Here is a 57,671-nt window from a genome sequence, read left to right as displayed (position 1 = left end):
GAACTGACGCAGGATGGTGCAGAGCGTCTTGCCCTGCACACATTTACTGAGAATGCGTACTTAAACTATTCGATGTACGTCATCATGGACCGCGCGTTGCCCTACATTGGTGACGGGTTAAAGCCGGTACAGCGACGCATTATCTACGCAATGTCCGAACTGGGCCTCACCGCCAGCGCCAAATTTAAAAAATCGGCGCGTACCGTGGGTGACGTGCTGGGTAAATACCATCCGCACGGCGACAGCGCCTGCTATGAAGCGATGGTATTAATGGCGCAGCCGTTCTCTTATCGCTATCCGCTGGTGGATGGACAGGGTAACTGGGGTGCACCGGACGATCCTAAGTCCTTCGCCGCGATGCGTTACACCGAATCACGCCTGTCAAAATATGCTGAACTGCTGCTGGGTGAGTTGGGTCAGGGAACGGTCGATTACCAGCCGAACTTTGATGGCACCCTGCAGGAGCCGAAGATGCTGCCGGCGCGGTTGCCGAACATTCTGCTGAACGGCACCACCGGTATCGCGGTCGGTATGGCGACCGATATTCCACCGCATAACCTGCGTGAAGTGGCGCAGGCGGCGATCACCCTGATCGACCATCCCAAAACCACGCTGGATGCGCTGCTGGATATCGTGCAGGGCCCGGATTATCCGACCGAGGCGGAGATCATTACGCCACGCGACGAGATCCGCAAAATCTATCAGAACGGGCGTGGCTCTATTCGCCAGCGCGCGGTATGGAAGAAGGAAGAGGGCGAAGTGGTGATCACCGCGCTGCCGCATCAGGTGTCAGGTGCGCGGGTTCTGGAACAGATCGCCAACCAGATGCGCAACAAAAAGTTGCCGATGGTCGAGGATCTGCGTGACGAATCGGATCATGAGAATCCGACCCGTCTGGTGATCGTGCCACGCTCTAACCGGGTCGATCTGGATCAGGTGATGAACCACCTGTTCGCCACCACCGATCTGGAAAAAAGCTACCGGGTTAACCTCAACATGATTGGCCTGGACAACCGTCCGGCGGTTAAAAACCTGCACGAAATCCTGTCGGAATGGCTGGTGTTCCGCCGTGATACGGTAAAACGTCGCCTTAATCACCGGCTCGACCGCGTGCTGCGTCGTCTGCATATCCTCGACGGTTTGCTGGTGGCCTTCCTCAATATTGATGAAGTGATCCACATCATCCGTACCGAAGATGAGCCGAAGCCGGTACTGATGTCACGTTTTGAGCTGAGTGAAACCCAGGCCGAATCGATCCTCGAACTGAAGTTACGCCACCTGGCGAAGCTGGAAGAGGTGAAGATCCGCGCTGAGCAGGCCGAGCTGGAGAAAGAACGCGATCAGCTGCAGGCAACGCTGGCTTCTGAACGCAAGATGAACACCCTGCTGAAGAAAGAGTTACAGGCCGACAGCGCCAGCTATGGTGACGAGCGCCGTTCTCCGCTGCGCGAACGTGAAGAAGCGAAAGCGCTGAGCGAAACCGAGCTGATTCCGTCTGAGCCGGTGACCATTGTGCTGTCGCAGATGGGCTGGGTACGCAGCGCCAAAGGGCATGATATCGATCCTGCCGGGCTGAGCTATAAAGCGGGCGACAGTTATCTGGCGGCCGCACGCGGTAAGAGCAACCAGCCGGTGGCCTTTATCGACTCCACCGGCCGCAGCTACACGCTGGATCCGACCTCGCTGCCGTCGGCACGCGGGCAGGGCGAGCCGCTGACCGGTAAGCTGACGCCGCCGCCGGGTGCGGTGGTTGAGCAGGTGCTGATGGAGCCGGATGAACAGCGATTACTGATGGCCTCTGATGCGGGCTATGGCTTTATCTGCACCTTTGCCGATCTGGTCTCCCGTAACCGCGCCGGTAAAGCGCTGCTGACGCTGCCGGAAAACGCCCATGTGATGACGCCGATGGCGGTGCATCATGAAGATGACATGCTGCTGGCGATTACGCAGGCGGGACGGATGCTGATGTTCCCGGTAGGCGAACTGCCGCAAATGTCGAAAGGCAAAGGCAACAAGATTATCTCGATCCCCGCCGCTGAAGCTGCCGCCGGTCAGGATAAACTGGCGTGGCTGATGATTCTGCCGCCAGGCAGCGCCATCACCCTGCATGTTGGCAAGCGTAAGATGCTGCTGCGCAGTGAAGAGCTGCAGAAATTCCGCGCCGACCGTGGACGCCGTGGCACACTGCTGCCGCGCGGCCTGCAAAAAATTGATCGTGTTGAACTGGATGCCCCTGCGCGTCCGGCCAGCCCGGACAGCGACGCGTAAACTACCCGGCTGACGCTGTGTCAGCCGTGGCTCAATGAGGGAACTATGTTACTGATACTGCGTACCATTATCGTGGTAATTTATTCGATATTAGTCTCTGTGTTTGGCTGTATCTGGTGTCTTTTTTCACCGCGCAATCCGCGCCACGTCGCCACTTTTGGTCGTCTGTTCGGTAAATTGTCGACGGTATTAGGCCTTAAAGTAGAACTGCGCCGTCCGGAAGGCGCTGACAACTACGGCAATGCGATCTATATCGCTAACCACCAGAACAACTATGACATGGTGACCGCCGCCAAAATCGTGCAGCCAACCACGGTGACGGTCGGCAAAAAGAGCCTGTTGTGGGTACCGTTTTTTGGTCTGCTCTACTGGCTGACCGGCAATCTGCTGATCGACCGGGATAACCGGGCTAAAGCGCACGGCACGATTGGCCAGCTGGTCGATCAGTTTAACCGTAAGCGCATCTCGTTCTGGATGTTTCCGGAAGGCACCCGCAGTCGCGGCCGCGGTTTACTGCCGTTTAAAACCGGTGCGTTCCATGCTGCGGTTGCGGCTGGCGTTCCGATCATCCCGATTGTGGTGTCCAATACCCACGGTAAGATCAAACTGAACCGCTGGAACAATGGGCTGGTCATCGTTGAGATGCTGCCACCGGTTGACGTTAAACAATTCGAGTCCTCCTCGGTGCGTAAGCTGGCAACCCATTGCCGTGAAATGATGGCGGCGAAGCTGGAAGAGCTCAACGCCGAAGTCGAAGAACGCGAAAAAAACGGTAAAATCTGACCGGCGATCGCTTCGCCGAATTCGCCTGCAGGGATGCCGTCCGGCGAGCGGTGATTAACCGCTCGCCGTGAACGCAGCACAGCACATAACAGCAATAAAAACAGGGTTGGCGCGTCAGCGCCACGCGTAAAAGGTCAGAAGTTTTATGTCTTTCAGCAGACGTCAGTTTATCCAGCTTTCTGCTGGAGTGGCGCTTAGCGCCGGTGTTATGCCTCATACGGCCCGTGCCGCGTCCGCCGCCAATGGTGATACGCCACTTCCGATTCCGCCCTTGCTGGAATCCCGTCGCGGTCAGCCGCTGTTTTTGACCATGCAGCGCAGCCACTGGTCATTCAATGGCGACAACAACAAAGTGCCGGTGTGGGGCATCAATGGCCTCTATCTCGGCCCGACGGTGCGCGTCTACAGCGGCGACGATGTGAAGCTGATCTACAGCAATCGCCTCAATGAGCCGGTTTCAATGACCGTCAGCGGCCTGCAGTTACCGGGCGCGCTGATGGGCGGCGCACCGCGCATGATGTCAGCCGGCGTCGACTGGGCGCCGGTCCTGCCGATTCGTCAGGCCGCCTCGACCTGCTGGTATCACGCCAATACGCCAAACCGCATGGCGCCGCATATCTACAACGGGCTGGCGGGCATGTGGCTGATTGAAGATGAGGTCAGCAAGCAGTTGCCGCTGCCAAAACATTACGGCGTCGATGACTTCCCGATCATCATTCAGGACAAGCGGCTCGATAACTTCGCTACCCCGGTTTACGATCCACCGCAGGATGGCGGCTTTCTCGGTGATACGCTGCTGGTCAATGGCGTGCGTAACCCGTTTGTTGAGGTCTCGCGTGGCTGGGTGCGTCTGCGTCTGCTGAACGCCTCAAATGCGCGACGTTATGAGATGGTGCTGAGCGATAACCGGCCGTTTATGGTGATAGCCAGCGATCAGGGCTATCTGCCTGCGCCGGTTGCGGTGCAGCGTCTGTCACTGGCGCCGGGCGAACGACGCGAAGTGCTGATCGATATGTCGCAGGGCGATGAAGTGTCGATTACTGCGGGTACCGCGGCGGGCATTATGGATCGGCTGCGCGGCTTCTTTGAGCCATCCTCCATCCTGACCTCCACCCTGATCCTGACCTTACGACCCACCGGCCTGCTGCCGCTGGTCACCGATAATCTGCCGATGCGGCTGCTGGCCGATCAGATTCTGGATGGGGTGGCGGTACGCACGCGTGAATTCCGCATCGGCGACAGTATGCCGGGCATCAACGGGGCGATCTGGGATATGAACCGTATTGATACCACCGCGCAGCAGGGCACCTTTGAGCGCTGGATCGTGCATGCCGATCGGCCCCAGGCGCTGCATATTCAGGGCGTGATGTTCCTGATTAAGAGCGTCAATGGCGCACAGCCGATGGGCGAGGATCGTGGCTGGAAAGATACGGTGTGGGTCGACGGTGATGTGGAACTGATGGTCAGCTTCCCGCAGAGTTCGTCAGACCATTTCCCGTTTGTCTATTACAGCCAGACGCTGGAACTGGCCGACCGCGGAACTGCCGGTCAACTGGTGGTGCAGCCGACGCAGTAAGCCGTACGGCGTAACGAAAAAGGGCAACGTGACGTTGCCCTTTTTTTTAGTGCGACAACAGCAATGAACCGCGTCACGCCGCGCCGTAAACGGTATTACCGCTTAGCCGTTAAAGGTTTCCGGATCCGGCCCCAGACGGTTGCCGCTATCCAGCTTAGTGATGTCGCTGACTTCATGCTTATCCAGCCGGAAATCAAACACCTTAAAGTTCTCTTCGATACGCGCCGGCGTCACTGACTTCGGAATCACCACCAGGCCGCTATCCAGATGCCAGCGAATGACGATCTGCGCCGGGGTTTTGCCATATTTCTTGGCCAGCGATTTAATCACCTCCTGATCAAACACGCCTTTACCGCCCTGTGCCAGCGGGCTCCAGGATTCGGTCTGAATCTGGTGCATCGCATTCCAGGCATGCAGCGTGCGCTGCTGCAGCATCGGATGCAGCTCAATCTGGTTAACCACCGGCGTCACGCCGGTTTCATCCAGCAGCCGCTTAAGGTGGGATTCATGGAAGTTACAGACGCCAATACTTTTGGTCAGCCCCTGCTGCTGCAGCTCAATCATCTTCTTCCAGGCGTCAACGTAGTGATCCTTTTCCGGGCATGGCCAGTGCATCAGATAGAGGTCAACCTGCTCCAGCTGCAGTTTCTGCAGGCTGGTTTCCATCGCCTGCTGAACGTTCTGCTGATCGTCATTCCACAGCTTGGTGGTGACGAAAATCTCGTCGCGCGGCACGTCGGTTTCCTGCAGCGCCTGACCAATCGCTTCCTCATTCTTATATGCGGCGGCGGTATCAATCGAGCGATAGCCGACCTGTAAGGCTTTCAGTACCGCCTGACGCGCTTCTTCAATACTGGCCTGCCACACGCCCAGTCCCAGTTGCGGCATCATGTTGCCATCGTGCAGTTTGATAATGGGTTGGTCTGCCATAGTTGCTCCTTTCCGTTGCAGTTAACCAGTGAGATTTCACTGTGCTTAAGTCTAGCCAACAATTCACACCCTGCCTGTCGGGCTGAACGAGGGCGACGGCATGGCCATGCCCGATCCGGCAAACTTCTTGCCTGATTCTCCAATTTGCTGGCGGTTCAGGCAGTGTCACGGCACACTGAATTTTTGTCCTGATAAGGAGTCTGGATGGCACATGATGCTCTGTGTCACCGCCTGGCGCAGCAGGTTGTGACCTTAATGACCCACGGCCGCGATCGCCTCTATCCGGTCAGTAATGTTTCGCTGATTTATGCCAATCAGTATCGTCCGCGCACGCCGATGATGTATCAGCCCGGCATTGTGATCCTGTTTCAGGGCAGCAAAACCGGCTATCTCGGCAGTACGGTATTCCAGTACGACGCCAGCAAGTACCTGATGCTCACGGTGCCGCTGCCGGTTGAGTGTGAAACCTGGGCCTCGCCGGAGGTGCCGATCGCCGGTTTGTGTCTGAATGTCGATACCGCCAGCCTGCAGGATCTGCTGATTGAGATTGGTGACGATGAACAGTTTCAGCCACAGCCGCTGACTTCCGGCATCCACTCGGCGTGGCTGACCGAACCGATGCTGTGTGCGGCGGAACGCCTGCTGGATGTGATGACGCAGCCGCGCGATGCCCGGGTACTGGGGCCGCATATTGTGCGTGAGATAATCTATTACGTGCTGACCGGCCCGATTGGTGGCGCGCTGCTGTCGCTGGTGAGTCGCCAGACCCAGTTCAGTCAGATTGCCCGTGCGCTGCGGCGTATTGAAAACCACTTCGCCGATAATCTCAGCGTCGACGCGCTGGCGGCGGAGGTGAACATGAGCGTCTCCGCGTTTCACCACAACTTTAAGGCAGTGACCCAGACTTCCCCGCTGCAATATCTCAAACGCTACCGCCTGCATCAGGCGCGGCTGCTGATGCTGCATGATGGATTGAAAGCGAGTGCGGCGGCGGTGCGGGTTGGCTATGAAAGCCCGTCGCAGTTTTCGCGCGAGTTTAAGCGCTATTTTGGCGTCACGCCGGGCGAGGAAGTGAGTCGGGTACGTCAGACGGTGGCGGACCCTTCCGCCTGACAGGCGGCGGGTCCTCACCAGAGAGGGAACGTCAGGCCTGTTTCTGGCGACGTTTCTTCCAGATCACGATAATGCTGCCGAACAGGCCGAGAAACAGTAATACCATCGGCAGCACCATCAGAATCGCCATCACCTGATCTTCATGACGCTTGATGAACGGTACCTGGCTGATGCCATAGCCAAACGCCACCACGATGCCGACCCATAAGACGCCGCTCAGCCAGTTAAACAGCTGGAAGCGGCCATTCTGTAAGCCCGCAATGCCAGCCATGGTCGGCAGAATAGTGCGGATGAAGGCGAGAAAACGACCCACCAGCAGCGCCATCAGGCCATGGCGGTTAAACATATTCCAGGCGCGCTGATGGTATTGCGCGGGCAGGTGCATCAGCCAGCTTTTGACCAGCCGGGTATTGCCCAGCCAGCGCCCCTGCAGATAACTCAGCCAGCAGCCGAGACTGGCGGCGGTGGTAAGGATCACCATCGTCGGAATGAAATCCATCACCCCTTTGGCGACCATGGCACCCGCCAGCAGCAGCAGACTGTCGCCCGGCAGAAAAGAGGCCGGCAACAGTCCGTTTTCCAGAAACAGCGTCAGGAACATTACGCCGTACACCACCCACACTACATCCGGATTCGCCAGCGCGGCAAAATCCTGATGCCAGAGCGCGTGGACAATCTCGTGTAAAACACCCATTAGCTATTCCATCACGTCACAAGGAAAACCCGCCTGTCAGGCTGCCGCGACGGAAAAGTGCTGAACCTGCTTATTCTGCGGAAGCTCAGCGCTTCACCTTCGGCCTGCCGCCTGAACGGTCCGGGACAAATTTTAACAATAATCTTGCCGCCGCCTGGCAATCTCTGCTGGCGGCGGCCACCGCGTTTATCTTCTGTTTAGCTTACTCAGCGCGTCAGGCGCGCAAAACCCGCCTCAAGGTCGTTGAGCAGATCCTCAACATGTTCAAGGCCAATATGCAGTCGTACCAGCGTGCCCGTGAAATCGACCCCACCGGCCGGCCGAATCGCCGCCAGCTCCTCCGGCTGATTCGCCAGGATCAGCGATTCATAACCGCCCCACGAGTAGGCCATGCTGAAATGATGGAAGTGATCGAGATATTCCGCCAGTTGCGCTGGGCTAAGTTTCTGTTTCAGGATAAAGGAGAACAGCCCGCTGCTGCCGTTGAAGTCACGCTGCCAGAAGGCGTGGCCCTTACTTTGCGCCAGCGCCGGATGGTTAACCCGTTCGACTTCAGGACGCGCCGCCAGCCACTCCGCCACCTGAAGCGCGCTCTCTTCGTGCTGACGCAGTCGGGTGCCAAGCGTGCGCAAACCCCGGCTCGCCATATAGGCGGTATCCGCATCAACCATCTGGCCCATCAGATAGGAGTTCTCACGCAGCTGATCGATGCAGCGCGCATTGGCGACGGCGGTACCGATCATCGCGTCGCTGTGCCCAATCAGATATTTGGTGCCGGCCTGAATTGAGATATCGATTCCATGTGCCAGGGCATTAAACAGAATCCCGGCGGCCCAGGTGTTATCGATCATGATGATCGCGTCGGGTGCTTTGGCGCGAACCGCCGCAACGATGGCCGGAATATCCTGCACTTCCATAGTGATTGAGGCGGGCGACTCCAGAAACACCACCCGGGTGTTGGGCTGAACCAGCGCACCAATTTCGCTGCCAATGCAGTGATCGAACCAGCCGATCGAGACCTGCATCTTTTGCAGAATTTTATGGCAGAAGTCCTGTGTCGGCTCATAGACCGCGCCGCTCATCAATACGTGATCGCCAGCGCTGACAAACGCCAGAATCGCGTTAGCGACCGCAGCCGCGCCGCACGGGTAGAGCACACAGCCCGCGCCGCCTTCCAGCTCGGTCATGGCGTCCTGCAGGGCAAAGTGGGTCAGGGTGCCGCGGCGGCCATAAAACAGTTCGCCTTTTGCCCGACCGGCGGTGGCGCGTTTTTTGTCCGCAACCGTGTCAAAAACCAGCGAGGAGGCACGCTGAATCACGCTGTTTACCGAGCCCTGAGTATAACGCTTGCTGCGTCCTGCACTGACGAGTGTGGTATCAATTTTTTTGGTGGTCATGAGTCGCCTTTGCCGCTTCTGCCTAAGCCTTCACGTTATCACGAAACGGCCAGCAGGGTTGAGACTCAATGGCGATTATCAGAGTGCGTCGCAGGATAAAAATCGGGCCCGCTAACGGACCCGATTTGGTTGACGCTACATCACGCCCATCAGGCGCGGTAACCAGAGGGAGATGGCCGGAATATAGGTAATCAGCATCAGCACAATAAACAGCATGCCGTAAAACGGCAGCATCGCGCTGACCACCTGCTCGATTTTCTGCTTGCTGACCGCACTGGCGACAAACAGTACCGTACCAACCGGCGGGGTGATCAGGCCGATCCCGAGGTTGGTCAGCATGATCATGCCGAAGTGAACCGGATCGATGCCCAGTGTCGTCGCGACCGGCAGCAGCACCGGCGTGAGGATCAGAATCAGCGGTGCCATATCCATCAGCGTACCGACCACCAGCAACAGAATGTTGATGCACATCAGAATCACATACTTGTTGTCCGACAGGCTGGTAAACGCTTCAGTGATCAGGGTCGGCAATTGCATAAAGGTCATCACCGCGCCAAACCCGGCGGCGAAGGCGATCAGCACCATCACGATGGTGACGGTTTTAATGGTGCGGAACAGCAGGATATGCAGCTGGTTCCATTTAAAGTCACGATAGATAAACATCGTTACGAAGAAGGCCCAGATACAGGCAATCGCCGCAGACTCCGACGCGGTGAAAATACCGGACAGAATCCCGCCCATAATGATCACCACGGTGAACAGGCCCCAGAACGCATCAAAGAAGATCTTCAGCGCCTGACGAAATGGGATCCGCTCGCCTTTCGGGTAGCCGCGTTTACGGGCAAAACCGAGGCACATTATCATCAGACAGCCACCCAGCATCAGGCCAGGTAAGATACCGGCGACAAACAGCGAAGAGATGGTGACCAGCCCGCCGGTGGCCAGCGAGTAGATTACTGAGTTATGACTGGGCGGGGTTAATACCGCCTGCACCGAACCGCTGGCGGTAACGGCGGCGGCGAAGTCACGCGGATAGCCTTTCTCTTCCATCTGCGGAATCATCACCGAGCCGATCGAGGCGGTATCGGCCACCGATGAGCCGGAAATCGCGCCGAAGAAGGTTGAGGCGACGATATTCACCAGCGACAGGCCGCCGCGGATGAAGCCGACAAAGATGTAGGCGAAATTGACCAGCCGTCGGGCGATGCCGCCTTCAGCCATGATCGCCCCGGCGAGAATGAAGAACGGAATGGTCAACAGCGAGAATTTGTTAATGCCGTTGGTAATCTGAATCACCACCGCTTCCAGCGGCAGATCGATCCACCAGGCGCCGATAAAGGCGCTCAGGCCGACCGCAAACGCCACCGGAAAACCCACCAGCAGCAACGCCAGCAAACTGCCTAATAAAATCAATGCGTCCATCTTCTGCTCCGGATTAGTGGGTGCCGCCCAGCGTGACAATCGGCCGCTGGCTTTGATCGCCGGTCAGCAATCGCTCAACAACAAACAGCAGGGTAAAGAGCGCGCCAATCGGGATCGGCAGATACATCTCGCCATAGGTAACGGCGGGTAGCGAAGCCAGCGACTGCACCCACATCGCTTCACACAGGCTGTAGCTGGCCTGAAAGATTACCAGGCAGGTAATAATCATCAGCAGATCGCAGACCCGCAGCAGCAGACGCTGCAGGGCAGGTGACAGCCGATCGGTCATCATTGAGACGCAGATATGGGTCCCGGCGCGTAAGCCGACCGGCGCGCCGATAAAGGTAAAAATGATCATGCAGATAATGGCGACCGGTTCCGGCCAGGAGAGCGCCCCGTTCATCACGTAGTGGGCAAAAATCCCAATCGGGATCACCGTTACCATGATCATCAGCGCCACGGCGGCAACCAGCATGCACAGCAGATAGAGCCCATCCATCAGACGCGTATAAGCAGCCATAATTGATACCTGATTAAGCACGCCACACGGCAATGTGGCGCGGGAAGGGTTATTTCACGTCAGCGATCCGGGTCATCAGATCCTGATATTTGCCGCCAAACTGATCGCGCACCGGCTGGGTGGCTTTGACGAAATAGTCGCGGTCAGTTTGCTGGAAGGTGACGCCGCCGGCTTTCATCTTCGCGATCGACTGTTCGGTATAGGTTGCCCACAGCTGACGCTCTTCATCCTGCGCCTCTTTACCGAGTTTCTTCAGCAGTGCCTGATCGTCAGGCTTGAGACGATCCCAGGCGCGTTTCGAGAACAGAATCATCTCTGGCTGAATGAAGTGGCCGCTCAGGGTGTAGTACTTCGCGACTGGCATATAGTTATGGGCGACAAAGGTCGGTGGGTTATTCTCGGTGCCGTCAACCACGCCGGTCTGCATGGCGCTGAACACTTCGCTGACGCCCATCGCCACCGGGTTGGCACCCATCGCTTTCAGCGTGGCCAGGGAGATGGCGCTGTTCTGTACCCGGATCTTCATGCCTTTCAGATCTTCGGGCTTCGCCAGCGGTTTTTTGGTGATCATGTTGCGTTCACCGGCGTCGGTCCAGCCGAGAAACACCATCCGGGCGTTGGGATCTTTATCGAATTTGTCGGCAATCTCTTTGCCGATTTCGCCATCCAGTACTTTGTGCATATGGTCGACGTCGCGGAAAACATAGGGCAGCGTCAATACGCTGGTTTCCGGCGCAATGCTGGTGACCGGTGCCAGCGATACGCGGATCATATCGATTGCGCCCAGCTGCACCTGCTGCAGGGTCTGATCTTCATCGCCCAACACGCCGCCGGCATAAAGCTTCATCTCCAGCCGTCCATCAGTTGCCTGCTTCAGTTTGTCGCCCATGTGTTGCAAAGCCACCACGGTGGGGTAGCCAGCCGGCTGCACTTCTGCCACTTTAATCACCTGTGCCGAGGCGGTGGCGCTCACCATCATTGCCGCCAGGGCACATGCCAGGCGTGTTTGGGTCATTCTCATTATGTTGTCTCCAGCAGAAGAAGGGCGGCGCTCAGGAATCCGGCGTGTGTAGCAAGGGGCCGCGTGCAGCCAGCATAGTGAAAACTGCCGCCGGAGAAATGCGCCGATGCTGATTGAATGAGATCACATTTTGAAACGTTGTTTTAATAAATTTTCATGCAACATCACATTTTCGAAACGAACCTGCAACCTCTGGTGATATTGACGGCGTGGCAGGGCACAGCGAGTGCCAGAGTTTGTAAATACTAATGAGAACGACTATCAATTCGCCGTTATTTTGCTATTATTCGCGCTTGTCTCGCATCCCTGTAGATGAAGTTGGAGAAGCAGCGTGGTAGCCAGTGATTTGATGCAAACGGACCTCTCCGTTTGGGGCATGTATCAACATGCCGATATCGTGGTAAAGGTGGTCATGATTGGCCTGTTATTGGCCTCAGTCGTGACCTGGGCGATCTTCTTTGGCAAATATGCCGAACTGAGCGCCGCTAAACGTCGCCTGAAGCGTGAGCAACTGGCGCTGGGTGAAGCCCGCAATCTGAATGACGCCGCCCGCATTGCCCGGGAGTTCACCGCACACAGTCACAGCAGCGTGCTGCTGAATGACGCGCAGAACGAACTTGAACTCTCCGCTGGCGTTGAAGACACCAACGGCATTAAAGATCGTACCAGCTTCCGCCTTGAGCGCCGCGTTGCCGCCTTTAGCCGCCATGCCGGCCGGGGCAACGGCTTCCTGGCGACCATCGGATCGGTCGCGCCGTTTATCGGTCTGTTCGGCACCGTGTGGGGCATCATGAACAGCTTCATCGGCATCGCCAAAACCCAGACCACCAATCTCGCTGTCGTTGCACCGGGTATCGCGGAAGCGCTGCTGGCAACGGCAATTGGCCTGGTGGCCGCAATTCCGGCGGTGGTGATCTATAACGTCTTTGCCCGCATGATCGCTAACTACAAAGCCTCGCTCGGTGATGTGGCGGCGCAGGTGCTGCTGTTGCAGAGCCGTGATATTGACCTGGGAAACGTCGCCACTGACGTTCCGCGTCCTGCGGCGACCCAGAAACTGCGCTTAGGGTAAGCTGTTATGGCCATGCGATTAAACGACGACCTGGAAACAGATGGCGAAATGCATGAGATCAACGTGACGCCGTTTATCGACGTGATGTTGGTTCTGCTGATCATCTTCATGGTGGCGGCGCCGCTGGCAACTGTCGACGTGCGCGTTAATCTGCCTGCTTCCACCAGCGCCCCGCAGCCGCGTCCGGAAAAACCGGTTTACCTGTCGATCAAGGCCGATAAACAGCTTTATGTCGGTAACGATCAGGTGACGCCGGAATCGCTGGTCAGCGTGCTGACCGGTCAGACCGGCGGCAACAAAGAGACCACCATTTTCTTCCAGGCGGACAAGTCGGTGGATTACGAAACGCTGATGAGCGTGATGGATCAACTGCGTACCGCAGGCTATCTGAAAATTGGTCTGATGGGCATGGAAACCGTGAAGAAATAGCGGGTTAACCGGCACAAAGAGAAGGCGGCTGATTCAGCCGCCTTTTTTATTGCCTCAGCCAGACCAGACGAAATCAGGCGAACCGGCTGTTACACCGATCGGTTATGCTGGTGAAACAGTCATGTTAATTATTTGTTACCACTCAACACAGTTTTGTCAAGTGCAATGGTGAGCCAGCTCACATTATTGCCGCATCAGGCAGGCTAAAACGGCTAAAAACCTTCAGGAAGCCGTTATGAGTCACACCCCGTCTTTACAAAAGTCGCCCAAAAGCGCGGCCAGAACCATCTTCAACGTTACCAGCGGTAACTTTCTCGAAATGTACGACTTTATGGTGTTTGGTTATTACGCCACCGCCATTGCCAAAACCTTTTTCCCGGGCGACGACCCGTTCGCCTCACTGATGTTAACGCTAATGACCTTTGGTGCCGGCTTCCTGATGCGTCCGCTCGGGGCGATCATTCTGGGGGCGTACATTGACCATCATGGCCGCCGCAAAGGTCTGCTGCTGACGCTGGGTCTGATGGCGATCGGTACGCTGACGATTGCGCTGGTGCCTGGCTACGCCACGCTGGGCGCAGCGGCACCGATACTGATCCTGCTCGGCCGCTTACTGCAGGGCTTCTCGGCAGGCGTTGAGCTGGGCGGCGTCTCGGTCTATCTGGCGGAAGTGGCGCCAGAAGGACGCAAAGGGTTCTTTGTCAGCTGGCAATCCGGCAGTCAGCAGATTGCGGTCATTTTTGCCGCGTTGCTCGGCCTGGCGCTGAATCATCTGCTGGCGAAAGAGGCGGTCACCGAGTGGGGCTGGCGCATTCCGTTTGTGGTCGGCTGCCTGATCGTGCCGTTCCTGTTCTATATCCGCCGGATGCTGGAAGAGACCGAAGCGTTCAGCAAGCGTAAACACCATCCGCGGATGACCGAGATTATGCGTTCGGTGGCCAGTAACTGGGCGCTGGTGCTGGCGGGGATGCTGATGGTAGTCACCACCACCGTGATGTTCTACATGATCACCGCGTTTACGCCGACCTTCGGCAAAACGGTGCTGATGATGAGTGATAAGCAGGCGTTCCTGGTGACGCTGTGCGTCGGCATCTCTAACCTGATCTGGCTGCCGCTGATGGGATCGCTGTCAGACCGCATCGGCCGTCGCCCGCTACTGATCGTCTTTACCCTGCTGATGATTGCCACCACCTGGCCGGTGCTGCACTGGCTGGTGGGATCGGCCAGCTTCGCTCACCTGCTGGAAGCGGAATTGTGGCTGTCGTTTCTCTATGCCAGCTATAACGGAGCGATGGTGGTGTATCTGGCGGAAATCATGCCCGCCGAGGTGCGCGCTGCCGGTTTCTCTATGGCTTACAGCCTGGCGACTGCGCTGTTTGGCGGCTTTACCCCGGCGATTTCCAGCTACCTGATCCACGCCACCGGCGACAAAGCGATGCCGGGTGTCTGGCTGACCTTCGCCGCCGTCTGTGGCTTAATCGGCACGCTGCTGATTGGCCGGATGGTGAAGCAGTATCAGGCGCGCCACAGCGGTGCACCGGTCAGCGCCTCGCTCTAAAATGACAAATCCACCACCACGCTGTCGCTGTAGTTTCCGGCTGGCGGCGTGTTCTGGCTGGTCAGGACCCGCGCGGTGTAGTTAAAGCCGCGCGTCAGTCCATCTGCCGAAACCGCCGACGAGGTGGTGCTGCTCCAGCGCTCAGTCCCGCCTGGTCCCCAGCGGTTGCTGGTGGTCCCCTGATAGATCTCATAGCTCAGACGATTCGCGCCACTCGCCATGTTCCTGACGCTGCCGACCGGATAGCTGCCGTTGCTCAGGCCGACGGTATAGGTGCTGCCTTTGCTGCACAGTACGTTAATGGTCTGTGACACGCTGGAGAAGCTGCCGACCAGCGGCGCACTGCCAAAGCTGATATTCGGCGCGGTAATGGTGGTGCAGTCATTAGTCAGGATCGCCGTGACGGTAATCGGAATCACCCCGCTGCCGGTCTGTTCGCTTAAGCAGAGGCTACCGATGCCAATACTGGTACAGATGCGGTAAGTGACAGCCATATTCAGCGTCACCTGATATGTGCCCGCCGCGACCACCTGACCGGGCACGGTGCGCAGATAGATCGGAATCGTGAAGTTCAGGCTGCCGAGCAGGCCAGCCAGGTTGATCAGGGTTTGCGAACCATAGACAAACGGGGTGCCACCGACCGTCAGCTCAGTAGCGCAGGCGCTGTCGGTACAGAGCCGGACCGGTACATTGTCGCTGCCGGTATCGCCGCTGCGCTTGAGGATGCCGCGGGTGCCGTTACTGTTGGTGGCACCGGTCAGCTGAAAGGTGATCTGGTTATTGCCCAGCAGCGACAGCGCCGCACCGGCGCCACAGTTGACGTTGGCGTTGGTAGTGACAGCGCTGACGGTGCTGTTGGCGACAAAGGTGGTGACGGAGCCGAAGCTGGCCGTAGAGGCGGGCAGGGCGCAGGCGGCGTAGCCGAATGACGGCAGCAGCAACAACAGGCCGGCGAATAGCAGACGATTTATCATGGTGAGTTTCCGGTAGTAAAAGCATCAGCAGGATGGGCGGCGCTGCCAGCCGCCACTGCCGGCAGCGCGCAGGTCAATGGCCCATAGGTTCTCAGCGCCTGCGGCTGACCGCCGGCAATTTGCAGTTCGGTATCACAGTGGCGGCCATCCGGCGTCACGACCTGTATCGGATTGCTGGCGGTCAGATCTTCCATCCAGACAATGCCATCCCAGCCGACATATTCGGTGGCGTGATTGGGGCGCTGCACCAGGCTCGACACCGGCAACGGCTGGCCCTGCGCATCGTGCAGGATCACGCTGGCGGAGCGCAGTTTTTCCACCGGGAAGTTGAGCAGATAACCGCTCTGACGTTTCACGGCAAAACGCTGCTCTACCCGCGGTGTGGTCATATCCGCGGGTAGGTCGAGGGTATCGATATCATATTTGGCCGGATAGTAGCTGCTGATCGACGGCACCAGCAGATAGCCCTGCTGATTGGTGCGGCCCATCGACTGGTTCTCGTAACGGACCGTGACGTCGGGATAGTTGGTTTTGACCAGCACAAAGGCGTCGTTAATCTCATTGGCGATAAACAGACTGTTGTCCATCAACACCAGCGCGCCGGAGAGGTCAGCCCACTGGGTGGTATTGTCATCATCGCCATAAAAGCCCGCCGAGGTATCGATCTGGTTGTTGCGATAGCGCAGACTGCCCTGACGATAATCCCCGCTGTCGCCGCTCTGATTGGCCCACGAGGCGTCCCAGGCGATGCCGCCGTCGCTGGGCATAGCGCGCGAGACATAGAGCCGCTGATTATCGCGCCCCAGCTGGTCGCGTTCGGTGCTGATGGCGGCACTGCCCTGTTCGCCGAATGGGATCACCAGCGAAATAGCACCGGTCCAGCTTTTTTCCTGCTGATCGCGGCTGGCTGAAACATAGAGGCTGCTGTTACCCCACAGATTTTTACTCCACGAGAGGTTCCATAACCGGGTGCGATCGCCGCGGCCACCGGTGATGTCGATATAGGCCGCGCCGACGCTGCCGAAGCGGTTGAGCGACACGCTGGCGCTGTACTGGGCGCTGCGGCGCGACAGCGCATAGCTGCTGCCGGCGTCGGTGCCGGCGCGGCTGCCGACCAGCGCCAGATTGCCAAAGTCGCGGCTGCGCTGTGTTTGCTGGGTACCGAGGTTAAACCAGCGGTTGTTGTACTGATAACCCCAGCTGTACTGCGTGCCGGTCTGGCCGTCGAGCTGGCTTTGCGCCACCGCGCCATTCACCACGCCCCAGCTGCCGACGCGCAGCAGGCCGCCGACGCCGCCCATTGCCAGACTGTCGCTTCCTTCAGCGTGGCTCTCCAGCGTCAGCCAGTCGGTCATACCGTAACGATAAGACCCGCTGGCCGCCGCCGCGCCATAATCAAAATTCTTTATCCCGTAGTTCTGACGGATCGCCCCGGCTGAAAACGCGTAGTCGGACAGTCCCGACTTCAGCAGGCTGCTGGAAACGTAGAATGGCAGGGTGGTGGTGATGCGCCGGCCAACCGCATCGGTGGTGGTGATCACCGCATCACCTGCGCCATTCACGAACGGTACGTTGGTCAGTGACCACGGCCCCGGCTGCACATTCGCCTGGCTGGAGCGATAGCCGTTAATAAACAGATCGACGGTCGAGGGCACAGCGGCCTGGCCGGAAAAGGCGGGCAGCGGATAGGTCACCAGATCGGGACGGACACCAAAGTCACGGCCAATCCGGACGCCGCCCAGCCGCACGCTGTTACTCCAGGCCAGTGAGTCGGTCACCAGGTCGCCGACCTGCCAGCTGATCGCCGCATTTTCGTTTTCATTGCTCCACCAACTGTCGTAGCGGATATAGCCGTCATCCTGATAGCTGTTGCTGCCCTCCAGCTGCTGCTGCCAGACGCCGTTGCTGGAGAACTGTCCGGCCGCGCCAAACAGCCGCAGCTCGTTCCAGGCGGAAAGGCGGGTGCCGCTGTTATCGGTCCGGCTGGCGTAGAGGTCATAATTGATCAGCGCTCCATTGCTGGTGCGTCCGGGGTAGCGCGGTCCGTTTTGCGCCTCGCCAATCACCTGACCCGGCAGCCAGCCCGGCGGTACGGTGAGCAGCAGGCGCTGCCGCGCATCGTCATACTCTACTTTGACCTGCGGCAGCGCGCTGACGTCGATTTGTGGCTGCTGGCCCAGCTTATCCAACGGCAGACCGGCGCGCTGCAGGTCGCCACTGCGCAGCCAGAAGTGGCCGTCACGCTGCTCGACCGTCACGATGTCACCGCGCGCCTGCTGGTTAACCACCAGCTCCAGCATATATTGCTGACCGTTTCCCTGGTTTTGCAGACTGGGCGGCGGCGGCAGGGATGAGTAGGTCTCCGCCAGCGTGGTGCCCGGCGTCAGACAGCAGAAGACGCTGGCAACCGCCAGCGTACAGCGATGGAGGGGAAAAGGTTTCATCTGGCGCTTACTTTAGGGCAGCGCTGCGCCACGAATTCTTATTCACCTCTGCCACCAGTTCACCGCTTACCGCCGCGTTCAGCGGCCAGCGATAGGTGCTGTTAGCCAGCACGTAACCGTATAAGCCTTCGCCCAGCTTGCGGCCACCGACGGTGACGTTACTGAGGCGGGCATGCCTGTTGCCGCGGTTGGTTAGCTGTAACCAGCGTTTGCCGCCTTCGCTGAGCGTCTGCCAGCTGAGATCGGGGCGGGCGCTGTCGGTGTTCAGGCCGTCGCCATAGACAAACAGCGGCACCGAATAGCGCATCTGGAAGGTAAGGCCGGCCTGGTTTTCACCCGGCTGGCGTGGCGTCGGGATCTCATCCAGCACCACCCGATAGGCCAGTTCATGACCGGCAGCCGGTGGGGTCTGCTTGATCAGCCGGACTAACTGCTTTTGGCCGGGCTCCATCCGTACCATCGGTGGACTGGCAACCACCTGCTGCTGCGTCTGGTACTGCTCCTGGCCATTGACCTGCTGCCAGCTGAAGACCCGAACCTGCATCATGGTGGTGGTGTTGCCGCGATTCTCCAGCCACAGCTCGCTAGCCTTCTCCGTCGGGTTGATGGCCGGATCGATCGGCCAGATCATCACCGAGTTGGCGGCAAAGGCCGGCGGCAGCAATGTGGTGCCGATCAGTAATAGCAGGGCGCGCAGTGACTTCATCGTCGTTTCCTTGTTGTTAATCTCGCCTCACCAGCTCAGGGTGACGGTCAGGGTGTCGGTATAGACGCCGGCGCGCGCGGTACCCGGCAGTTTTAGCTGGCCATAAATCGGCAGCGTAATGTTATTGGCATTGCTGTAGCTCAGCGGCACCGCCTGATTCACCGGAATGACCGTGGTGCGGCTGGCGTTGCTGTAGAGCGTATAGGGAACGGAATTGCTGAAGTTCGGCAGTTTCAGGTTGCGCGTCGTGGTGTAATTGTTGCCCTGGTTAATGCTCATGCTCAGCGTGGTGCCCGGCGTGCAGGCGAGGTTGAGGGTAGTGCTTTGCACATAGCTGGCGCTGACAACGCTGGTTGACACTCCCGACTGGGAGCCAAAATTGAGCGTGCCAAAAACGCCGGTATTGGTACCGGATATCACGCAGCCTGCCACAATCGAAGCGGTTACCTGGAAAGTGCTGGTCGGCAGACTCCAGGCGCTAACACTCCATATCAGCAGGGACAGACCGCGTGCAATTGTCAGGCAGGACCGCGTGACAGCCACCCACATTCACCCGTGAATGCAGTTAATAGTTCACGGCGACGTTGATGGTATCGGTGTAGGTGCCAGCCGGGATCAGCGGATTGAAACCGCCGCCGATGACCCGACCGTAAATGGCATAGTTAGTGCCTAAGGTCGGATCGGTAGTGCCGCTGGCCGCAATCGGCGTGTTATTGGCAATCGCCGTGGTAAATGAGGCATCGCTATACAGCGTATAGGCGATTCCCTGAGCGTTATCTGAGCCCAGAACCAGATAGCGCGGTGAAGTGGAGGCCGTACCATAGACGGTGGCGGGCGCAGTATTACTGCTGGTGACCACCACGTTATAGTCCTGACCGGTGGTACAACGGACAAAAATACCGTTACCCGCCGCGCCGACCAGCGTGGCGTTGAGGGTATCGAAGGTTGCCGCACTGCTACCGAAGTTTAAGGTACCGAAATTAACCCCGGCGGTGGCTGACTGACCGTTGACCAGACAACCGGTGGTCAGCGTCAGCGTCGCGTTGATGGTTCCCGAGGTGGTCGCCGCCAGCGTTAATGACGGAAGTGCTGTGGAGATGCCCGCAGCGGCCAAAAGAAAAAGCTTGAATTTCATAATCATTCCTTACCGATTATCCAGAGTCAGTGCTTTTTCACCCGGTGTTAATTTAACGGTTCAACCCAAAAATAGAGAAAATAATCACAACGATGTAAGTAATGCCGGAGTCCTGAGAAATATCCTGGACTTAAGCTAAATGATTTATATCAGTTTTATTTACTATAGAACAGTTAAAGCGTCACGCTAATTACGCCCGGCTATTTTTCATTAATCAAATTGCCTGAAGCGCCGATAACCCAGTAACGGCAAGGCATTACAGGGAGACAGGAAAGCGAAAATCATAATTTTCTTCCCCTCTATCGTCCTTTCTGCTTCGGTGATATGTTCTTGCACCAATCAGACAAAATAACGTTTTACTGCTCAGCAGCGGCCAGCGATAAAAGTCACCCTGCACAGATAGCGGGTTGCCAGGACGGCAGGACAACATCAACCCTGGCGCTAAATAACTTTCACCCGCGGGTGTTTTCAGAGTGTTTTTTCAGGCTTTACACAGCGCCCGTTCACCGGCGGGTGGTGAGGAGTTACACATGCTACTGGTCTCGTGGGATAGCGTTCTGGTCTGCGTTTCGCTAATCGTCGCGTTTATTGCCTCTTTCACTGCGCTGGACACGGCGGGGCGGGTGGCGGTTTCCCGTGGCTGGATCGCCCGGCTCTGGCTGCTGGTGAGCGGTACCGCGATGGGCATTGGCGTCTGGGCGATGCACTTCATTGGCATGCTGGCGATGATGATGCCGATGACCCTGCGTTACGACGTCCGGCTGACTATTGTCTCGCTGCTGGTGGCGATTCTGGCGTCGATGCTGGCGTTTGGTCAGACGGTCGGTGGCGCCGACCTGACCCGGCGTCGTCTGCTGCGCGGCAGCCTGATCCTCGGCGCGGGCGTGGTGGTGATGCACTACCTGGGCATGTATGCGTTGCTGATCTCGCCGCAGCCTGAGTGGAACCGGCCGCTGGTGGCGCTGTCGATGCTGATTGCCTTTGTCGCGTCAGGCGTCGCGCTGTGGCTGGCGTTTCATCTGCGCCAGGGAGAATACAACCTGCTGATTATGCGCGGGCTGGCGTCGCTGGTGATGGGGATTGCCATCGCCGGGATGCACTATGTCGGCATGGCCGCGGCGGAGTTCAGCCACGTCAGCGCAATGCAGCATAACGGAGTCAGCACTCAGGGGCTGGCGGTGTGGGTCACCATTATTACGCTCATCATTCTTGGCGTCACCCTGCTGAGTTCCATGCTGGATGCACAACTGCGCGCCGCGCGGCTGACCGCCAGGCTCAACCGGGCCAATCAGGAGCTGCGCCAGCTGGCGATGCATGACAACCTGACGGCGCTGCCCAACCGGGTGATGCTGGAGCAGCAGCTGGATCTGGCGATCAAGCAGGCCACGCTGACTGACAGCCGCTTTGCGGTGATGTACATGGATCTCGACGGCTTCAAGGCGGTCAACGATACCTGGGGACATCACGTCGGCGATCGGTTGCTGATTGCCGTGGCGGAACGGCTGCGCAATCAGCTCAGCGAGGCAATACTGCTGGTACGCCTCGGCGGCGACGAGTTTGTGCTGATGGCCGAGGGTTACGATATCAGCGCCGCCAGCCAGCTGGCGCAACAGCTGGTGCGGGTGATTGATGTCGCCTTTGAACTTGATCGCTACTCGCTGCACGTGTCGCTCAGCGCCGGCATTGCTATCTTCCCGCTGCATGGCCGAAACAGGCAGGAGCTGCTGTTGAATGCCGACTCGGCGATGTACCACACCAAACATAACGGGCGTAACGGCTGGTGCCTGTTTGAACCGGCGATGAGTGCCGCAACCCAGCATCAGCTTGAGCTGGCGAACGATCTGTGGAAAGCGATCGAACGCCAGGAGATGCGGCTGTTCTATCAGCCTAAATTTCGCTCCAGCGGCCGCCTGCTGATGGGCTTTGAAGCGCTGCTGCGCTGGCAGCATCCGGTGCGCGGCTTGCTGATGCCGGACCTGTTTTTGCCGCGGGCGGAAAAGACCGGCCAGATTGTTGCGCTCGGTAACTGGGTGATTAATGAAGCCTGTCGCCAGCTGAAGATCTGGCATAATCAGGGACACAGCGACTGGACCGTCTCGGTGAATCTGTCAGCCTTACAGTTTCATCAGCGCGATCTGCTGACGACCCTCAGCCAAACGCTGGCGCGCCATCAGCTGCCGGCGGGCGCGCTGATGCTGGAAATTACCGAGGCCATCGCCATGCGCGATCCGCTCTTCAGCCAGCAGCGTATTGGTGAGTTGCAGCAGGCTGGCGTCAGTGTGGCGATCGATAACTTTGGTATCGGCTACGCTAACCTGCTGCATCTGAAACATCTGGATGCCAGTGAGCTGAAAATTGACCGCAGCTTTATCAACTGTCTGCGACCCGACAGCGAGGATGCCACGGTAGTGACCGCGATGCTGACGCTGGCTCAGAGCCTGAATCTGCGGATGGTGGCAGAAGGGGTCGAGACGGAGGAACAGCAGCGGTTGCTGACCGGCCTCGGTTTTGACGCGCTGCAGGGATATTTGCTGGGCAGGCCGACGCCAGCCGATCGGGTCGGCGAATTCAGCCTGCCGACGCCGGTGCCCCAGCTGACCGGCGTCTGACGATAGGTTTTAACGCTTGAACACATTGGAAACATGTATCGTGACAGGTTAATTATCCCGCAGATATTGCCGATAACCTGAACAACAAGACAATCCCTGATCCTTACTCACACCACCCAGCTGCTGGCACGGCTTTTCTCGGGAATGCACTATGTTAGTGACCTCATACGACTCTTTTATCGTCATCGTTTCGATTCTTGTTGCGATGCTGGCTTCGTTTACCGCGTTAGATATGGCGGGACGGGTGGTGCATTCAACCGGCAAGGTGGCGCTGGTGTGGCTGTTCGGCGGCGGTTTTGCCATGGGGATCGGCATCTGGGCGATGCATTTCATCGGCATGCTGTCGATGAACATGGAAATGGTGATGAGCTACAACGCCGGACTCACCGCGTTTTCAGCCGGCATCGCGGTCTGCGCCTCCATCTTTGCGCTGTGGCTGGTGTGCAACGGCGATTTGCCGTTACGGCGGCTGGCGGGTGGCGCGCTGATCCTCGGCAGCGGCGTGGTCGCCATGCACTATACCGGCATGGCTGCGTTGATGTTCTCACCGGGTATCGTCTGGAACTGGCGCTGGATCGCCGTGTCGGTGATCATCGCGCTGGCGGCTTCCGGCGCGGCGCTGTGGCTGGCTTTTAACCTGCGCGAAGGCCAGACCGGCCGGGTGACGCTGTTGCGTATCGGTGCCTCGGTGGTGATGGGCGCGGCTATCGCCGGCATGCACTACACCGGCATGATGGCGGCAGAGTTTCCGCTGCACAGCCACCCGACCACCCACGGCGTCAACAGCAACTGGCTGGCGATTCTGGTCACGGTGGTTACCATCTCAATCCTCGGCATCACGCTGCTGGTGTCGATGCTGGATGCCCGCATGCAGGCGCGCACCTCGATTCTGGCCAGTTCGCTGGCCGAGGCGAACCGTGAACTGGCCCAACTGGCGCTGCACGATAACCTGACGCGCCTGCCGAACCGCATTTTTCTGGAAGACCGGCTGGAGCAGGCGATCAACAAGGCGAACCGGGAGCAGACCCAGTTTGCGCTGATGTTCATGGATCTGGATGGCTTTAAGGCGGTTAACGACGCCTTTGGTCACCATATTGGCGACAATCTGCTGATTGGCGTCACCGAGCGGATGAGCCAGCAAATGACCGGCTACTACACGCTGGCGCGGCTGGGCGGCGATGAGTTTGTGCTGCTGATTGAGATTGACGATCCTAATGATGCGGCTGCGGTCGCCGATAAGCTGGTGAAAGCGGTCGATCGTCCGTTTGATATTTCGCGTTATGAACTGGTGGTGTCGCTCAGTATCGGGATTGCGGTCTATCCGGGCGACGGCGAGGATGAGCGTGAACTGATGTTCAACGCCGATGCAGCGATGTACCACACCAAAAACAACGGACGTAACGGCTACACCTTTTTCCAGCCGTCGATGAACCTGCTGGCGCAGAGCCAGCTACAGCTCAATAACGATCTCTGGCAGGCGCTGGATAACAACGAGCTGCGCCTGTTCTATCAACCTAAATATTGTGCGCCACGCGGGCCGATCCTCGGTTTTGAGGCGCTGCTGCGCTGGCAGCATCCGCAGCGCGGTCTGCTGACGCCGGACCAGTTTTTACCGATGGCGGAGAAAACCGGGATGATCGTCGGCATCGGCAACTGGGTGATCAACGAAGCCTGCCGCCAGCTGCGACAGTGGCACCTGCAGGGCCATCCGCACTGGTCGGTGGCGGTGAATCTCTCGGCGCTGCAGTTTGAACAGAGCAACCTGGTGGAGACCGTCACCCGGGCGCTGGCGCAGCATGAGATCCCACCCGAGCTGCTGACGCTGGAGGTGACCGAAACCACCGCTATGCGCGATCCAGATGAGAGCGTTCGTATCCTGACCGAGCTGACTAAGCTTGGCGTGAAAGCCTCGATTGATGATTTTGGCACCGGCTATTCCAGCCTGCTTTATCTGAAACGTTTACCGGCCAGCGAGCTGAAGATCGATCGGGCATTCGTCAATGAACTGCAGCATCACAGCGAAGATGCCACCATCGTCTCGGCGATAGTGGCGCTGGCGCAGTCGCTGCAGCTCAAAGTGGTGGCAGAAGGGGTGGAAACGCCTGAGCAGCAGGCTTTTCTGACCAGCCTCGGTTGTAACACCCTACAGGGCTATCTGCTGGGTAAACCGATCCCGCCTGACCGGGTCAACGAACTGGCTAATTTTGTCGGCGATGAAAAAGTGGACATCAGCGCGGCGCTGAAGCCTGGTGAACCGCCGTTAGCGGCACAGGTTGCGCCAGCCTGACCCCTGCGGGCAAGATAAGTGGCAAGCCCGGCCTGTCATTAGCCGTCGTGCATGGTAAAGTCTCGCGGGTGAAAAAGGAGAGGCGACCCGTGGCGAAATACCAGCGATTGATGGATGAAATTCAGCAGCAGATAGAGGCAGGCATCTGGTTGCCGGGCACCCGTTTACCCTCGTTGCGCCAGCAGGTTGCGCAGCAGGGGCTTAGCCTGATGACGGTGCTGCACGCCTACGAGCTGCTGGAGAGTCAGGGCTGGATCGTCTCCCGGCCGCAGTCTGGCTACTACGTCGCGCCGCGTGCCTTAGCACCGGCACCGCTCAGCGTCACCATCAGCGAGCAGGTCGATATCAACGACTTTGTGTTTGATGTGCTGCAGGCGACCCGCGATCCGGCCATCGTTCCCTTTGGTTCCGCCTTTCCCGATCCCGCACTGTTTCCGCAACGCCAGTTGATGCGCTCGCTGGCAAACGTCTCCCATCAGCTGACGCCAACCGATGCGCTGCACAATCTGCCGCCCGGCAATGCCACTCTGCGGCAGCTGCTGGCGCAACGCTATGCGCGTCAGGGCATTACCCTGTCGCCGGATGAGATCGTCATTACCAGCGGCGCGCTGGAGGCGCTTAATCTCAGCCTGCAGTCGTTAACCGAGCCGGGCGATTATGTGGTGATTGAGCAGCCGAGCTTTTATGGCGCATTACAGGCGATTGAGCGGCTGAAGCTCAAGGCGCTGGCGATTCCGGTTGATGCCCAGAACGGTATCGATCTGGTGCAGCTGGAAGAGGCGCTGCAGCGCTGGCCGGTCAAAGCGTGCTGGCTGATGACAACGCTACACAACCCGCTGGGCGTCACCTTATCAGCCGAGCGTAAGCAGCAGCTGGTGGCGCTGCTGGCGCGTTACCAGGTGCCGATGATTGAAGATGATGTTTATGCTGAACTCTGGTCAGGCGACACGCCACCGCTGCCCGCTAAAGCCTGGGATCGGCAGGGTCACGTGCTGCACTGTGGCTCGTTCTCAAAGTCGCTGGTGGCCGGATTCCGCGTTGGCTGGGTAGCGGCCGGCCAGCATGCGCAGCGTATTCAGCGTCTGCAACTGATGAGCACCCTGTCAACCAGCGCGCCGATGCAGCTGGCGCTGGCCGATTTTCTCGCCACCCGACGTTACGACACCCACCTGAAGCGGCTGCGACAGATTCTGGCGAAGCGCCAGCAGATGGTGCGTCAGGCATTGCTGAAAGTGCTGCCGCCGCAGGCGACGCTGAGCGAAGCGCGCGGTGGCTATTTCCTGTGGGTAACGCTGCCAGACAACATCAACACCACGCAGTTGTATCAGCAGGCGCTGGCGCAGGGGATCAGTATTGCACCGGGGCAGTTATTTTCGGCGGGGGAGCAGTTCAGTCACTGCTTTCGACTCAATACCGCCTGGCCGTGGGATACGCGGGCCGAGGCGGCAATTGAAACGCTGGGTAAGCTGATGGCGCAGGGTCAGACGCGCGCCGCTTCCTGATGTCCCCAGGTCAGGTAGTAGACATCATAAAAATCGACTTCGCCTTTTTGCGTCAGCAGGCGCTGGATACCGCTTTTAACCCGCTCTGGCGTCTCCGGCAGCGACAGGATACGTGACACCGCCTGCTCGGGAACCGGCTGGACGTAATACCATTCGCCGTTGTAGCAGACGCGCAGATCGAGCGCATCAATATCTTCGAAACGGTATTTAGGGTTGATATCCAGCAGCATTAAAAAGCTCATCACCAGCACGAACGCGGTGGCAAACCAGAAGGCTGGCCAGCCGAGCATTTCAGTCGTGAAGATCAGCGCGACGCACAGACCGTAGCACAGGTACATCACCGCCCACAGGCCGGGATGGTTTTTCAGAAATGAGAGGCTAAAGCGCGGCCGATTGTCGCGACGTTCTTCGCGGTTGAGCGTGGCGATCTCGTCGATCAGGATTTGTTTAATGGCTTCCATTTTTTTACCTCACTGTCATCTGTTAGCGATTAGAACAGATAACAGTCAAGAATATCAGAAACAGATTTGTGCACTTTTTATATAACAGTTGCCCTCATCACTGCGCCCGCCGCCTGACATTTTGCAACAATTTCGTGCAGTGATAACCACCATCCTCAACCGCTGCGCTATGGCGTCGCAACATTGTTAACGACACATTTGGCTTTAGTTAGCAATATCAGTTAATTATGTTAATTGTGCTGGCTGGCGCACATTGCATTGTGGCCGGGCTTTGCCACACTTAGAAAAAAACCGGAGAACCTGTATGACTGTTCAATCCTCCAGTCTGATGTTGCTGATGTCGTTCGCCGCGGGCACCTTCTCTGCCGGGGCTTCTGACAATCCCCAGCACCTGATGCTCGCCAGCCCGTCGGGCGGCGTGCCAAATAACCCGTTACCCCTGATTATCTGGCCGCGCGTGGCGCCGGATGAAGAAGAGGATATCGCTGCGTGGTTTGAAACCACCTTCGGACAACACGGCTGGCCGCCAGCCTGGCGCTATCCGATCTTTCCCTATACCCATTATCACCCGAATACCCACGAACTGCTGGGTGTGGCGGCGGGCTGGGCGGAAGTGCTGTTTGGCGGCGACAGCGGCCGGATGGTGACGCTGCGCGCCGGTGATGCGGTACTGATCCCGGCGGGCGTCGGCCACAGGCAGGTCAGCGCCAGCGAAGATTTTCTGGTCGTCGGCGCTTATCCGCAGGGCATGTCACCGGAAACGCTACGTGACGAACCCGCTAAGCTGAAAACGTCGCAGGCGCAGGTCAAAAACGTTCCGCTGCCGCATCAGGACCCGTTTACCGGCAAAGAGGGTGCCATGACCGATATCTGGCAGCCGATTGCCGCGCTGACCGCACAGCAATAAGCCAGAAACGGCGGCGAGTGCCTGCCAGGGCGTAGCCGCCCGATCGGCTGTCGCCACTCTGAAGCCAGGCTGTCACCGGGCTGTCATCAAACTGTCGTAGCGTTTTGCCCACAACGTTAACGGCAGGGGCAGAATGAGATGGCGGCAATTTCGTTAACCGGACTGCACAAAGCATTCGGGGCGCAGCCGGTACTGGACGCGATTTCGTTACAGATTCACCAGGGCGAGTTTGTTGCCGTTCTGGGACCGTCGGGCTGTGGCAAAACCACGCTGCTGCGGCTGCTGGCGGGTTTTGAAACCCTCGACAGCGGTGAAATCAGCATCGGTGAGCGGCGGGTCGCGGCTGACGGACTGCATCTGCCACCGGAAGCGCGCAATCTCGGCGTGGTGTTTCAGAACTACGCTTTATGGCCGCACATGACGGTGGCGGAAAACGTCGCCTACAGCCTGAAGGTCAACGGCGTGGCACGCGCCGAACGCGAGTTGCGCACCACTCAGGCGCTGACGCTGGTCGGGCTGGAGCGCTTCGCTGCTCGCCGGCCGGCCGATCTCTCTGGCGGCCAGCGTCAGCGCGTGGCACTGGCCCGCTGCCTGGTCGCGCGGCCTACGCTGGTGCTGCTGGATGAGCCGCTGGCCAATCTGGATGTCCACCTGCGCGCCACCATGGAAGAGGAGTTCCGCCGCTTCCATCGTCACAGTGGCGCCACCTTACTCTATATCACCCACGATCAACGCGAAGCGATGGCCTTAGCCGATCGCATCGTGGTGCTCGATCACGGCAAAGTGATGCAGTTCGCCACGCCGCAGACCCTGTGGCGCGAACCGGCTAACGAGATGGTCGCCACCTTTATTGATGAAGGACGGGTACTGCCGGTCAGCGATATTGAACCGCTCGATCCAGGCAAGGCGACCGCCACGCTGTGCGGGCTGCGGGTATTGCTGCGCTGCTCGCCTCAGCAGCGTCCGCTACCGCACGGCAAAGCCAGCTTCCACAACGTCAGTTTCCGCCTGGCGGATAGCGATGAACGTCAGTTTGCCGCCCGCGTCGAGCGGATTATCTTCCGCGGCGGCTATCATCAACTCAATCTGCGCCCACTCAATCAACCGGATGTCAGCCTGTCGCTGACGCTTAACGATGCTGCATTACTGGCGGTGGATGACACCGTCGGCGTCGCCGTCGATGACGGCTGGATTCTTCCTGCATAAAGGGTTTCAGACACCATGAAAAGGGCTTTTCGCACCTCGTTTCACGCGCTGTTGTTGTTATCGGGCCTCACGGCCTCCTCTCTTTCGCTGGCGGCGGACGCGCCCGGCGGCAAGCTGGTGATCTACACCTCTCAGGCACCTGAAATTGCGCAACAGACCATCGACGCGTTTAAGGCCGCTTACCCGACAGTGGAGGTGGAGTGGACCCGCAACGGCACCACCCAGCTGATGAACGTGTTGCACACCGAGATGATGAGCGGCCAGGTCAAACCTGATGTGCTGCTGGTGGCCGACGCGATCAATCTTGGCGCGCTCAAGAAAGAGGGCCAGCTTTATGCCTGGCAGGATGCGCCGGTCAGCCAGCTTAATCCCGCCTATTACGATGCGGATAAAACCTTCTTCGGCACCAAGATTATCGCCACGGTAATCGCTTATAACACCCAGCGCGCCAAACCGGTCACGAGCTGGAAAGCGCTGGCAGTGGCGGAAAACAAAGGCCAGATTGCGGTGCCGAGTCCACTCTACTCCGGCGCGGCGCTGTACAAGCTGCACACTGACATCAACACGCCGTCCATTGGCTGGGAATTCTATCAGCAGCTGGCCGCCATCGGCATCGCGCCGCAGGGCGGCAACGGACCGGCGCTGAAGGCGGTCGCCAGCGGCATGGATAAGTATGGCGTGATCACCGACGCCGATATTATCCGCGCCAGAAAACAGGGCTCGCCGATCGATCTGGTCTATCCGCAGGAGGGCGTTTCCTACGTCACCGAACCGGTGGCGATCATGAAGTCAGTGCATAACCTGCCAGCCGCCAAAGCGTTTGTTACCTTTATGCTGTCGGAAGCGGGTCAGCAGCTGGTGGCGAAGCAGGGCAACCGGCCGATCGATTCGCGCGTGGCGGCTCCTGAAGGTTTTGCGCCAATTGATCAGATCAAACTGCTGACGCCGGACGTGGCGAAAGCGGTGGCCGATGACGCTGCGGTACGCGAAACCTTTACCGAACTGTTTGGTGGCTGACGATGAGCGTGCTGGGCAATGAATGGCGTAGCAGCCTGGCCGCCAGGCGCGGCAGATGGCGGGCGGAACCGCTGGTACTGGCACTGCTGGTGCTGGCGATCGGCCTGCTGTCGGTGGCGCCGTTTGCCCGGCTGATCGTCACCGCGCTGGCACCCGATGGCGTGGTGGACAGCCATCGCCTGCTGAGATTGCTGGTCAGCCAGCGCGTGCTCAGCGCCACGCTGAATACGCTGGCGATCGGCATCAGCGCAACCCTGCTGGCGCTGCTGCTGGGAACGGTGGCGGCGTGGCTGGTGGCGCTGACCGATCTGCGCGCCAAAGCGGCCTGGGTATTCGCCTTTATCCTGCCGCTGATGATCCCGCCGCAGGTGACCGCGCTGGCCTGGATACAGGCGCTGGCACCGGGAAGCTGGCTGGCCGCACTGGTCAGCGCGCTGGGGGGAACCTGGCTGGCTGCTGGCGAACAGCCGCTCTATTCGGCAACCGGCATGGTGCTGCTGCTGGGCCTGCACAATGCGCCGCTGGTGTTTCTGACGGTGCGTGCCGGGCTGCGCCGTTTGCCCGCTGAGCTGGTGGAGGCGGCGCGCATCAGCGGTGCATCGCCCTGGCAAATTCTGTTCACGGTGATCCTGCCGCTGGCACGACCCGCAATCTTCGCCGGGGCGGCGCTGGCGTTTGTCGCCGCCGTTGGTAACTTCGGCATTCAGGCGATGCTGGGGATTCCGGCGCGGGTGCCGACGCTGATTACGCTGGTTTATCAGCAACTCAATACGCTCGGGCCGGGGGCGCTGCCCAATACGGCGGTCTATTCGATGCTGATTGCGCTGATTACGCTTGCCGGCATGCTGATCAGCAACTGGCTTGGCGGACGGCGTGACGTGCGGGTCAGCGGCTCGCCGCGTCCCTGGCACCAGCCGCTGCGGCGCGCCCGGCTGCCGGGTGAAATCCTTGCCTGGCTGTGGATGGTGATCACTCTGCTGCTGCCGCTCAGCGCCTTGCTGGTCACCGCCTTAACCCGCGGTTTTGGTCAGGCGCTGAATTGGCAAACCCTGACGCTGGAGAATTTTCAGCAGGCGCTGTGGGGCTATCCGGCGATCCGCCAGGCGTTCGTGACCAGCCTGTGGCTCACCGGCCTCAGCGCGATAGTGCTCAGCGTTATGGCGCTGTTTCTGGCGTTCTTTCTCAGCTGGCGTCGCAGCCGACTGGTGCGCGGGCTGGGGTTCGCCAGTGAGCTGACCTATGCACTGCCCGGCATTGTCACTGGCGTGGCGGCGATGCTGTTTTTCCTGCGGCCGCTGCCGCTGCTGGGGGTTTCCCTCTACGGCACGGTGTGGATCATTCTCGCGGCCTATCTGGCCAATTTCCTGGCGCTGGTGCTCAGGCCGACGCTGGCCGGATTCGCGCAAATCGAACCCTCACTGGATGAGGCGGCGCGCCTGTGCGGGGCGGGGCTGATACGGCGGATGACTGATATCCTGTTGCCGCTGGCGGCACCCTCGGTGCTGGCTGGTGCGCTGCTGGTGTTCCTCACTGCGCTGAATGAAATACAGGTTTCGGTGCTGCTGGTGACTGCGCAAACCCAGACGCTTGGCCCGACCATTATCTTCCTTGATGAAGGCGGATCGGCACCGCTGGCGGCGGCGGTTGGCTGCCTGATGATTGGCGTGGTGCTGGGCTTAATGTTGCTGGCCAGCCGGCTGACGCGCCGTCTGCCGCAGGGGGTGCTGCCATGGCAAGCCTGACGGTAATCAGCGGCGTCGGCGGTAAACTGCCGGCCGCTTTCCTGCTGGAGGTCGAGGGCTACCGGCTGCTGTGGGATTTGGGCGCCGGGCCGGAGCCTGGCGTCCGGCCCGACGTCGCCGCCATCGGCCAGGTTGATGCGCTCTGCCTGACCCATTCCCACGTTGATCATGCGGCCGCGCTGGATAGCTGGGCCGGGATTGGTTCACCGCCGGTCTATGCCAGTGACATCACCTGGCAGCAGCTGGGCGAGTGCGGCGTACCGCCTGAGGCGCGACGCATCCTGCCGCTGCGTGGCCAGTGCGCGCTGGGGCCGCTGAATTTGTTTACCGGACGCAGCGGGCATTCGCCGGGATCGATCTGGTTTCATCTGCCGATAGCAGGTGGCATCACCTATATGGGCGACTGGAGCCGCGAATCGCTGCTGTTGCCGTTTGATTGCCCGCCGCGCGCCTGGCTGCTGATCACCGATGGCTCCTATGGCGACCGCACCCAACGGCTGGCGCAGCAGGTCGACGCGCTGGCGCTGGCAGCACGCTCGGGCGCGGTGGTCACGGCGCCGCTGCACGGACGCGGACCGGAGATGGCGTTGCAGCTCAGCGCGCGCGGGCTGCCGGTGGTGATGTGCCCGCAGGTGCGGGAAGAGGTGGCGCAGCTGCTGGCGCTCAACAGCCTGCCGGTTGCCGCCACGCTGGCACTGGCCAGATTGCTGCGCGTCGCCACCCCGGACTGCTGGCGACCGGACGCGGTAATCGTCGCGGCGGATGCGGTCGCCGACAGTGGCCTGGCGGCGCAGCTCAGCCAGCAAGCCGGGTTTCGCCTGATCTTCAGCAGCCACGTCTCCGCCGGAACCCGTGCCTTTGAGATGCTGCAAACCGGTACGGCACGCTGGTTGCCGTGGAACGTCCATCCACCGCTCGACGACCAGCTGACGCTGATCAGACAGACGGCCGCCCGGCAAGTGATCGCGGCGTTCGTCGCGCCGGAACAGTGTCAGCAGCTGATAAGACAAAGTCCGGCAACGCTCTGCTGGCAGCCTCATTATCCGCTCTGCTCGCGCTGGGAAAGCGTCGCCTGACGCATCGCCATTGCCGCGTCTCTCCTCTGGCTGACGCGGCGGCACGATTGAATATTTACCCGCTGCTGCCGATAAACCTCCTACTAAGTTTGGTGATTCTTCTTATTGCGCTTGTGATCCCGGCCCATTTCGGCTGTAGTCTGCGCACATTATTAAGAACATTCCTAAGCCACTATCCGGCTACACAGCAGCAGGCTAAAAACAATGGATAATAACGCTGATGTCATCTATCGCATGCTGGTACAAAGCGTGATGGATTACGCCATCACTATGCTAAAACCGGACGGCACCGTCGCCAGCTGGAACCCCGGAGGCCAGCGCACTCTGGGCTATACGGCAGACGAAATTATCGGCCGCAGCGTCATCCTGCTTTACAGCGAAGAGGATCGTCGCCGGGGCCTGCCGCAGCGCGGACTGGATCTCGCCGCCACCGCCGGACAGTATGAAACCGAAGGCTGGCGCTATCGCAAAGATGGCAGCGCGTTCTGGGCGCATGAAGTGATCAATCCGATGCGCAGCGATGCCGGTCAGCTGGTGGGATACGCCCAAATCATCCGCGACTGTACCCGGCAGCAGGAGCATCAGCGCAAAGAACGTGAGCAGGAGGCGCGCTTTCGCCTGCTGGTCGAAGGCGTCACCGATTACGCTATCTATATGCTCGATCACGACGGCAACGTAGTGAACTGGAATGCCGGTGCCCAGCGCGCCAAAGGCTACGTTGCCGAAGAGATTGTCGGCCAGCACTTCTCGCGCTTCTACAGCGCGCAGGATCGGCTCAATCATCTGCCGGCTCAGAACCTGCAAACCGCTTATCGCACCGGCCGTTTCGAAGATGAGGGCTGGCGCTATCGCAAAGATGGCAGCGCGTTCTGGGCGCACGTGGTGATCGATGCGATCCGCGACGATCAGGGCAAACTGATCGGCTACGCCAAAATCACCCGCGACTGCAGCGAGCAGCAGCGCATCCGTAACCTGCAGCGTGACCAGGAGCAGCGTTTCCGCCTGCTGGTCGAAGGCGTAACCGATTACGCTATCTATATGCTGGATATTGAGGGGCGGGTGGTGAACTGGAATGCCGGTGCCCAGCGCGCCAAAGGCTACAAGGCGGACGAGATCGTCGGCCAGCATTTCTCCCTGTTCTACAGCGCGCAGGAACGGCTGAACCGCACGCCGGAAGCCAACCTCGGTATTGCACTGAAGACCGGTCGCTTTGAAGATGAGGGCTGGCGTTACCGCAAAGATGGCAGCGCGTTCTGGGCGCATGTGGTGATCGACGCGATCCACGATGATGACGGCAAGCTGGTGGGCTTTGCTAAAATCACCCGCGATCGCACCGAACGACGTGAACAGGAGCAGCAGGTGCTGCGCGCCCGCGATCTGGCTGAGGCGCAGAGTGCGCAGAAAACCGCGTTGTCGAAGTTCCTCGACAACATCATCGCCAATATTCCCTCCTGCGTGATCGTCGAAGATGCGATCACCCGCGAGATCCTGCTGGTCAACGATCGTTCGCAGCAGCTGTTTGGCCTGTCGAAATCGCTGATCGTCAACAAACGGCCACACGAGTGTATGTCGCCCGAGCTGAGCGACTATTTCAACAACCTTGCCGATGTGGCGCTGCGCAGTGAAGGCATCCATCAGCGTGAGCAACTGCTGATGACCGCCAGCGGCGAACGCATTCTGCATACCCGCGCGACCGCGATCAATGGCCAGGATGCGCGACGTAATTACCTGATGCTGATTGTTGAAGATGTCACCGATCAGCGTGCCGCCGACGCCCGCATTCACCATATGGCGCACCATGACAATCTTACCAGCCTGCCCAACCGCATCCTGTTTCGCCAGCGTCTGAGCGAGGCGTTGCGCACCGCCAGCCAGACTGAGCGTCAGACGGCGGCACTCTGCCTCGACCTGGATAACTTCAAGAACGTCAATGACGCGCTGGGCCACCAGATTGGCGATGAGCTGTTACGCTCGGTGGCAAAACGTCTGCGTAGTACCCTGCGCGATCAGGATACGCTGGCGCGCATTGGCGGCGATGAGTTTGCCATTGTGCTGCCTTCAGTGACCAGCAGCGAGGAAGCCAGCATCGTGGCGCAGCGCCTGATCGAGGCGATTCGGCCGCCGGTTAATATTGAAGGTCATAACCTGTCGGTCGGACTGAGCGTCGGCATCGCGCTCAGCACCACCATCACCAATACGCCGGAACAGCTGCTGCGCTGCGCCGATATGGCGCTGTATGAAGCCAAACGCAATGGCCGTAATCGCTTCGAGCATTTCACCCTGGCGATGGATGACGTGGCGCGCAGCCGGCGCGTGATTGAGAATGATTTGCGCGATGCGATCAGCGGTGGGCACCTCAAGCTCTACTATCAGCCGATCACCAACGGCGACAACAAAACCATCATTGGCTATGAAGCGCTGATGCGCTGGCATCATCCGATCCGCGGGCTGATCATGCCGAACGACTTTATACCGATCGCGGAAGAGACCGGGCTGATCCACATGCTGGGGGCTTTCGCCTTGTATGAAGCCTGCCGTGAAGCATCAAGCTGGGAAGGGGTGCAGTCGGTGTCGGTTAACCTGTCACCGCTGCAGTTCAAAAACAGCTCGCTGGTCTCCGTGGTGGAAGGCGCGCTGACGGAATCGGGGCTCGACCCGGCCCGGCTGGAAGTGGAGATCACCGAGTCGGTATTGCTGGATGACTCGCTCGGCAATATCCGTACCCTGCAAAACCTCAAGGCGCTGGGGGTTCAGATTGCGCTGGATGATTTCGGCACCGGCTACTCTTCACTGAGTTATCTGCGATCCTTCCCGTTCGATAAGATCAAAATTGATAAGTCGTTCATTAATGATATGGGTGACAGCCGCGAGGCGCTGGCGATTATCCGGGCGATTACCGGCATGAGCCGCAGCCTGGACATTCAGATCACCGCAGAAGGCGTGGAGAGCAACGAACAGTTCGCTAAGCTGCGTGATGAGGGCTGTACGCTGTTCCAGGGCTTCCTGTTCGGACGTCCGCAGCCCTCGGAGCTGCGGCTGAAAACGCTGGATTAATCATACAGGCCATGCTGCTGGACCGGCGCATGGCTGAGATTATCGCGGATGCGGCGCACCGAATCGCGCACCACCAGTTTGCCATTCAGCAGCAGCGTGCCGGGCGGTGCGCCCGGATGCAGCCGCAGTTCCTGCAGCATTCTGACGGCCGCCGCGCCCAGTTCATCACGCGGCACCTGGACTGAGGTCAGCGGAATATCGTGGATGGCGGCCAGATTAAAGCCATCCATGCTCATCACCGAAATATCCTGCGGCACCCGCAGTCCGGCCTGCTCCAGCGCGCTGACCGCACCGGCCGCGATGTAGTCACCGCTGGCCAGAATCGCCGTCGGGCGCAGCGCTTCAGGGCAGTGGCGCAGATATTCACTCAGCCGTTCCGCCGCTTCATTGCTGCTGAAGCTGTTGAGGGTCAGCAGATGCTGACGACTGTCAAAACGCAGATTCATTGCGTGCCAGGCGTCGCGCACGCCCTGCAACCGCTGCTCCATGGTGTAACGGCGCAGGCAGTGCAGCGACAGAATCTGCCGGTGTCCCTGCTCAAACAGGTAGCGTGCCGAAAATTCACCAATCAGCTGATGATGCGGCGAGACCGAAGGTAAACGCATCCGGCGATCCCGGGCGTTAATCAGCACGCAGGGCTTGTTCATCTCTGCCGCCAGCTGGTGGATATGCTCATCATCAATGCCGATCAGCAGTGCGGCCTCGGTCTGCTGCATCTTATCGATAAACAGCGCCGCATCACTCTCAATCTCCTCCAGCGCGCAGTAGCGCAGCCTGACCTCATGCGGTTCCACCGCCTGACTGATGCCCTGAATCACCTTGTAGTAGAAAATGTCGCTGCGCACGTCAAACGCGCGTGGCGGCGCAAACACCATCAGATTATTCAGCAGCAGGCGACCACTGTGCAGGTTGTCCAGCACGCCCTGCTGCTGAGCAATGGCCAGCACCTTGTCACGGGTGGCGGGGCGGGTATTCGCTTTGCCCGCCAGCACCCGCGATACGGTGCTGATCGAGACGCCACTTAACGCCGCAATTTCACTCACTTTCAGCCTTTGTTTCATTCTGTGATCGCCTTCAAATCTGCTGATGAAAAATTTTTCATAGCGTGCTGAATCGCGTCAGATAAGCGATTGACCACACTTTTTGCGCTGGCGTTAGCCTGCCATGAAAAGAGTTGCAAAAAAGAGGCTGTACCCACGTTTCACACTTTTCTAACGTCGTTGCACAGACACGCGGTACGCCTGCCGGCGGTGTGAGTCATCAATGCATATCAGGAGTGGCACTATGAGCCTCGATTCAACAACCAAGCCGATCAGCGCCTCGCGCACGGTGCGCGTGATTAAAAATTTACGCTGGTGGATGCTGGGGATGTTTCTGCTGGGGGTGACGGTTAACTACATCACCCGCAACTCGCTCGGTATCCTGGCACCGGAGCTAAAAAACAGCCTCAACATGAGTACCGAACAGTATTCGTGGGTAGTGGCGGGATTCCAGCTGGCCTACACCCTGTTCCAGCCGGTCTGCGGCTGGCTGATCGATGTGATTGGCCTGAAGATGGGGTTCCTGATTTGTGCGCTGATCTGGTCGGTGACCTGTCTGCTGCATGCGGGTGCCGGCAGCTGGCTGCATCTGGCGCTGCTGCGTTTCGTGATGGGCGCGTCAGAAGCGGCCGCGACACCGGCCAATGCCAAAGCGATTGGTGACTGGTTCCCGAAACAAGAACGTCCGGTGGCCGCCGGCTGGGCAGGTGTTGGCTTCTCGGTCGGCGCGATGCTGGCCCCGCCGATCATCTACCTTGCCCACATCTCTTTTGGCTGGCAGGGCGCGTTTCTGCTGACCGGCGGGCTGGGTCTGCTGTGGGTCGGGCTGTGGTGGTGGGGCTATCACGCACCCGACCGCCATCCGCGTCTTTCCGATGAAGAGCGCGCCTTTATTAATCAGGATAACGAAGCGGTGGGTGAGAAGCTGCCGTTCTTTACCGCGTTAAAAGTGATCGGCAAAGAGAAGAAATTTTACGGTATCGCCATTCCGGCCTTCCTGGCGGAACCGGCCTGGGCGGTGCTGAGTTTCTGGGTGCCGCTCTATCTGGCGAACGAACGCGGCATGGATCTGAAACAGATTGTGATGTTCGCCTGGCTGCCGTTCCTCGCCGCCGATCTCGGCAGCGTCGCCAGCGGCTATCTGACCAAACTTTATGTGCGCTGGTTCGGCCTGACCCGGGTCAATTCAATCGTCGCCAGTTCCGTCACCGGCGCGCTGCTGATGGTCTCGCTGGCGCTGATGACGCTGGTTGACGATCCCTGGCTGGCGATTGCGCTGATTTCAGTCGGCGGCTTCGGTCACCAGGTGATCTCCTGCATGCTGAGCGCGCTGGTGGTGGAACGCTTTGATCGCCGCCAGATGGCGACGGTTAACGGTATGCGCGGCTCCTGCGCGTGGATCGCCAGCTTTATTTTCTCGCTGATTATCGGTGTCACCGCCGATACCATCGGCTTCAATCCGCTGTTTGTGGCGATGGGCTTTTTTGACCTGATTGGCGCGGTTTTCCTGGTGATGTTGATCGCCGAACGCCGCCAGCGCCCGGTAAACCATTAAGGATATCCCGATGAAAACCCTGAAGAACTGGACACTGCATCAGCAGGCTGCGCATTTCGTTGAGCTGAAGGTAGAGGATCGTCATTTTCTGCGCATCTATGTGCTCGAAGAGGGACTGATGCGGGTGCTGCTGAAGCGCGACGGCCAGCTGGCGCTGAACCGCACCTGGAGCATTGCGCCCGGTCAGGATGTGCCGTGGCAGGGCCGCGATCGCGAAGCGCTGGACGGTTTTGCGCTGCCCGGCTTTACGCTGGTGCATGATGCGCAGCAGGTACAGATCGGCACCGGACGGCTGCGAGTCACGGTACATCAGCCGCTCTGCCTGAGCTGGGAGCAGTTCGATGGTACAAACTGGCAACCGCTGGCGGCTGACCGTCATACCGGTGCCTATTTGCTGAACGTCCACGGCGACGGCGTCGAACACTATCAGCGCCGTCAGCCGCAGGATCGGGTTTATGGCCTGGGTGAAAAGAGCGGCGATCTGAATCGCGCCAACCGTCGCTTCGAGATGCGTAATCTGGATGCGATGGGCTACAACGCCGCCAGCACCGATCCGCTCTACAAACATATCCCGTTTACCCTGACGCAGCGCGACGGCGTCAGTTTCGGCCTGTTTTATGACAATCTCAGCAGCAGCTGGCTCGACCTCGGTAACGAACTGGATAACTACCATCTGCCTTATCGCCGTTATCGCGCCGAGGCTGGCGATCTTGATTACTACATGATGCTGGGGCCGACGCTGCTGGAGGTCACTAAAGCCTTTGTGCGACTGACTGGCCGCACGCTGTTTCAGCCGAAATGGAGCCTCGGCTACAGCGGTTCGACCATGCACTACACCGATGCGCCCGACGCGCAACAGCAGCTGCAATCGTTTATTCGCCTGTGCCGTGAGCATGAAATTCCCTGCGACTCGTTCCAGCTGTCGTCGGGCTATACCTCAATTAACAATAAACGTTACGTCTTCAACTGGAACTACGACAAAGTCCCTGACCCCAATGCGCTGAGCGAGGCGTTTCATCGTGCCGGCATGAAGCTGGCGGCCAATATCAAACCCTGCCTGTTGCAGGATCATCCGCGCTATCAGGAAGTGGCCGCGCAGGGGCTGTTTATTCGTGATTCCGAACAGGACCGTCCCGAGCGTTCGGTGTTCTGGGACGATGAAGGGTCACACCTCGACTTTACCCATCCGCAGGCGGTGCGCTGGTGGCAGGAGAATGTCACCCGTCAGCTGCTGGAAAAGGGCATTGATGCCACCTGGAACGACAACAATGAGTATGAGGTGTGGGATGGTGAAGCACGCTGCCACGGCTTCGGTCAGCCGATCGCCATCAAGCATATCCGGCCGGTGATGCCGTTGCTGATGATGCGTGCCTCAATGGAAGCGCAGCAGCAGTTTGCGCCCGACAAACGGCCCTACCTGATATCGCGATCCGGCTGTGCCGGGATGCAGCGCTATGTGCAAACCTGGAGCGGCGACAACCGGACCAGCTGGCAAACCCTGCGCTACAACATCCGCATGGGGCTGGGAATGAGCCTCTCCGGACTGTACAACGTCGGCCATGACGTCGGCGGTTTTTCTGGCGACAAGCCCGATGCCGAGCTGTTTGTGCGTTGGGTACAGAACGGCGTGATGCATCCGCGCTTTACCATTCACTCCTGGAATGACGATCACACGGTCAACGAACCCTGGATGTATCCGGAGGTGACGCCGATGATCCGCGAGGCGATCCGGCTGCGCTATCGCCTGATGCCGTATCTCTATACCCTGGCGTGGCAGGCCAGTGAGCAGGATGAGCCGATGCTGCGTCCGACCTTTCTCGATCATGAACAGGACCCGCGCAGCTGGCAGGAGAATGATGACTTTATGCTGGGACGCGATCTGCTGGTCGCCAGCGTGGTTGAGCAGGGCGCGCGGCAGCGTGAAGTTTATCTGCCGCATAACGGCCAGGGCTGGTATGACTGGCACAGCGGCCAGTGGTTTGTCGGTGGTCAGCAGATCACGCTGGATGCGCCGCTCGATCGGCTGCCGTTGCTGGTTCGTGCCGGGGCGGTGATTCCGCTGGGCGAGTGTGAAAGCACCACCGATGCGCAGCGGGATACGGTCCGTCAGTGGCAGTTATGGCCGGCGCCCGCTGATGCGGTATCGCACGGAGAGGTGTTCGACGATGACGGTGAGAGTTATGGCTGGCAACAGGGAAATGCGCTGTGGCTGAACTGGACGCTGAGCAGCAGCGCCACGCGGATCGATTTGACGATTGAAAAACGCGGTGATTACCAGCCAGCATGGCGTGAAATCAGCCTGCGACTGCCCGCGGGTGAAACCCGGCCGCTGTGGGTTAACGGCGAGCCAGCAGACGTTTACCGGCTGGACTAAACAGCGCAGCCGGTGGAAACACCGGCGCAGCAGAAAAAGGTCGGCCCATTTACCGGGCCGATAGTATTACGCGGAGTGGTTTTCGGTGCTCATCCGGCCAAGATCTTTATCGACCAGGAACAGACCGTTACCGCTGTTGCTCACCATTGCCAGTTTATCCAGCACGGTTTTGAACAGCTTCTCTTCTTCGTGCTGCTCAGCCACGTACCACTGCAGGAAATTGAAGGTCGGGTAGTCCTGTGAGGTCATCGCCGCATGCACCAGCTCGTTGATTTTGGTGGTGATCAGCTGCTCGTGCTCCAGCGCCTGCTGCAGGATTTCATTCAGTGAGGTGAAAGAGACCGGCGGCGCGGCAATGGTGCCCAGCACCGGCATCGCGCCAGTGTCGCTCAGATAATCGAACAGGCGCTGCATGTGTTCCATCTCTTCACGTGAGTGCATTTTCAGGAATGAGGCGGCGCCTTCAAATCCTTTGTCGCTGCACCAGGCACTCATTTGCAGATAAAGATTAGCGGAGAAAAATTCCAGGTTCAGCTGGTCGTTCAGACGCCCAGTCATTTCAGCAGTCAGCATGGCCGAGTCCTTATAAGAATATGTTAAATAAACAGGTGAGAGGCGATGAATTATGCATCAAACATGTTAGCAATGTGAAGCCTTTTCGGCAAAACAGGCTAATTTATCTGGTTGATTTAAATAGAATTATTTCACAAATTGAATGCGACGGATTCTCATTTTTCATCAACCTTATGGCTTCACCCACTGGCACCATTATAGTGCGAAACCGGACGGTCTGACTGAATCATGCTGGTGCAGGCTGTTTTCCGTTGATTTAAATTCCAGCAATCAGATTTCAGCCGGCAAATATTATTTTGCTGGTTATCCCTCACCTGCTAATTAATTTCAGCCCGTGCGCACCGAATATTGCTCCGTCAGGCTGGCGATGGCGATAAATAATCAGTCTGCTGGCCGCTCTGGCATAAATCCTGCTAAGAACTTAGTTCCATATATTGAAACTTACCGCGCCGCGAAACCGCCGGCGGGTCAGCCTTATCGGGAGAAAATAATGTCGGAACAGAGTGTGGTTAAGGCGGAAAAGGTCAGTGCCGGAAAAGGCAGTTATGTGGCGTTAATTTTTGCCATTCTTTTTTTCTCCGGGCTGTTTTATCAGGTTGATGGGCTGAAATGGCTGGGGGCATTTGACTTCACCACGCTGGGCGGCAGTTTTGGCACCATGAAAGATCCTGCCAGCAACACCTTTCTGGGGGCTGGCGGACTCAGCGCCAAAGCAGGCTTCCTGTTTGCGTTATCCCTTACGCCGACCGTGATGCTGGCGCTCGGCGTACTGGAAATCTTCACCCACTACGGGGCGATACGCGCGGCGCACCGGCTGCTGACGCCGTTACTGAAACCCTTAATGGGTCTGCCGGGACGCTGCGGGCTGGCATTAATTACCGACCTGCAAAGTACCGATGCGGGTGCGGCGTTAACCAAAGAGATGTATGACCAGAGGCAGATCGGTAAAAAAGAGGTGGTGGTAATGAGCGCCTGGCAATATTCCGGCGCCGGTTTAATCAACAACTATTTTGCTATCGGTTCGGCGCTGTTTGCCTCAATGACGCTGCCAATCATCATCCCGCTGATTTTAATGCTGGTGCTGAAATTTGTCGGTGCGGCGATTACCCGCTTCGTGTTAAACAGTGTTTATAAAAAGGATTTCAGCGATGGAAACCAATAAAGTCGTCAGCGTCAGTAATAACCCGTTTGATGTGTTTGTCACCGGCGCGCGTAAAGGCTTTCATATTGCCATTCATAATCTGATGCCCAATGTGGTGATGGCGTATGTGCTGGCGGAAGTGCTCAATCTGCTCGGTATTATGCAGTTTCTCGGCCAGCTGTTTGCACCGGTGATGGGCGTATTCGGCTTGCCGGGCGAAGCAATTACCGTGCTGCTGACTGCCTGGCTCTCCTCGTCTGCCGGGACCGGTGTGGCGGTCAGCCTGCTGACCAAAGGGCTGCTGACCGGCGCTGATGTGACCGTACTGGCGCCAGCGATCTTTCTGATGGGATCGCAACTGCAATATATGGGACGGCTGCTGGGCGTGGCCGATGTGCCAAAAAAATACTGGCCGCTGCTGATGCTGGTGAGCATCATCAATGCGCTGATCGCGATGTTTGTTATGCGTCTGTTTATTCAGGAGTGAAGCCGTGTCTGAGGTATTAGAGCATTACCATTTTCTGCATGAGATCCCGGAACTGGGATTCCAGGAGGTAAAAACCTCCGCTTACATCGCCGGGCAACTGGAGCAGGCGGGTCTGAAGGTGACACGCAATATTAATAACACCACCGGCATTGTGGCGGAGATCGACAGCGGAGTGCCCGGCCCGGTGCTGGCGCTGCGCGCCGATATGGATGCGCTGGGGCACATCATCGATGGCGTGCCCTGCGCGCGTCACACCTGCGGCCATGACGGTCACTCCTCGGTGGTGCTGACGGCGGCGACGGCGCTGCTGAAAGAGGGCGCTGTGAAGCGCGGCCGGCTGAAAATTCTGTTCCAGCCGGCGGAGGAGCTGGGCGCGGGCGCGCTGGCGATGGTAGAAGGCGGCGCGCTGGATGACGTGGAGATGATTCTGGGTTTTCACCTGCGGCCGCTGGAGGAGTGCGTGGTCGGGCAGGCGGTGCCTGCGGTACTTTATTCGGCCTGCAGTACGCTGGAAGCGACCATTAAAGGTCAGCCGGCTCACGCGGCGCGCCCGCATCTCGGTATCAACGCGCTGGATGCGGCAGTGCAGGCGGTGAATGCGGTCAACGCACTGCACCTTTCGCCGGGCCTTAACTGGAGCGTTAAAGCGACGCGTTTCCTGTGTGACGCGGGCGTGACCAACTCGGTGCCGGACGAAGCGCGGGTGGTGTGGGATCTGCGCTCGCAGGAAAATGCTCCGATGGAGCTGCTGAAAGAGCAGGTCACGCGCGCCATCGTTAACAGCGTGGCGGCGCTGGGGGCCACGGCGCAGGTCAGGGTATTGAAAGAGATGCCTGCGGCAGAGATCGATGATGAGGCGACGGCGGTGATCCGCGCAGCGATTGTCGAGGTGCTGGGAGAAGAGGGGCTGCTGCCGACTAAAACCACCCCAGGCAGCGAGGACTTTTTCTACTACCCGGTAAAACGCCCCGGCGTGAAGGCGGGCTTCTGGGGATTGGGCACCAACCTGACGCCAGGTCTGCATCATCCCGATATGCGCTTCGATCTCGATTCGCTGGAGATTGGCGTGCAGATCTTTAAAGCCTGCGTCCGCAAGGTACTGGGCTGATGATGTCGGGACGGGCGCTGGCCTGTCCCGGCCGTTTGTCGGGTTCAGCGACCTGAGCCACTGACCAAATCCCCCGCCTTCCCCTGTAGGCCGCGCGCGCAAAATATTGTATGCTATGCCGCCTTAAAGCTGACCAGGTAACCGGAATTCACGCCAATGTAACTTCGCGCTGACCCGCCGACGACGTAATGTCGCCTTCGGCACCGTTTACCCGCCGGTAAGGTTCTGCCGGCCACCGTGATTTATCAGCAGCGCCAGACAGAGAGCGCTGCTCCATTGAGAAGAATTCACTCATGTCTAATCCCTTTTTAGAAGAGGTGGCACGCCGCCGCACCTTCGCGATCATTTCGCACCCGGATGCCGGTAAAACCACCATTACCGAAAAAGTCCTGCTGTTCGGACAGGCTATCCAGACCGCCGGTACGGTAAAAGGCCGTGGCTCGAATCAGCACGCCAAATCCGACTGGATGGAAATGGAGAAACAACGTGGTATCTCCATCACCACCTCGGTGATGCAGTTCCCTTACCGTGAAAGCCTGGTCAACCTGCTGGATACCCCGGGCCACGAAGATTTCTCGGAAGATACCTACCGCACCCTGACGGCGGTTGACTGCTGTCTGATGGTGATCGACGCCGCCAAAGGCGTTGAGGATCGTACCCGTAAGCTGATGGAAGTAACCCGTCTGCGCGATACGCCGATCCTGACCTTTATGAACAAACTAGACCGTGACATCCGCGATCCGATGGAGCTGCTGGATGAGGTCGAAAGCGAACTCAAAATCGCCTGTGCGCCGATTACCTGGCCCATCGGCTGCGGCAAATTGTTTAAAGGGGTTTACCACCTTTATAACGATGAAACCTATCTCTACCAGACCGGTAAAGGCCACACCATTCAGGAAGTGCGTATCGTTAAGGGGCTGAACAACCCGGATCTCGATACCGCGGTGGGTGAAGATCTGGCGGCGCAGCTGCGTGAAGAGCTGGAGCTGGTGCAGGGCGCATCACACGAGTTCGAGCAGGAAGCGTTCCTCAATGGTGAGCTGTCGCCGGTATTCTTCGGTACTGCACTGGGTAACTTCGGCGTGGATCATATGCTGGATGGCCTGGTGTCATGGGCACCGCGTCCGATGCCGCGTAAAACCGATACCCGTACCGTCGAAGCCAGCGAAGAGAAATTTACCGGCTTTGTGTTCAAGATTCAGGCCAATATGGACCCGAAACACCGCGACCGCGTGGCCTTTATGCGTGTGGTGTCGGGTAAATATGAAAAAGGAATGAAGCTGCGTCAGGTCCGCACCGGCAAAGATGTGGTGATTTCCGATGCGCTGACCTTTATGGCCGGCGACCGCTCTCACGTTGAAGAAGCCTATCCTGGCGACATCATCGGCCTGCATAACCACGGCACCATTCAGATCGGCGATACCTTCACTCAGGGTGAAAACATGAAGTTCACCGGTATTCCGAACTTCGCGCCGGAGCTGTTCCGTCGTATTCGCCTGCGCGATCCGCTGAAGCAGAAACAGCTGCTGAAAGGGCTGGTTCAGCTGTCGGAAGAGGGTGCAGTGCAGGTGTTCCGTCCGGTACACAACAACGATCTGATCGTGGGTGCCGTCGGGGTGCTGCAGTTCGATGTGGTGGTGGCGCGTCTGAAGAGCGAATATAACGTCGAAGCGATCTATGAAGCGATCAACGTCTCTACCGCGCGTTGGGTTGAGTGCGACGATGCGAAAAAATTCGAAGACTTCCAGCGTAAAAATGAGGTTAACCTCGCGCTGGATGGCGGCGATAATTTGACTTATATCGCGCCGACCATGGTGAACCTGAATATTACTCAGGAACGTTATCCTGACGTCAGATTCCGTAAAACCCGCGAGCACTGATCGCACGCTATCCGGGCCATTCCAGCAGGAAATGGCCCTGTTTTCCCCGCTACAGACTCCTCCTAAAAAACGGCTTTTCCTCTCGTTTTGACGTGTGATCAACCAGTTAGCCAGGCAAATCGCGAAATGCCGTCTATGATTATTTTATCGGACGGCGGAAGAGACTTCTCTTGTCCTTACGTCCTGTAACCCAGCGGCGCCGTTTGCTGCTGTTGCGCCCACAGTTTTGGGCGAGTTAACTGATAGAAGGAATATATCGATGAACAAGACTAAGATTGCCAAAACCCTGATGGCTGCAATGATTGGCTCAGCACTGATCAGCGGCAGCGCGCTGGCCGACGAGTCGCTTTCCCAGAAAGCGTCGCAGACGGCAGACAGCACGGGTGCGAAAATCGATAGTTCTATGAAAAAAGTCGATGGTTATATGGATGATAGCGGCATTACCGCCAAAGCCAAAGCGGCACTGGTTGATGATGACGCGATTAAAAGTACGGATATCTCGGTAAAAACTCATCAGGGCGTGGTGACCTTAAGCGGTTTCGTCACTTCCCAGGATCAGGCTGAAAAAGCTGTGGCCGTGGTGCAGAAAATCGAAGGTGTTAAATCCGTCAGCGACAAACTACACGTTAAAGACAGCAAATCCCAATCGATGAAAGGTTATGCGGGCGATGCCGCTACGACCAGCGAAATTAAAGCTAAGCTATTAGCGGATGATATTGTTCCGTCGCGCAACGTAAAAGTTGAAACCACCGACGGCGTTGTTCAGCTTTCAGGGCAGGTTGCAAATCAGGCACAGTCAGACCGTGCTGAAAGCATCGCTAAAGCCATTGAAGGCGTGAAAAGCGTTAAGAATGACCTGACGGTTAAATCTTAATGGTAACCGTGCGGTCGCGTCACTGCCGGCCGCACGGATAAAAGATACCCATCCGGGGATGAAATAAGCAGTTCGATTTTCAATAGGGTAAGGAGAGGCTTATGTTTCGTTGGGGCATTATTTTTCTGGTGATCGCACTGATTGCTGCAGCGTTAGGTTTTGGTGGTTTAGCAGGTACAGCAGCATGGGCAGCTAAAGTTGTCTTCGTTGTTGGTATTATTCTGTTCCTCATCAGCCTGTTTACCGGCCGTAAAAAGCTTTAGCCGATGAGTCCTGCAGTTTAATGCAAAGCAAGTAAGCATAAAGCGGAGACCAGTCATCTGTAGCCAGATCAGTGAGAAGCGGGATTTTTTCACACGGCTACATGGGCAGCCCCCCTGCGCGGGCTGTCCGGCTAAAGGATTGTATGACTGGTTCTCCGGAATGCTGCTGGATAGACGTTAACATCCATCAGCCTGCCCGTCGGAACCCCATCTGAGGTTCACACAGTGGGTATTCGCATTCCTGTTACGCTCGGCGCCATTGAACCTCTTGCGCTGACCCCTTTCAAATCGCATAAAATTGCGCTGGTCTGTGAAGGCGGCGGTCAACGCGGCATTTTTACCGCCGGTGTGCTTGATGAATTTCAGCGTGCCCGATTTAATCCGTTTCAACTGCTGCTCGGCACCTCTGCTGGCGCGCAAAACCTCTCTGCGTTTGTCTGCGGCCAGCCAGGCTATGCCCGCCGCGTGATCACCCGTTACACCACCAATAAACTCTTTTTTGATCCGCTGCGTTTTGTTCGCGGCGGTAATCTGATCGATCTCGACTGGCTGGTGGAAACCACCCGCAGTGAATTTCCGCTGGCGATGACCAGCGCTGAAAAAATGTTCTCGCGCGGGCTTGAGTTCTACATGTGCGCCTGCCGCAGCGACGACTATACGCCAGGCTATTTCACCCCCACGGCAGACAACTGGCTGGAGCTGATTAAAGCCTCCAGTGCCATTCCCGGCTTCTACCGGCTGGGCGTCAATCTCGAAGGGATTAGCTATCTGGATGGCGGCATCAGCGATGCGATTCCGGTGCGGGAAGCGGCGCGCCGTGGCGCAGACACCATTGTGGTGATCCGCACCGTGCCTTCTCAGATGTTTTATACGCCGAAATGGATTAAGCGGATGGAGCGCTGGCTAAGCGCCGGTGCCTTTCAGCCGATGATTAACGTGCTCAATCACCATGAAAAAAGCTACCGGGAAATTCAGCAGTTTATTGAAAATCCGCCCGGTGACTTACGGATTATTGAGATCTTTCCGCCACATGTGCTGGCCAGCAGTGCGCTGGGCAGCCGTATTTCGTCGCTGAACCAGGATTACCATCTTGGACGGCGCTGCGGCCGCTATTTTCTCGCCACGCTGGGCCAGTGGTTAAGCGACGCAGAGCCACTGACGCCGCGTATCGTCACGCCGCCGGCACCGGTGGCCAATGCACCGGACAACCGCGAGATTATTACGCCGCCGCTGGCGGATAATGATGCGGATTACGATAAAGGATCGCTGGCATGAGGTTTATCGATACCCACTGTCATTTTGATTTCCCGCCGTTTGAGGGTGATACCGTCGCCAGCCTGGCGCGGGCTGCGGCGGCCGGCGTCGAGAAGATCATCATCCCGGCGATCGATGCCAGCCGCTTCAGCCGGGTGTGCGAACTGGCGGCCGGACATGCTGCGCTCTACGCCGCGCTCGGGCTGCATCCGATTGCCATAGAAGCGCATCAGGAAGCGCATCTCGATCGGCTGGAGGAGAAGCTTAAGCAGCGACCGCGCAAGCTGGTGGCGATCGGCGAGATCGGGCTGGATCTCTACCGCGACGATCCGCAGTTTGATAAGCAACAACGCTTTCTTGATGCCCAGCTTAAGCTGGCGAAACGCTACGATCTGCCGGTGATCCTGCACTCGCGTCGTACCCATGACAAACTGGCCCAGCATCTGCGTCGCCACGATCTGCCGCGTCGCGGGGTGGTACATGGCTTCGCGGGTAGTCTGCAACAGGCGCAGGCGTTTATTAAGCTCGGCTATGCGATTGGGGTCGGCGGCACCATCACCTATGAGCGCGCCAGCAAAACCCGGCAGACGCTGGCGCAACTGCCGCTCTCCTCGTTGCTGCTGGAAACGGATGCGCCGGATATGCCGTTAAAAGGCTTCCAGGGCCAGCCCAACCGGCCTGAACGGGCGCGCCAGGTGTGGGAGACGCTCTGCACCCTGCGCGACGAGCCACCTGAAGTCATTGCCGGGGCGCTGTGGCGCAACAGCCAGCAGCTGTTTCAGCTCGATCCGGCTTTTCCCGCCATCCTTAATCAACCCGCTAAGCTTTAACCTATGCCGGTCTGCGCGACTAAATGTGATAATAGTAACATTTGGCTGGCTGGCGTATAATGGGCTGTTAACGGCGTTAAATGCGATTCTGATCACGGTAAGCGTGGCATAATTGCATCATTTTCTTATTCCGATGTGACTGCTGGCACATAACAGGCCGCCTGACGGTGTTATTATTATAACATTCCGCCGGCCAGCCGGTGGATCGCACCCCGATCCTTTGGAGAGCCTCATGACCGATATCAAACAGCAAGCCCTGCGTGCCCTGAAACTGATGGATTTAACTACCCTGAATGACGACGACACTGACGAAAAAGTGATCGCGCTTTGTCATCAGGCGAAATCCCCGGCGGGTAACACAGCAGCCATCTGCATCTATCCGCGTTTTATTCCGATTGCGCGTAAAACGCTGCGTGAGCAGGGTACGCCAGAGATCCGTATCGCCACGGTAACCAATTTCCCGCACGGCAATGACGACATTGAGATTGCGCTGGCTGAAACCCGCGCCGCTATCGCCTACGGTGCCGATGAAGTGGATGTGGTGTTCCCGTACCGCGCGCTGATCGCCGGTAACAGTCAGGTCGGTTTTGATCTGGTGAAAGCCTGTAAGACCGCCTGTGCTGAGGCGAACGTACTGCTGAAAGTGATTATTGAAACCGGTGAACTGAAGCAGGAAGCGCTGATCCGTCAGGCGTCTGAAATCGCTATCGATGCCGGTGCTGACTTCATCAAAACCTCTACCGGTAAAGTACCGGTCAACGCCACGCCTGAAGTGGCGCAGATCATGATGAGCGTCATCCGTGATAAAGGCGTCAGCCAGCAGGTCGGTTTCAAACCGGCGGGTGGCGTACGCACCGCTGAAGATGCCGCCATCTATCTGCAACTGGCGGAAGATACGCTGGGTGCGGAGTGGGCCGATGCGCGTCACTTCCGCTTTGGCGCATCAAGCCTGCTGGCGAGTCTGCTGAATACTCTGGGTCATCAGAGCGAGACCAGCAAAGCCGGTTATTAAACTCATCCTGCGGCGGTCACCGATCGCCGCTGTCACACCGCATTTCCCTGAGCCAAGGGGGCTACCTTGTTCCTGCCACAAGAAATTATTCGCAAAAAACGTGACGGTCACGCGCTGACTGACGCTGAAATCCGCTTCTTCATCAACGGCGTCCGTGATAACAGCGTCTCTGAAGGCCAGATTGCCGCGCTGGCCATGACCATCTATTTTCATGACATGACGCTGCCTGAGCGCGTGTCGCTGACCATGGCGATGCGTGATTCCGGTACCGTGCTGAACTGGAAATCGCTCAATCTGAACGGGCCGGTGGTGGATAAGCATTCGACCGGCGGCGTTGGCGATGTCACGTCGCTGATGCTCGGACCAATGGTGGCCGCATGCGGTGGTTATATTCCGATGATCTCCGGCCGTGGCCTCGGCCATACCGGCGGCACGCTGGATAAGCTGGAAGCAATTCCAGGCTTCGACATCTTCCCCAGCGACGACCGCTTCCGGGAGATCATCAAACAGGTCGGGGTGGCGATTATCGGCCAGACCAACTCACTGGCTCCGGCCGACAAACGCTTCTACACCACGCGCGACATTACCGCCACCGTAGACTCGATCCCGCTGATTACCGCCTCGATTCTGGCGAAGAAACTGGCGGAAGGGCTGGATGCGCTGGTGATGGATGTCAAAGTGGGCTCGGGCGCATTTATGCCAACCTATGAAGCGTCAGAGGATCTGGCGCAGTCGATTGTTGGCGTAGCTAACGGTGCCGGCTGCCAGACCACCGCGCTGCTCACCGATATGAATCAGGTGCTGGCTTCGTCTGCCGGTAACGCGCTGGAAGTGCGGGAAGCGGTGCGCTTCCTGACCGGTGAACAGCGTAACCCGCGCCTGCTGGAAGTGACGCTGGCGCTGTGCAGCGAAATGCTGATTTCCGGCAAGCTGGCCGCTAATGAGACAGAGGCGCGCCAGCAGCTGATGAAGGTGCTGGATAACGGCAGGGCGGCAGAAATTTTCGCCCGCATGGTGGCGGCGCAGAACGGGCCGGCCGATTTTGTCGAGCGCTACGATGCTTATCTGCCTGCGCCGACGCTGAGCAAGGCGGTCTATGCCGACCAGCCTGGCATTGTCAGCAGCATGGATACCCGGGCGCTTGGTCTGGCGGTCGTGGCACTGGGCGGTGGACGCCAGCGTGCCAGCGACAGCATCGATTACAGCGTTGGGTTAAGCGAAATGATCACTCTCGGTGAACGCGCCGATGCGCAGCGCCCGCTGGCTATTATCCACGCCAGCAACGAAGCGCAATGGCAACAGGCCGCCGCTGCGGTCAAAGCCGCGCTGGTGATCGGCGATACGGCACCAGCCGCTACGCCAGTGGTCTATCGTCGTGTGAGCGATGTCAGTTAACCGGGCAGTAATCGGTGCCAGCGGCAACGCATTCGGGTATACTGATCTGATCGCTTTTTTTTGACTTGTCACGCGCCATTGCGCAGGAGACTTGCATGAAACGTGCTTTTATTATGGTTCTCGACTCCTTCGGGATCGGCTCCAGTAAAGATGCCGATAAATTCGGTGACGCAGGTTCAGATACGCTTGGTCACATCGCTGAAGCCTGTTTCAAAGGTGAAGCGGACAAAGGCCGTAAAGGGCCTTTACATCTGCCTAATCTGACCGCGCTGGGTCTGGGTAAGGCCGCAGAGCTTTCGACTGGCCGCTTCCCGGCGGGCCTTGACCCGAACGCGAAGATCACCGGCGCTTACGCTTACGCCAGCGAAATCTCGTCAGGTAAAGATACGCCGTCAGGCCACTGGGAAATCGCCGGGGTTCCGGTGCTGTTTGACTGGGGCTACTTCAGTGATCAAGAGAACAGTTTCCCGCAGGAACTGCTCGATAAGCTGGTGCAGCGCGCTGAGCTGCCAGGCTACCTCGGTAACTGCCACTCTTCGGGGACGGTGATTCTCGATCAGCTGGGTGAAGAGCACATGAAAACCGGCAAGCCGATTTTCTACACCTCTGCGGACTCGGTATTCCAGATTGCCTGTCATGAAGAGACCTTTGGTCTGGATCGCCTCTATGCGCTGTGCGAAATTGCCCGCGAAGAGCTGACGGAAGGCGGCTATAACATCGGCCGCGTTATCGCCCGTCCGTTTGTCGGCGACAAAGCCGGTCACTTTGAACGTACCGGTAACCGTCACGATCTGGCGGTTGAGCCGCCGTCAGCCACCATGCTGAAAAAGCTGGTGGATGAGAAGGGCGGTCAGGTGATTTCGGTGGGTAAAATCGCGGACATCTACGCTGAGCAGGGCATCACCAAAAAGGTCAAAGCGACCGGTCTGGATGCGCTGTTTGACGCCACGATTCAGGAGATGAAAATCGCGCCGGATCACTCGATTGTCTTCACCAACTTTGTCGATTTCGACTCGACGTGGGGACATCGCCGTGATGTAGCCGGTTATGCTGGCGGACTGGAGCTGTTTGACCGTCGCCTGCCGGAGCTGATGGAACTGGTCGGTGAGGATGACATTCTGATCCTGACTGCTGACCACGGCTGCGATCCGACCTGGCAAGGCACCGAACACACCCGTGAGCATATTCCGATTCTGATTTACGGACCGAAAGTTGAGCCGGGTTCACTCGGTTATCGCGAAACCTTCGCCGATATTGGTCAGACAATTGCACACTATTTTGGCCTGTCCGACATGGACTATGGCAAGAACATGCTGTAACCCAGCGATTTAACAAGGATAAAGTAACAATGGCAACTCCGCATATTAATGCCGAAATGGGTGATTTCGCTGACGTCGTCCTGATGCCGGGCGACCCGCTGCGTGCGAAACACATTGCAGAAACCTTCCTGGAAAACCCGGTCGAAGTGAACAATGTGCGCGGCATGCTGGGCTACACCGGCACCTACAAAGGCCGTAAAGTCTCCGTAATGGGTCACGGCATGGGCATTCCTTCCTGCTCGATCTACACCAAAGAGCTGATCACCGACTTTGGTGTGAAGAAGATCATTCGTGTGGGATCCTGTGGTGCGGTCCGTGCAGACGTCAAACTGCGCGACATCGTGATTGGTATGGGTGCCTGCACCGATTCCAAAGTGAACCGGATGCGTTTCAAAGATCACGATTTCGCGGCGATTGCTGATTTCGACATGGTGCGTAACGCCGTCGATGCAGCTAAAAATCTGGGTGTTGAAGCCCGCGTCGGTAACATCTTCTCCGCCGATCTGTTCTATACCCCGGATCCGCAGATGTTCGATGTGATGGAAAAATATGGCATCCTCGGCGTGGAAATGGAAGCTGCTGGCATCTACGGCGTGGCGGCAGAGTTCGGTGCTAAAGCGCTGACCATCTGCACCGTATCAGACCACATTCGTACCCACGAGCAGACCACTGCGGCTGAACGTCAGACCACCTTCAACGACATGATTAAAATTGCGCTGGAGTCGGTGCTGCTGGGGGATTAATCCACCTGGCGGGTTAACGTACCTGCCTGCAGCCTGACGTTCCTGCCGGGTCCTCTTCTGATGAGGAGGACCCGATCTTATTCCGCCTTACCCGTGCTGTAACATTCACATCAAATGACACACTTTTCGCCAGGCTTGTGCATCTTCGCGCTGGTACCCCGGCGATCGCGCTTTATCATGTTGCGGAACAACAAATAATAAATAACCGCCTGATAATGCTTCCTGATGAATTTTCGTAACTTCGACGCTGAAGAGAAACTGTTTGCCCGTCGCGCGACGGTGGCTTTTGCTCTGGTCTGTCTCTGCTTCACTATTCTTGCTGTGAACCTGTATCGCCTGCAGGTACGCGACCACAGCTACTACCAGACCCGATCCAACCAGAACGACATCAAAATGATCCCCATCGCCCCGACGCGCGGGCTGATTTATGACCGTAACGGCATCCCGCTGGTACGCAACGTCAGCTGGTACGCCATCACCCTGACGCCGTATAAAATCACCGATATGCAGGCTACGCTGCGGGCGCTGACGCCGATCCTTGACCTGACACCCGATGAGATTGAGACCTTTCAGCACGCGTTAAAACAGACCAGTCGCTACAAGCCGGTGGTGCTGAAAGAGGAGCTGAGCGAGGAGCAGGTAGCACGCTTCGCGGTTAACCAGTTTCGTTTTAGCGGTGCCAGCATCGAAATTTATCAGGATCGTGAATATCCCTACGGTGCCGATCTGGCGCACGTGCTCGGTTATGTGTCGAAAATCAACGATAACGACTACAAACGGCTAAATGCGGCGGGCATCGCCGAGAACTACGCCGCTGACCACAACATCGGGAAACAGGGGATTGAAGGCTATTACGAGACCCTGCTGCACGGTAAGCCGGGCTATCAGGAAGTGGAGGTGGATAACCACGGCCGCATTGTGCGGGTGCTGAAAGAGGTGCCGCCGGTAGCCGGGAAAAACCTCACCCTGACGCTGGATCTGCATCTGCAGCAGTACGCCGAAAGCCTGCTGGCGGGCCAGCGTGCGGCACTGCTGATTGAGGACCCGCGTGACGGTTCGGTGCTGGCGATGGTTTCCAGTCCCAGCTACGACCCCAATCCTTTTGTGAAGGGCATCAGCTATCAGGCCTACAAATCGCTGTTGCAGGATAAGGATCTGCCGCTGATCAATCGCGTTACCCAGGGCCTTTATCCTCCCGCCTCGACGGTGAAGCCCTATATGGCGATGTCCGCGCTGCTGACCCATGTCATTACGCCGCAGTCGCAATTCTTTGGCGCGCCCACCTGGACGCTGCCGGGCACCGATCGCCGCTATCGCGACTGGAAAAAAACCGGTCACGGCATGCTGGATGTCACGCGGGCGATTGAGGAGTCTGCGGATACCTTCTTCTATCAGGTGGCGTTCATGATGGGCATCGATCGTATTCACACCATGCTCAGTCAGTTTGGTTACGGCAAATCGACCGGCATTGACCTGAATGAAGAGTACAACGGCTTACTGCCGAGTCGCGAGTGGAAGCAGAAGGTGCACAAAAAAGCCTGGTATCAGGGCGACACCATTTCAGTCGGCATCGGTCAGGGTTACTGGATTGCAACGCCGATTCAGATGGAAAAAGCGATGGTGGCGCTGATCAATAACGGCCGGGTGATTGCGCCGCACCTGCTGCAGAAAGCGCAGCGCGGCAATCTGGTTGAGAACTATCAACCAAAACAGCCGGCGGCGCAGATTGGCGATCCGCATTCGCCGTACTGGTCACTGGTGCGCCACGCGATGTTTGGTATGGCCAATGCACCTAACGGCACCGGTTATAAATATTTTCATACCGCACCTTATGGTATCGCAGCGAAAAGTGGCACCTCGCAGGTGTTTGGTCTGCGACAGAACCAGACTTATAACGCCAAAATGATCCCGGTACGGCTGCGCGATCATATCTTCTATACCGCGTTTGCGCCGTTTAACGCGCCAAAAGTGGCGGTGACGCTGATTCTGGAAAATGGCGGCGGGGAAGGGGTAACGGCAGCGCCGGTGATGCGTGCCATTCTGGATCACATCTTTATCCCGCCCGTGCCGGAAGCACCAGAAGCGCCGGTGGCGGCAGAGAAGAAGTAGCGGTGCAGGGGTAAAAAAAGGGGCCGCGGCCCCTTTGATGTTAAGATTTCAGCGTCTCCGTGACGTGGCTGATAGCGCGCACCACATCCGTTGCGCCTTCACGAATTTCCGCAATAACGCCGCCCGCTTCCTGCGCCAGCTGCACGCCCTGATCGGCACGCTTCAGGTTCGATTCAATCCCCTTCAGCGCCTTATTCGCCAGCGAGTGGTTTTGCTGCACCCGGTTCTCAATCTCTGCGGTGGCGCGGTTGATGTTAGCCGCCAGCGTTCTGACTTCATTGGCGACTACGGCAAAACTGCGCCCATGAGTACCTGCTCGCGCCGCTTCAATCGCCGCATTCAGCGCCAGCAGATTGGTCTGATCGGCAATGCGGCGGATGCTTTCTACTATAAAGCCGATTCGGTCCGATGATTCGCTCAGGCCGGAGATATCTCCGGAAATTCCCTGTAGTTCGCCCGCCAGCGCATGCATGGTCTGTACGCTATTGGCGATTACCTCTGCGCCGACGCGGGTGCTTTCGTTGGTTTGCAGCGCGGTGTGATAAGCCCGCTGTGCCGCCTCGCGCTCCTGCTGATTCTTCTCGACCTGGGCGGTGACGTCAGTGGCAAACTTCACCACTTTATACAGTTTGCCCTGCTCGTCGAAAACCGGATTGTAAGTGGCGCGTAGCCAGACGGTACGGCCCTGTTTATTCACCCGGGGAAACTGACCCGAGATAAATTCACCGCGATTCAACTGCTGCCAGAGTTCACTGTATTCGCGGCTGTTACGCATCGCTTCTGAACAGAACAGGCTGTGGTGCGCACCCTCAATCTCCTCACGACGGTATCCCATGGTCTTAAGGAAATTGTCGTTGGCTTTAAGCACCTCACCTTTCAGGTTAAAAGCGATCACCGCCATTGAACGCTCAATCGCATTGGTCATCGCGCGCTGTTCCTGCGCATCGTTGATGTGGCCGGTGATGTCAGTCGCCAGCTTAACGATTTTAAATACCCGTCCGTGACGATCCTGCACCGGCACATAGTTGGCTTCGAGCCACACCGGTCGGCTGTTTTTCGCGACGCGGAGAAACTTGTCGCTGAAACTTTCGCCCCGGTTCAGTCGCAACCAGAAGTCGTTGTAGTCTCTGGATTGCAGCTGATCCGGCGTACAGAACAGGCTGTGATGCTGGCCATCAATTTCGGCCAGCGTGTAGCCCATCCGGTCGAGAAACAGGGCATTGGCGCCGAGAACGGTGCCTTCGGGCGTGAACTCAATCATGGCGATCGAGTCGTTAAGGGAGGTGAGGGTTGCTGCGGAGTGTGTACGCCTCTGCCAACTGAGGCGGGAAGCAATGCCTGATGTAATGGTGTAAAACATGGTGATCCTTATTATTAGTGTTGGTCTCGTCACATTTATCGGCCTGATAGCGCCACAATTCAGCCTCTGCGGCCATTCTGGTTGAAATTCCGGCAGCCAATAGCACGATTTTTACCGGCAGCGGCGGGGCGGGATGGCGGGTTTGATGGAAAAGCCGTCAGTCGATTTCATTTTGTTGAAAAGCGTTTGACGCTGTCGGGCCGCTTTGGTTTAATGCGCCCCGTTGCCCGAATAGCTCAGTCGGTAGAGCAGGGGATTGAAAATCCCCGTGTCCCTGGTTCGATTCCGGGTTCGGGCACCATCTTTAAAGAACCCGCCTCTGGCGGGTTTTTGCATTTCAGAGCAACGAACCCGGTCTCGAAGGTTCGATGTACTCGCCACTTCCCTGTGGCTCGCCCTGCGGGTCCGCACGCCAGCGTGCGATGCAAAAATGCTCCCGGCATTTTTGTCC

46 protein-coding genes and 1 tRNA gene (1 of these 47 running past the window's edge) are annotated in these 57,671 nt (G+C 58.2%); 32 read left to right on the top strand and 15 right to left on the bottom strand.

From position 1 onward, the window contains the following. The 3 genes from parC to ftsP form a co-directional block, all read left to right on the top strand. Positions 1-2,268: the 3' portion of a DNA topoisomerase IV subunit A gene (gene parC / locus FHW04_RS21485; RefSeq protein ID WP_031376516.1), read on the top strand. Its footprint begins 6 nt before the window's first position; the window shows 2,268 of its 2,274 coding nt (coding positions 7-2,274); its start codon lies beyond the left edge, outside the window; its stop codon occupies positions 2,266-2,268. A 45-nt stretch (positions 2,269-2,313) separates the two neighbouring features. Then, the gene (locus FHW04_RS21480; protein WP_031376517.1) at positions 2,314-3,051 is read left to right on the top strand and encodes a 1-acylglycerol-3-phosphate O-acyltransferase; all 738 of its coding nucleotides are present in this window, start codon (positions 2,314-2,316) and stop codon (positions 3,049-3,051) included. 145 nt (positions 3,052-3,196) lie between these two features. Then, the gene (ftsP, locus tag FHW04_RS21475; RefSeq protein ID WP_031376518.1) at positions 3,197-4,627 is read left to right on the top strand and encodes a cell division protein FtsP; all 1,431 of its coding nucleotides are present in this window, start codon (positions 3,197-3,199) and stop codon (positions 4,625-4,627) included. 102 nt (positions 4,628-4,729) lie between these two features. Here ftsP and dkgA read toward each other — a convergent pair whose 3' ends face one another. Further along, a complete protein-coding gene (dkgA, locus tag FHW04_RS21470) occupies positions 4,730-5,557 on the bottom strand; it encodes a 2,5-didehydrogluconate reductase DkgA (RefSeq protein ID WP_031376519.1) in 828 nt (275 codons plus the stop codon). Between the two features lie 204 nt (positions 5,558-5,761). Here dkgA and FHW04_RS21465 point away from each other — a divergent pair, with 204 nt between their 5' ends. Further along, on the top strand, positions 5,762-6,670 hold the full coding sequence (locus FHW04_RS21465) for an AraC family transcriptional regulator (protein WP_031376520.1): 909 nt from the start codon (positions 5,762-5,764) through the stop codon (positions 6,668-6,670). A 31-nt stretch (positions 6,671-6,701) separates the two neighbouring features. On the opposite strand, the gene FHW04_RS21460 is transcribed toward FHW04_RS21465, so the two are convergent. The 5 genes from FHW04_RS21460 to FHW04_RS21440 all read right to left on the bottom strand — a co-directional run bounded on the left by FHW04_RS21460 (position 6,702) and on the right by FHW04_RS21440 (position 11,724). Beyond that, on the bottom strand, positions 6,702-7,364 hold the full coding sequence (locus FHW04_RS21460; RefSeq protein WP_031376521.1) for a DedA family protein: 663 nt from the start codon (positions 7,362-7,364) through the stop codon (positions 6,702-6,704). A gap of 206 nt (positions 7,365-7,570) precedes the next feature. After that, positions 7,571-8,761: a cystathionine beta-lyase gene (gene metC / locus FHW04_RS21455; protein ID WP_089561953.1), complete on the bottom strand. Its 1,191-nt coding sequence runs from the start codon at positions 8,759-8,761 to the stop codon at positions 7,571-7,573. Between the two features lie 135 nt (positions 8,762-8,896). After that, the gene (locus tag FHW04_RS21450; protein WP_031376522.1) at positions 8,897-10,183 is read right to left on the bottom strand and encodes a TRAP transporter large permease; all 1,287 of its coding nucleotides are present in this window, start codon (positions 10,181-10,183) and stop codon (positions 8,897-8,899) included. Positions 10,184-10,196: 13 nt separating this feature from the next. After that, on the bottom strand, positions 10,197-10,703 hold the full coding sequence (locus tag FHW04_RS21445) for a TRAP transporter small permease (RefSeq protein WP_089561952.1): 507 nt from the start codon (positions 10,701-10,703) through the stop codon (positions 10,197-10,199). A gap of 49 nt (positions 10,704-10,752) precedes the next feature. Then, positions 10,753-11,724 carry a TRAP transporter substrate-binding protein gene (locus FHW04_RS21440; RefSeq protein ID WP_046289249.1) on the bottom strand — a complete coding sequence of 324 codons (972 nt, stop codon included), beginning with the start codon at positions 11,722-11,724 and terminating at the stop codon, positions 10,753-10,755. Positions 11,725-12,073: 349 nt separating this feature from the next. Here FHW04_RS21440 and exbB point away from each other — a divergent pair, with 349 nt between their 5' ends. From exbB to FHW04_RS21425, 3 genes are all read left to right on the top strand, one after another. Continuing rightward, entirely contained in the window at positions 12,074-12,796 is a 723-nt protein-coding gene (exbB, locus tag FHW04_RS21435) for a tol-pal system-associated acyl-CoA thioesterase (RefSeq protein ID WP_031376524.1), read from the top strand. Positions 12,797-12,802: 6 nt separating this feature from the next. Beyond that, positions 12,803-13,225 carry a TonB system transport protein ExbD gene (gene exbD / locus FHW04_RS21430; RefSeq protein ID WP_031376525.1) on the top strand — a complete coding sequence of 141 codons (423 nt, stop codon included), beginning with the start codon at positions 12,803-12,805 and terminating at the stop codon, positions 13,223-13,225. Positions 13,226-13,460: 235 nt separating this feature from the next. Then, a complete protein-coding gene (locus tag FHW04_RS21425) occupies positions 13,461-14,783 on the top strand; it encodes an MFS transporter (protein ID WP_031376526.1) in 1,323 nt (440 codons plus the stop codon). Here FHW04_RS21425 and FHW04_RS21420 read toward each other — a convergent pair. Genes FHW04_RS21420 through FHW04_RS21400 form a run of 5 tightly spaced genes read right to left on the bottom strand, consistent with a single transcriptional unit; the run spans position 14,780 to position 20,042 of the window. Further along, a complete protein-coding gene (locus FHW04_RS21420; RefSeq protein WP_089561951.1) occupies positions 14,780-15,757 on the bottom strand; it encodes a Csu type fimbrial protein in 978 nt (325 codons plus the stop codon). The genes FHW04_RS21425 and FHW04_RS21420 overlap by 4 nt on opposite strands. After that, positions 15,754-18,201 carry a fimbria/pilus outer membrane usher protein gene (locus FHW04_RS21415; protein WP_089561950.1) on the bottom strand — a complete coding sequence of 816 codons (2,448 nt, stop codon included), beginning with the start codon at positions 18,199-18,201 and terminating at the stop codon, positions 15,754-15,756. Before FHW04_RS21415 ends, FHW04_RS21420 begins: the two co-directional genes overlap by 4 nt. Positions 18,202-18,208: 7 nt before the next feature. Then, a complete protein-coding gene (locus FHW04_RS21410; RefSeq protein ID WP_089561949.1) occupies positions 18,209-18,907 on the bottom strand; it encodes a fimbrial biogenesis chaperone in 699 nt (232 codons plus the stop codon). 27 nt (positions 18,908-18,934) lie between these two features. Next, complete coding sequence (locus tag FHW04_RS21405) at positions 18,935-19,456, bottom strand: Csu type fimbrial protein (protein WP_179420081.1); 522 nt, start codon at positions 19,454-19,456, stop codon at positions 18,935-18,937. A 16-nt stretch (positions 19,457-19,472) separates the two neighbouring features. Further along, entirely contained in the window at positions 19,473-20,042 is a 570-nt protein-coding gene (locus tag FHW04_RS21400) for a spore coat protein U domain-containing protein (protein WP_031377793.1), read from the bottom strand. A 530-nt stretch (positions 20,043-20,572) separates the two neighbouring features. Between FHW04_RS21400 and FHW04_RS21395 the strand changes: the two genes are divergently transcribed. From FHW04_RS21395 to FHW04_RS21385, 3 genes are all read left to right on the top strand, one after another. Beyond that, a complete protein-coding gene (locus FHW04_RS21395) occupies positions 20,573-22,651 on the top strand; it encodes a putative bifunctional diguanylate cyclase/phosphodiesterase (protein ID WP_046289246.1) in 2,079 nt (692 codons plus the stop codon). A 151-nt stretch (positions 22,652-22,802) separates the two neighbouring features. Then, a complete protein-coding gene (locus tag FHW04_RS21390) occupies positions 22,803-24,938 on the top strand; it encodes a putative bifunctional diguanylate cyclase/phosphodiesterase (protein ID WP_089561948.1) in 2,136 nt (711 codons plus the stop codon). A gap of 89 nt (positions 24,939-25,027) precedes the next feature. Continuing rightward, positions 25,028-26,440, top strand: a complete 1,413-nt coding sequence (locus tag FHW04_RS21385; protein ID WP_031377794.1) for a PLP-dependent aminotransferase family protein — start codon at positions 25,028-25,030, stop codon at positions 26,438-26,440. Here the strand turns inward: FHW04_RS21385 and FHW04_RS21380 are convergent. Beyond that, positions 26,419-26,901: a YlaC family protein gene (locus FHW04_RS21380; protein WP_031377795.1), complete on the bottom strand. Its 483-nt coding sequence runs from the start codon at positions 26,899-26,901 to the stop codon at positions 26,419-26,421. The two genes, FHW04_RS21385 and FHW04_RS21380, sit on opposite strands and share 22 nt — an antisense overlap. Before the next feature lie 304 nt (positions 26,902-27,205). Here FHW04_RS21380 and FHW04_RS21375 point away from each other — a divergent pair, with 304 nt between their 5' ends. From FHW04_RS21375 to FHW04_RS21350, 6 genes are all read left to right on the top strand, one after another. Beyond that, entirely contained in the window at positions 27,206-27,808 is a 603-nt protein-coding gene (locus tag FHW04_RS21375) for a cupin domain-containing protein (protein WP_031377796.1), read from the top strand. A gap of 138 nt (positions 27,809-27,946) precedes the next feature. Further along, positions 27,947-29,014 carry an ABC transporter ATP-binding protein gene (locus FHW04_RS21370; RefSeq protein ID WP_046289244.1) on the top strand — a complete coding sequence of 356 codons (1,068 nt, stop codon included), beginning with the start codon at positions 27,947-27,949 and terminating at the stop codon, positions 29,012-29,014. A gap of 15 nt (positions 29,015-29,029) precedes the next feature. Continuing rightward, positions 29,030-30,031: an ABC transporter substrate-binding protein gene (locus FHW04_RS21365; RefSeq protein ID WP_089561947.1), complete on the top strand. Its 1,002-nt coding sequence runs from the start codon at positions 29,030-29,032 to the stop codon at positions 30,029-30,031. A gap of 2 nt (positions 30,032-30,033) precedes the next feature. Next, positions 30,034-31,773: an ABC transporter permease gene (locus FHW04_RS21360; RefSeq protein ID WP_089561946.1), complete on the top strand. Its 1,740-nt coding sequence runs from the start codon at positions 30,034-30,036 to the stop codon at positions 31,771-31,773. Beyond that, positions 31,761-32,849, top strand: coding sequence for an MBL fold metallo-hydrolase (locus tag FHW04_RS21355; protein WP_094106318.1), 1,089 nt, complete (start codon positions 31,761-31,763; stop codon positions 32,847-32,849). Before FHW04_RS21360 ends, FHW04_RS21355 begins: the two co-directional genes overlap by 13 nt. 204 nt (positions 32,850-33,053) lie before the next feature. After that, positions 33,054-35,903, top strand: coding sequence for a bifunctional diguanylate cyclase/phosphodiesterase (locus FHW04_RS21350; RefSeq protein ID WP_031377066.1), 2,850 nt, complete (start codon positions 33,054-33,056; stop codon positions 35,901-35,903). Here FHW04_RS21350 and FHW04_RS21345 read toward each other — a convergent pair. Beyond that, positions 35,900-36,964 (bottom strand): LacI family DNA-binding transcriptional regulator, encoded by a 1,065-nt coding sequence (locus tag FHW04_RS21345; protein WP_031377067.1) that lies wholly within the window; start codon positions 36,962-36,964, stop codon positions 35,900-35,902. The genes FHW04_RS21350 and FHW04_RS21345 overlap by 4 nt on opposite strands. Before the next feature lie 223 nt (positions 36,965-37,187). On the opposite strand from FHW04_RS21345, the gene FHW04_RS21340 reads away from it, so the two are divergent. Beyond that, positions 37,188-38,498 (top strand): MFS transporter, encoded by a 1,311-nt coding sequence (locus FHW04_RS21340; RefSeq protein ID WP_031377068.1) that lies wholly within the window; start codon positions 37,188-37,190, stop codon positions 38,496-38,498. 10 nt (positions 38,499-38,508) lie between these two features. Further along, positions 38,509-40,872, top strand: coding sequence for a TIM-barrel domain-containing protein (locus FHW04_RS21335; RefSeq protein ID WP_089561945.1), 2,364 nt, complete (start codon positions 38,509-38,511; stop codon positions 40,870-40,872). A 66-nt stretch (positions 40,873-40,938) separates the two neighbouring features. Here the strand turns inward: FHW04_RS21335 and ftnA are convergent, their stop codons facing one another. Then, positions 40,939-41,445 carry a non-heme ferritin gene (ftnA, locus tag FHW04_RS21330; protein ID WP_089561944.1) on the bottom strand — a complete coding sequence of 169 codons (507 nt, stop codon included), beginning with the start codon at positions 41,443-41,445 and terminating at the stop codon, positions 40,939-40,941. Between the two features lie 490 nt (positions 41,446-41,935). On the opposite strand from ftnA, the gene FHW04_RS21325 reads away from it, so the two are divergent. The 13 genes from FHW04_RS21325 to mrdA all read left to right on the top strand — a co-directional run bounded on the left by FHW04_RS21325 (position 41,936) and on the right by mrdA (position 55,860). Further along, positions 41,936-42,607, top strand: coding sequence for a nucleoside recognition domain-containing protein (locus FHW04_RS21325; RefSeq protein ID WP_031377071.1), 672 nt, complete (start codon positions 41,936-41,938; stop codon positions 42,605-42,607). Beyond that, positions 42,594-43,073, top strand: coding sequence for a YjiG family protein (locus tag FHW04_RS21320; RefSeq protein ID WP_031377072.1), 480 nt, complete (start codon positions 42,594-42,596; stop codon positions 43,071-43,073). Before FHW04_RS21325 ends, FHW04_RS21320 begins: the two co-directional genes overlap by 14 nt. A 4-nt stretch (positions 43,074-43,077) precedes the next feature. Then, positions 43,078-44,181, top strand: a complete 1,104-nt coding sequence (locus FHW04_RS21315; protein ID WP_089561943.1) for a M20 peptidase aminoacylase family protein — start codon at positions 43,078-43,080, stop codon at positions 44,179-44,181. Positions 44,182-44,474: 293 nt separating this feature from the next. After that, the gene (gene prfC, locus FHW04_RS21310; RefSeq protein ID WP_031377074.1) at positions 44,475-46,061 is read left to right on the top strand and encodes a peptide chain release factor 3; all 1,587 of its coding nucleotides are present in this window, start codon (positions 44,475-44,477) and stop codon (positions 46,059-46,061) included. 259 nt (positions 46,062-46,320) lie between these two features. Beyond that, positions 46,321-46,935 carry a molecular chaperone OsmY gene (osmY, locus tag FHW04_RS21305; protein WP_031377075.1) on the top strand — a complete coding sequence of 205 codons (615 nt, stop codon included), beginning with the start codon at positions 46,321-46,323 and terminating at the stop codon, positions 46,933-46,935. 101 nt (positions 46,936-47,036) lie between these two features. After that, positions 47,037-47,198, top strand: coding sequence for a DUF1328 domain-containing protein (locus FHW04_RS21300; protein WP_003848537.1), 162 nt, complete (start codon positions 47,037-47,039; stop codon positions 47,196-47,198). 225 nt (positions 47,199-47,423) lie between these two features. Continuing rightward, positions 47,424-48,473: a patatin-like phospholipase family protein gene (locus FHW04_RS21295; RefSeq protein WP_089561942.1), complete on the top strand. Its 1,050-nt coding sequence runs from the start codon at positions 47,424-47,426 to the stop codon at positions 48,471-48,473. Then, the gene (locus FHW04_RS21290; protein WP_031377077.1) at positions 48,470-49,282 is read left to right on the top strand and encodes a TatD family hydrolase; all 813 of its coding nucleotides are present in this window, start codon (positions 48,470-48,472) and stop codon (positions 49,280-49,282) included. The genes FHW04_RS21295 and FHW04_RS21290 overlap by 4 nt, the downstream gene beginning before the upstream one ends. Before the next feature lie 232 nt (positions 49,283-49,514). Then, positions 49,515-50,294: a deoxyribose-phosphate aldolase gene (gene deoC, locus FHW04_RS21285; RefSeq protein ID WP_046289241.1), complete on the top strand. Its 780-nt coding sequence runs from the start codon at positions 49,515-49,517 to the stop codon at positions 50,292-50,294. Between the two features lie 66 nt (positions 50,295-50,360). Beyond that, complete coding sequence (gene deoA / locus FHW04_RS21280) at positions 50,361-51,689, top strand: thymidine phosphorylase (protein WP_089561941.1); 1,329 nt, start codon at positions 50,361-50,363, stop codon at positions 51,687-51,689. 95 nt (positions 51,690-51,784) lie between these two features. After that, the gene (gene deoB / locus FHW04_RS21275; RefSeq protein WP_046289240.1) at positions 51,785-53,008 is read left to right on the top strand and encodes a phosphopentomutase; all 1,224 of its coding nucleotides are present in this window, start codon (positions 51,785-51,787) and stop codon (positions 53,006-53,008) included. A 29-nt stretch (positions 53,009-53,037) separates the two neighbouring features. Further along, entirely contained in the window at positions 53,038-53,751 is a 714-nt protein-coding gene (gene deoD, locus FHW04_RS21270) for a purine-nucleoside phosphorylase (RefSeq protein WP_010248951.1), read from the top strand. A gap of 225 nt (positions 53,752-53,976) precedes the next feature. Continuing rightward, entirely contained in the window at positions 53,977-55,860 is a 1,884-nt protein-coding gene (mrdA, locus tag FHW04_RS21265) for a penicillin-binding protein 2 (protein ID WP_069728831.1), read from the top strand. Positions 55,861-55,900: 40 nt separating this feature from the next. On the opposite strand, the gene FHW04_RS21260 is transcribed toward mrdA, so the two are convergent. Beyond that, positions 55,901-57,220, bottom strand: coding sequence for a methyl-accepting chemotaxis protein (locus FHW04_RS21260; RefSeq protein WP_069728832.1), 1,320 nt, complete (start codon positions 57,218-57,220; stop codon positions 55,901-55,903). A 225-nt stretch (positions 57,221-57,445) separates the two neighbouring features. On the opposite strand from FHW04_RS21260, the gene FHW04_RS21255 reads away from it, so the two are divergent. After that, positions 57,446-57,521 (top strand) — tRNA-Phe (locus tag FHW04_RS21255). Positions 57,522-57,671: the final 150 nt, after the last annotated feature.

Origin of the sequence: Pantoea sp. AN62 (genome assembly GCF_050432985.1) — a bacterium.
GTDB lineage: Bacteria > Pseudomonadota > Gammaproteobacteria > Enterobacterales > Enterobacteriaceae > Pantoea > Pantoea brenneri.
The sequence above is the reverse complement of the archived record's forward strand: the minus strand, read 5'-3'. Positions and strand labels throughout refer to the sequence as shown.

Bases quoted from the DNA above. Each gene is read 5' to 3' on its own strand.
- FHW04_RS21480 (WP_031376517.1), top strand. From the start codon at position 2,314: ATGTTACTGATACTGCGTACCATTATCGTGGTAATTTATTCGATATTA.
- ftsP (WP_031376518.1), top strand. From the start codon at position 3,197: ATGTCTTTCAGCAGACGTCAGTTTATCCAGCTTTCTGCTGGAGTGGCG.
- dkgA (WP_031376519.1), bottom strand. From the start codon at position 5,557: ATGGCAGACCAACCCATTATCAAACTGCACGATGGCAACATGATGCCG.
- FHW04_RS21465 (WP_031376520.1), top strand. From the start codon at position 5,762: ATGGCACATGATGCTCTGTGTCACCGCCTGGCGCAGCAGGTTGTGACC.
- FHW04_RS21460 (WP_031376521.1), bottom strand. From the start codon at position 7,364: ATGGGTGTTTTACACGAGATTGTCCACGCGCTCTGGCATCAGGATTTT.
- metC (WP_089561953.1), bottom strand. From the start codon at position 8,761: ATGACCACCAAAAAAATTGATACCACACTCGTCAGTGCAGGACGCAGC.
- FHW04_RS21450 (WP_031376522.1), bottom strand. From the start codon at position 10,183: ATGGACGCATTGATTTTATTAGGCAGTTTGCTGGCGTTGCTGCTGGTG.
- FHW04_RS21445 (WP_089561952.1), bottom strand. From the start codon at position 10,703: ATGGCTGCTTATACGCGTCTGATGGATGGGCTCTATCTGCTGTGCATG.
- FHW04_RS21440 (WP_046289249.1), bottom strand. From the start codon at position 11,724: ATGAGAATGACCCAAACACGCCTGGCATGTGCCCTGGCGGCAATGATG.
- exbB (WP_031376524.1), top strand. From the start codon at position 12,074: ATGCAAACGGACCTCTCCGTTTGGGGCATGTATCAACATGCCGATATC.
- exbD (WP_031376525.1), top strand. From the start codon at position 12,803: ATGGCCATGCGATTAAACGACGACCTGGAAACAGATGGCGAAATGCAT.
- FHW04_RS21425 (WP_031376526.1), top strand. From the start codon at position 13,461: ATGAGTCACACCCCGTCTTTACAAAAGTCGCCCAAAAGCGCGGCCAGA.
- FHW04_RS21420 (WP_089561951.1), bottom strand. From the start codon at position 15,757: ATGATAAATCGTCTGCTATTCGCCGGCCTGTTGTTGCTGCTGCCGTCA.
- FHW04_RS21415 (WP_089561950.1), bottom strand. From the start codon at position 18,201: ATGAAACCTTTTCCCCTCCATCGCTGTACGCTGGCGGTTGCCAGCGTC.
- FHW04_RS21410 (WP_089561949.1), bottom strand. From the start codon at position 18,907: ATGAAGTCACTGCGCGCCCTGCTATTACTGATCGGCACCACATTGCTG.
- FHW04_RS21405 (WP_179420081.1), bottom strand. From the start codon at position 19,456: ATGTGGGTGGCTGTCACGCGGTCCTGCCTGACAATTGCACGCGGTCTG.
- FHW04_RS21400 (WP_031377793.1), bottom strand. From the start codon at position 20,042: ATGAAATTCAAGCTTTTTCTTTTGGCCGCTGCGGGCATCTCCACAGCA.
- FHW04_RS21395 (WP_046289246.1), top strand. From the start codon at position 20,573: ATGCTACTGGTCTCGTGGGATAGCGTTCTGGTCTGCGTTTCGCTAATC.
- FHW04_RS21390 (WP_089561948.1), top strand. From the start codon at position 22,803: ATGTTAGTGACCTCATACGACTCTTTTATCGTCATCGTTTCGATTCTT.
- FHW04_RS21380 (WP_031377795.1), bottom strand. From the start codon at position 26,901: ATGGAAGCCATTAAACAAATCCTGATCGACGAGATCGCCACGCTCAAC.
- FHW04_RS21375 (WP_031377796.1), top strand. From the start codon at position 27,206: ATGACTGTTCAATCCTCCAGTCTGATGTTGCTGATGTCGTTCGCCGCG.
- FHW04_RS21370 (WP_046289244.1), top strand. From the start codon at position 27,947: ATGGCGGCAATTTCGTTAACCGGACTGCACAAAGCATTCGGGGCGCAG.
- FHW04_RS21365 (WP_089561947.1), top strand. From the start codon at position 29,030: ATGAAAAGGGCTTTTCGCACCTCGTTTCACGCGCTGTTGTTGTTATCG.
- FHW04_RS21360 (WP_089561946.1), top strand. From the start codon at position 30,034: ATGAGCGTGCTGGGCAATGAATGGCGTAGCAGCCTGGCCGCCAGGCGC.
- FHW04_RS21355 (WP_094106318.1), top strand. From the start codon at position 31,761: ATGGCAAGCCTGACGGTAATCAGCGGCGTCGGCGGTAAACTGCCGGCC.
- FHW04_RS21350 (WP_031377066.1), top strand. From the start codon at position 33,054: ATGGATAATAACGCTGATGTCATCTATCGCATGCTGGTACAAAGCGTG.
- FHW04_RS21345 (WP_031377067.1), bottom strand. From the start codon at position 36,964: ATGAAACAAAGGCTGAAAGTGAGTGAAATTGCGGCGTTAAGTGGCGTC.
- FHW04_RS21340 (WP_031377068.1), top strand. From the start codon at position 37,188: ATGAGCCTCGATTCAACAACCAAGCCGATCAGCGCCTCGCGCACGGTG.
- FHW04_RS21335 (WP_089561945.1), top strand. From the start codon at position 38,509: ATGAAAACCCTGAAGAACTGGACACTGCATCAGCAGGCTGCGCATTTC.
- ftnA (WP_089561944.1), bottom strand. From the start codon at position 41,445: ATGCTGACTGCTGAAATGACTGGGCGTCTGAACGACCAGCTGAACCTG.
- FHW04_RS21325 (WP_031377071.1), top strand. From the start codon at position 41,936: ATGTCGGAACAGAGTGTGGTTAAGGCGGAAAAGGTCAGTGCCGGAAAA.
- FHW04_RS21320 (WP_031377072.1), top strand. From the start codon at position 42,594: ATGGAAACCAATAAAGTCGTCAGCGTCAGTAATAACCCGTTTGATGTG.
- prfC (WP_031377074.1), top strand. From the start codon at position 44,475: ATGTCTAATCCCTTTTTAGAAGAGGTGGCACGCCGCCGCACCTTCGCG.
- osmY (WP_031377075.1), top strand. From the start codon at position 46,321: ATGAACAAGACTAAGATTGCCAAAACCCTGATGGCTGCAATGATTGGC.
- FHW04_RS21300 (WP_003848537.1), top strand. From the start codon at position 47,037: ATGTTTCGTTGGGGCATTATTTTTCTGGTGATCGCACTGATTGCTGCA.
- FHW04_RS21290 (WP_031377077.1), top strand. From the start codon at position 48,470: ATGAGGTTTATCGATACCCACTGTCATTTTGATTTCCCGCCGTTTGAG.
- deoC (WP_046289241.1), top strand. From the start codon at position 49,515: ATGACCGATATCAAACAGCAAGCCCTGCGTGCCCTGAAACTGATGGAT.
- deoB (WP_046289240.1), top strand. From the start codon at position 51,785: ATGAAACGTGCTTTTATTATGGTTCTCGACTCCTTCGGGATCGGCTCC.
- deoD (WP_010248951.1), top strand. From the start codon at position 53,038: ATGGCAACTCCGCATATTAATGCCGAAATGGGTGATTTCGCTGACGTC.
- mrdA (WP_069728831.1), top strand. From the start codon at position 53,977: ATGAATTTTCGTAACTTCGACGCTGAAGAGAAACTGTTTGCCCGTCGC.
- FHW04_RS21260 (WP_069728832.1), bottom strand. From the start codon at position 57,220: ATGTTTTACACCATTACATCAGGCATTGCTTCCCGCCTCAGTTGGCAG.